A 57,671-nucleotide genomic window follows, 5' to 3' on the forward strand; every position below is an offset into this window, starting at 1 on the left:
AAATTAGAATAGTTAAGTAGAAAAATCCGTTGTGAGTTGATCTCTGTTTTGGTAAAAATTGTAATCTCACACTTTTTTCATTATAACCGATAACTAATCAACTTATTTATTTTTCATTCCTTAATACTCCAATGTTGTGCTATAGTTCATTAGCGGAAAATGCTCGCTTATCTTTGGATAATATCATTCTATTCACAGTGATGTCCAGTCATACAACGTCAGAAAATGTAAGTTGTTTTACCTGACGCTAACTCTCAAAAAAAGTAAAATGTTGCCATCCATGTCATAAAATGTCATAAAATAGCAGGTATAATAAGCAAAACCCCTAAACTTAAGTCACCGATGGACGTTAAAGAAGTCTTGAGATTTGCCGATGACCTGGTTTTCGCTAAGACGGGAGAACATTTGGAGGATCTGCAAGAAGCTATCCTGGGGGGTGTATGGGAAGGTCAAAAATACTCTCAAATCGCAGAAACATCGCATTGTAGCGAAGGTCACGTCAGGAATGTAGCTTCAAAATTATGGAAGCGTTTATCAAATGTATTAGGTGAAGAAGTTACTCCATCGAGTTTACGATCGGCACTTGAGAGACGACAATTATTCATCATTTCAGAAAATTCTGGAAACGATTTTTTTATTGGTAATGTCAATGTCTGTAAGGATAGTCAATCTTCAGAAGTTCCAAAAAGCCGATCGCCCTCCACCCCCACCTCAGACCCCTCCCAACCCCAAACCCGACTAGACTTAGCAGACGCACCTCATATTTCATCATTGTGCGATTCGCCTGATGGCGATAGCTTCGCTTCACGCACATCCGAACTCGCCACCCTGGAAAAATGGATCGTCCAAGAAAAGTGCAACCTCGCAGCAATATCAGGACTCAGCGGCATCGGCAAAACCGCACTTTCCCTCCACCTCATCCAAAAAATTCAGCATAACTTTGAATACGTCATCTGGCGAAGTCTCCGCCACTCCCCACCCTTAGAAACAACCCTAAAAAATCTCCTAGGATTTCTCTTAAATAAACCCGAAATCGAACTCCCTACCAGCATTCCCGATCGACTTTCCCTGTTAATGGAATATCTGCGAAAAAACCGCTGTCTTATTATCCTTGACGACGTGCAAACCATTCTCAGCAGCGGACAACTAGCAGGAAATTACCGCCCCGAATGCGAAAATTACAGCATCCTATTCAGACAAATCGGAGAAACAACCCACAACAGTTGCTTAATCCTCAACAGTTGGGAACCACCCAGAGAAATTACCGCCTTAAAAGGTGAAAATTCACCAGTTCGCAGCTTACAACTCAAAGGCATAGGTGCAGCAGCAGCCGAAATTTGCCGACAAAAAAGTTTACTCAATCCCGAAACATGGGAAAACCTAATTAACACCTACCGAGGCAATCCATTGTGGTTGAAAATAGTCGCCACCACTATTCAAGAAATATTCCGAGGTAGGGTTGCAGAATTTTTGAAATATGATATGCTATTCTTAGGGGAAGAATTGGCAGCAACATTGCACCCGCAGATAAATCGTTTGTCAGAATTAGAAAAAAAACTAATCTGCCGCCTCAGCAGCGAAGCAAATTCAGTTTCAATAGAGCAATTGCTACAAGATGCCGATTTATCGCCCTCTGAGTTATTCAACGGGCTGCAATCTTTGGGGAGGCGATCGTTAGTTGAAATAGAAGAACAGGAGAATGAAACGCTATTCAGCGTTTGTTCTGTGGTGAGACAATATTTAATATCAAATCCCGTTAATTAGCCACAATATCTGTAGGGACACGGCAATGCCGTGTCCTGCAGCGATGATTTAATATGAAATATGAATACTCCTCAACCTTCATTAACTAAAACAGAATTAAGAAAATCGCTCCTCAACACCCGCAAATCCCTATCAGCACAAGAATGGAGACAAAAGAGCGATCGCCTCTGCAACCGCCTGCAAAACTCGCCCCTATTCACCCAAGCAAAAACAATCCTCGCCTACTTCAGTTGTCGCCAAGAACCAGATTTAAGTCCCCTATTTGTAACTCCCCGCAAATGGGGATTTCCCCGCTGTGTCGGCAAAGAGCTATCCTGGCACATCTGGCAGCCCGGAGATGCTTTACATACTGGAGCTTATGGCATACTCGAACCCCTGCCGGATGCTCCTAAAATAGATTACTCAGAAGTAGATTTAATGCTCGTACCCTCAGTAGGCTGCGATGTTGGCGGCTATCGCTTGGGCTACGGCGGTGGCTATTACGACAGAATGCTCAGTTTAGCTGAGTGGGAATCAAAAGTTACGATCGGCATTATCTTTGAATTTGCCTTGCTGGCCCAACTACCAGTTGACTCATGGGATCTACCGCTGCACGGAATTTGCACGGAAAGCGATTTGACAATCGTACAGCAAAAATCAAGAAGGTTGATCGAGCAATAAATTTTCCGAAATTATCCCTAGATCCATGTTTATATATATTCATTTAGGACTTGCACAAGTCTTTTTGAATCTAGAATCTAAAATCTAAAATCTAAAATAGTATGGCCCAGCGCTACGTTCGAGTCAAAACAACACAAGGACACATCCACTACGGTTTACTGCAACTGGGCCACAGCGTTCAAGTATTTGATGCACCGCCCTGGTTAAAAGGACAACCAACCGATTTGGAACTTTCACCAGATACTTACCAAATTCTCGCCCCGTGCGCTCCCTCAAAAATTGTAGCCGTAGGCAAAAATTATGTCGATCACGCCGCCGAGATGGGAACTCCAGTACCGGAAGAACCCCTGCTGTTTTTCAAGCCTCCGAGTGCCGTCATCCCAGCAGGTGCAGAGATTCGTTATCCGCAGCAGTCGGAAAGGGTAGACTACGAGGGAGAATTAGCCCTGGTAATTGGCGAACATTGTACCAACTGCACTCCCGAACAAGCACACAGCAAAATTTGGGGATATACGATCGCCAATGACGTAACAGCCAGAGATTTGCAAAAGCGGGACAACCAGTGGGCGAGGGCCAAAGGGTTCGATACTTTTTGTCCGTTGGGGCCTTGGATTGTCCGCGAACTGAGTCCTGCTGCACAATTGCAGACTTTTGTCAATGAGAGCGAGCGACCGGTACAGTCATCCCAGATCGATCGCATGGTATTTTCGCCAGACTTTCTCGTCTCCTACATCAGTCAAGTAATGACCCTAATTCCCGGTGATGTGATACTGACGGGAACGCCGCAAGGAGTAGGGCCGCTACAAATAGGCGATCGAGTCCGCATCGAAATTGAAGGCATCGGCAGTCTTGAAAATACAGTAGTTATTAGTAATGGGTAATTGGTAATTATCACCAACAACTGTCAACTTTCAACTGCCAACTGCCAACTGCCCATTGACTATCGTACCTGCATATAAACAGCATCCGAAAGCGGAGGAATCTCTGCATAGCGTCCCAAAAGCGACTGCACGACTGCATAGACAAATGCAGCAAAAGCGCCCAAAAACACCATGTTATACAGAGTTTCCGCAATAAATGCGACTTGTAAACCGTTAGAAAAAATCGGTAAAACCAGACCGCACAGCATCAAAACAATGTCTAAAAGAATCGCCTGCATCGCATTAAAACGAATGAAGTGACTGATGTTTTCGTTTCTAACTACTCCTAAATACAGAGCAAAGAAGATAATCAAGCTAGCAAAAGGCAAACTATAAATTTGCATCAATGGAGCTAGCGGTATCAACAACAGTTGCAGGACAGGAAACTGTGTAAACAGAAACCTGCCAAACGCAAGCCCGTCAACCAACGGGAGTAAATAAGGCAAAGAAGCAAAAATTCGGTCTGGAACAGTTGTAGATCCGCGCCAAGTCATAATGAACTCTCCTGAGTCGATCGATTAACTATTAATTCCATTAAACTCAGGATAACGCAGCAGCAGGGTTTGTGTTCCGACTCGCCCGGAATTGGCTTTTTACTCAGCGGGGAGCAGCCTCAACTACCAAGGGCAGGCTTTCTTATTTAATATTGGCAATGACGAAGCCCATTTGACACTCGTACCGATCGGGCAAATTTTCCGTAGGTTTAGCAACTGGATGTCCACAGCGAAGCTCTCCACCACTCCAGCGCGGTTGCCCAGTGCGATCTGCCAGCAAACAACTTTGGCAAACACACTGAGGGGCAAGCATCTGATTTTCCATTAAAATGACTAACATTTGATACCTCCGGCAGGTTTCACACCAGTAATTTCATTGTATGTCAGGAGTTGGGGACAAACCGCTTAACCTGAACACAACGTAATATTTATGTCAATGGTGCGAAATCCGTAGTACGGTATAAGATCCCCAATTCCCAATCCCAAAACTGTCAAGAGGTTGATTATTGTGACGGACACTAACTTAGAATTCCTTTCCAAAACCGATCCGCTAATTGCCGATTTAATCGGGCAAGAGCTCCAGCGGCAGCGAGACCACCTAGAACTCATCGCCAGCGAAAACTTTACCTCCGCAGCGGTAATGGCAGCTCAAGGATCAGTGCTGACCAATAAATACGCCGAAGGACTGCCAGCGAAACGGTACTACGGCGGCTGCGAATTTATTGACGGCATCGAGCAAATCGCGATCGACCGCGCCAAACAGCTATTTGGAGCTGCTCACGCCAACGTCCAGCCCCACTCCGGCGCTCAAGCCAACTTTGCAGTATTTTTGAGCTTGCTGGAACCCGGAGACGGAATTATGGGCATGGATTTGTCCCACGGCGGCCACTTGACCCACGGTTCACCAGTCAACGTATCCGGCAAATGGTTCAAAGCTTTTCACTACGGCGTCAGCCAAGAAACAGAACAGCTCGACTACGACGAAATTTTGGCACTTGCCAAAGAAAACCGCCCGAAATTGCTCATTTGTGGCTATTCAGCATATTCACGAATTATCGACTTTGAGAAGTTTAGAGCGATCGCCGACGAAATCGGAGCCTACCTGCTCGCCGACATCGCGCACATCGCCGGGTTAGTCGCCACAGGGCATCACCCCAACCCCCTCCCCCACTGTCACGCAGTCACCACCACCACTCACAAAACCCTGCGGGGCCCCCGTGGTGGCTTGATTATGACCAATGACCCGGAATTAGGTAAAAAGTTTGACAAAGCAGTTTTCCCCGGTACTCAAGGTGGGCCCTTAGAACACGTCATTGCGGGCAAAGCAGTAGCTTTCGGCGAAGCATTAAAGCCTGAATTTAAAACTTATTCCGGTCAAGTAATTGAAAATGCACGGGCTTTAGCGGCACAGTTGCAGCAGCGGGGTTTAAAACTCGTTTCCGGCGGCACGGACAATCACTTAATGCTAGTTGATTTGCGATCAGCAAATATGACAGGCAAGCGAGCGGACCAATTAGTCAGCGGTGTGAATATTACTGCTAATAAAAATACCGTGCCTTTTGATCCGGCATCGCCCTTTGTAACCAGCGGTTTGAGACTCGGTTCGCCGGCGATGACCACGAGGGGAATGGGAACAGCAGAATTTACCGAGATTGGCAATATTATTGCCGATCGCCTGCTAAATCCAGATGATGAAAGCGTCGCAGCCGACTGCCTGCGTCGAGTAGCAGCACTGTGTGATCGCTTCCCCTTATATCCCCACTTGTACTTGAAAGTGCCGGCATTAGCTTAATTTTCCTGATCGGCAATGGGAAATTGGTAGTTGGAAGTGTACGGGTAAAAGGGTAAAAGAGCAGGAAAAGATTGAGAGTTGCCGGTAGCGATATTGACAAGCGGTTTTCACCAAAAATATCGATCGCCAATACGGTTTTTAGTACAGATATTTGTCGGGCGGGGCTGGTTTGACTAACGGTATTTGTCGGTTGCGAAAGATACCGATCAACTGGGCCCGCTCGCCAAATATAGACTTTTTGGCTCGCGAAAAAGTCTATATTTCAAATCGTTAATTCGAGAGTTATGAATGAACAACCTGACAATTCGCCCCAGGGCAACTGCCATTGCGGCAAATCTCCGACTCCCAAACCCCCAGTCGCTCTTCAAGATGTTTCCTTGTGATAAGCCATCTGAAATGTAGTAGACTCTGCCTGACAGACTAATTGCCCCGCACTATTTAAAATTGATTTCAGATGCCGTACCAGTATCTGTACCACATACTCGCTTTTCTGGTTTCTGCGATCATCGTCCTCTGGAGTACGCCAATAGTCAAAAAAATTGGTCTCAAAAGCGGGCGAGTCGATCGGCCAGGCGAGCGAAAAGTCCACAAGCGCCCGATGGTCCGTTTGGGAGGAGTTTCCATCTTTCTCGGCACTATCATTGCCCTCTTATTTGTCTGGCTCTCAGGAGGCTTCATCGATGCTAACGGACAAGTTCTCAATCCCAAAGACGAATACGAAATTTGGGGAGTCACCCTCGGCGGCATCGGATTCTTCCTCATCGGTTTAGCAGACGACCTATTTTCGCTCTCGGCCTTAAAACGCTTGCTCATGCAAATTGGCGTATCCAGCATCGTTTGGTACGCGGGCGTACAAATTGAGTTTCTCACAGTTCCCTCCTTGGGACTGACTAATATTGGCTGGCTGAGCTTGCCAATTACCGTGATTTGGCTCGTCGGCATGGCGAATGCCATCAACTGGATTGACGGTTTGGACGGTTTAGCTGCCGGAGTTTCAGGGATTGCAGCAGTTGTAATGCTGATTGTCAGTCTGGCGATGCACCAACCGGCGGCGGCCCTGATTGCAGCGGCTTTAGCTGGCGGGGCCTTGGGATTTCTGCGCTACAACTTCAATCCGGCTCAAATCTTTATGGGGGATGGCGGGGCTTATTTTATCGGGTTTACTCTTGCTGGAGTGGGAGTAATTGGGTTAGTTAAAACTACGGCTGTTACTTCTGTGTTGCTGCCCTATTTAATTTTAGCTGTACCGATTTTAGATATGTCGGCGGTGATTCTCGATCGACTTCGCAACGGCAAGTCACCGTTTATTGCTGATAAGCGCCACCTTCACCACCGACTTCTACAAGCCGGACTATCCCATCGATTTGCGGTTTTATTTATTTACTCGCTGACACTGTGGGTTGGAAGTTTAGCCCTAGCTTTTTCGGTTCCCAGTGGCGTAATTTACGCTATGGGTGCAACCAGTTTACTGGGATATGCTAGCTGGAAAGTTTGGAGACACGCTCGATAGTCAGTTGACAGTTGACAGTTGACAGTTGACAGTTGACAGTTGACAGTTGTCAGTTGACAGTTGTTAGTTGACAGTTGTTAGTTGTTAGTAAGAATCACCAATCACCAATCACCAATAACTAATCACTAATGACCAATGCCCAATGCCCAATGCCCAATCCCCAATTCCCCAATCCCCAATCTAAAATCCAAAATCTAAAATCTAAAATCGAATAATGGTTGCTGAAATTATTTGTGTTGGCACTGAATTGCTGTTAGGCGATATTCTTAATAGCAATGCCCAGTTTTTAGCCAAAGAATTAGCGAGTCTGGGAATCCCTCACTACTATCAAACAGTGGTGGGGGACAATCCAGAACGCATCAAACAAGTGTTAGAAATTGCTGTCAGTCGATCGCAGCTTTTGCTGTTCACCGGAGGTCTGGGCCCCACACCAGACGACCTCACAGTCGAAACCATCGCCGATTTTTTTGGGGTTCCCCTCATCGAAAAGCCGGAAATTATCGCAGATATCGAATACAAATATGCTCAGCGGGGACGCACCATGAGTCCCAGCAATCGCAAACAAGCTTTAATTCCAGAAACTGCGGATATTCTGCCGAACCGCAGCGGTTCTGCACCGGGCATTATTTGGCAGCCGGTTTCTGACGTGACAGTAATGACATTTCCCGGCGTACCGGCGGAAATGCACTTAATGTGGCGAGAAACCGCCGTTCCTTACCTGAAAAATGGCGGCTGGTGTAGCGCCACTATTTACAGCCGCACATTAAAATTTTGGGGGATTGCTGAGTCGGCATTGGCGGAAAAAGTAGATAGTTTTCTCAATTTAACTAATCCTACTGTGGCTCCCTACGCCAATCACGGCGAAGTCAAACTGCGGATTTCGGCCCGCGCGGATTCGTCCGTGGCTGCGAAAAACTTGATTGAGCCGATCGAACAACAATTGCGACAAATTGCCGACTTAGACTGTTACGGTGCTGATAGCGATACCCTCGCTTCCACTGTCGGCCAATTGTTGCTTGATGCGGGGCAAACTCTTAGCGTGGCTGAATCCTGCACGGGAGGTGGATTGGGGGCGATGCTGACTGGTGTTCCCGGCAGTTCGAGCTACTTTTTAGGCGGGATTATTTCTTACGACAATCGGGTTAAGGAAGGATTATTAGGTGTTGATCCGCAAGATGTAGCCGAGTTTGGGGCTGTCAGCCACCAAGTAGCAAAACAAATGGCTGCGGGAGTTCGCGCCAGCCTCAATACCGATTGGGGATTGAGCATTACAGGCATCGCCGGGCCTGGAGGCGGCACAGATGCTAAACCTGTCGGACTGGTTTATGTCGGTTTAGCGGGCCCCGACGGCGACACAGAAAGTTTTGAATACCGTTTTGGCGATGCCAGAGGCCGCGATTGGATTCGGAATCTGAGTAGCTGTACGGCGCTCGATCGGCTCCGGCGTAAATTATTGTTGGCAAAAGCGTAGAAAAAATCCTACGATTGGTCAATTGTCAACAGTCAACCGTAAGCTTAAGCTTTATTTAAGACTCTATACTCTGATATAATTCGGCAATTTTCCTTTTGCCTCTTGATTATCTGTAAAGATTCGTTATGATAATAAGATAGGACTGATTGGCCAATATACTGAATCTCTCCATTGCTCAAAATAACCAGCAAGCGAGAAAGCAAGTTTGACCTTTGGTTTCAAAGTCGTGCTTGCTTATTTTTAGATATTTAGCCGTCGGTTTAGCAATCTAGACTATAAAAAAAGGAGCTATCCGTTCAATGGAAGACATTGAAAAGGTGCTGGAAGAAATTAAAGAATGGGTTCGCAAGCTGATAGAAGGACTGCTGAGTCCCGATCCTGAACCGGAACTTGAACCGATTCGTATTCCTGTCAACCAACCAAGGAATCGCAGGTAGTCGGGACTGAATTAGAAGATTGAGGTTTAAGGTTTGACGTTTGAGGTGGCAGGCTGGTTCTAAATCCCATGTCAAAACTCTCATAATTTTTGTTGCGCTGGAAATTTTAAAATTGTTAAATATCCTGGTACTTCACGGCCCGAATCTGAATCTATTGGGTCAGCGAGAACCTGGAGTTTATGGTTCTGCGACTTTAAATGATATCAACAAGTTGCTAGAACGAGAAGCGCAAGCCCTCCAGGTGCAAGTCTCAATTCAGCAGTCAAATCATGAAGGGGTATTGGTGGATGCAATTCACTCGATGTTAGGGCAGCACCAAGGCTTATTGATTAATGCTGGAGCTTATACTCATACGAGTGTGGCAATTAGAGACGCGATCGCCGCAGTGAATATCCCTGCGGTAGAAGTTCATCTGAGCAATATTTATCGACGGGAAGCTTTTCGGCATCACTCGTTTATCGCAGCGGTGGCGATCGGGCAAATCAGCGGTTTTGGCTCAGAAAGTTATCGGCTGGGGCTGCAAGCTCTAGTTAGTTACCTGATTAAAAATTAGAAATTTACCGATTGTAGCGATCGGATAAGGGCAGGTTTTAGATGGAAAACCAGCCCTTATATGTTTGGGTTGAATTCAAATTAATCACAAAAGTTACGCAAAGAAAGAAAACACGAAGAATTCTAAATTACCAATTACCAATTACCAATTACTAACAACTTGAGTTAAATTCAAATGCGGCATTCCCTGTTGAGCAAGTTTCAAGGAACCATCCTAGGGGCAGTTTTAGGAGACTCTATAGGCCTGCAATACCAGAGGCAACTCGTGGGTATTCCCCCCCAAACAGAAGACTTGCAGCCGATTTTACAACTGACGAAACACCAACAATTGACCGTAAGTGGCGCAACATTAGCGTTGAATTCTGTCAACAGTAAAATCCCAACTCGCAGAGACTCATCCGCATCCGGGAGACTTGCGGTAGCGTGTGTTCAAAGTTTAATTCAGTGTAGGGGTTTAGATTTAAAGGATTGGCGCGATACTTGGGAAGCATTTGCCAAGTCGGAAATCTACCATCCCGGCAACAGTGAGTTTCAAACCCTGCTTAACCCTGGTGAAGCTGCTGTTGCTGCGCTGCCATCCGCGATGTTTTTTCACGAAAATAAAGCCAAGCTGCGAGAAAAAATCATGCTGGCGATAGAGGTTTGGCACAACGAAAACCAGCCAGAATGGGAAACAGCAATTTTAGCAGTAGCATATACGATCGCCCGATCTCTCAAAGAAAGACTTGACCCCGCGACAGCGATCCAGCAAACACTTGCCTACCTGAAAACAGATAATGCCTTAACAGAGCTGCTGCTGCAAGTGCAAATACTACTAGAAAAAGGAGCCGATTTAGAAACAGCCGCCACTCATCTGTGCAAAAGCGCCACAGCTTTGCGAGACAGACAGGGCGAAGGTGAAAAAAAAATACAAACCGAGTCAATTGTCAACCCTGGAAATTTCATTCCCATTGCCTTAGCTTTCTACTGCTTTTTGAACACCCCAGAAGACTTTCGCTTGTCAGTGGTGCGCGCTGCCCGCTGTGGCATAGCTGGACAAATAACCTGCGCTTTGACAGGAGCTTTGTCTGGAGCCTATAACGGCGTTGGTGCGATTCCTGTAGAATGGCGACAGGTATCTTCGGCTGAAGTTAATTCGCTGCAGCTAGCCGAGGGCCGAGAACCCTCGCTCTGGGGAACTGGAAGCGATGCAAAAATTGTAGAGTTAGCAAATAACCTGTTTGCTGTTTGGACCGGAGTTTACAAGCCCGATGCCGGACTCGATTCCGCAGCGCTAGCCCGCTCGGTGGCTGCACCTTATGTCATTAGACCTCGTAAAATATAAAGTTTGGAGCTTTTAACGGTAAGGGGAAACCAGAAATTAGCAATTAGCCATTAACAAGTCAAAAGCGAAAGTTGAAGGAGAGCTACAATTAAAGATTAAAAAGTGAAAAATTAAATGTGAAAAATTAAATGGGACGCGCTTGCCCCAACAAGCCAGGTTTAAACGAGAATATGGGGTTGGAAAACGAACAATCTACGGAGAAACAAGGTTTTTAGCCCTCGCGCGCGAGTTCCGTTCAATATGGACAAGGGAAGCAAATAAGCTGCTTGCGTTGTTGGCCACCGTTAGGAAAGTCAACTGATGGCGATAGTCAGGCAAAGTAGTCTGGGGGGTTGAATATTCAGCCAGGGTAGTTCGGATAAAATCAATCAAGATGCATAGTCAGAAATTCTGACAAAGCTGCTGGATAACAGTGATATATCTTCGACACAAATGAATACGCTCTCCTCATTGATGCGGCAGATTGAGCAGCTAGGGGCTGCGCGCTCACTGCGCCAACACATTGCTAAAGTGCAAAATGGCTACAGCAAAGCAGATACCGAGCGCGCTAGCGGGCCTCTCCTGAGCCGTTTGTCGCGCCAGAAATGGCTTCTTCCCGAGACTTTTACTACTAAATTTACAAGTAAAACCTCCAAATCAAGCCTCAAAAATCAAGCTCGTTCCCCTATGTTGGCGCTGGTAGCGGTAGTTTCCCTAAGCAGCGCTCTGGGCCACCGCTTCTACAACCAGCCGAAACTGGATGTGGGCACGAAAGCTCCTCAGACGATTAAGGCTCCTGCTACTGCTAGCGTCCCCGATTACAAAACTACTGAAGAACAGCGGAAAGCAGCGCGCACCGGGGCTGTAGCGATATTAATGCTGGATTCGGCGGTCGATCGACAAATTTATCAAGAATTGCAACAATTTTTGCAGCAGGGAAGCGAGCTACGGGAGGCGGTAGGCCCGTTTCCGTTTGCGAGTACCTCGGCGCTCTCACTTGCGGTTCAGGTTTACTTGCGGGGCTGTCCCGAGTGGGAGTGGCGCTCGATTTTGGCGCAAGCGGGTGACAAAAGGGCAACTTCCGAGCGATTGAGTTTGGATTCCCCGGCAATTGCTGGGGCAACAGATAACAAGTCTCAGCAAGATGCTATAGCTCAACTGCAAGCTTACAGCCGATCGGTCCGGGCGGCAGACTTTCAAAGCCTGACAGACAGTATTTCCTCTGCTCGCCAGCGCTATCTCAATGCTGTGGAGGCGCTGGAAAAACCTTCGGTTTTGGGGCTGCCACAGATTTACGATACTTCGCTGTTTGATTGGTCGGATGTAGCTTGGCAGAAAACCCAAACCGGTATGAGTCGGGCGGCAAAAAGGATGGTGGCTCAAGGTATCCCGCAGGGGTTGCCCAAAGAGATTTTGCAAGAAGCCGTGAAGCTGCAAGTGGCTGATGAAGTGCCGTTAGAGTCCCAAGCTTTGGCGGTGGAGGGTTTAACAGCGATTTTGCAGCCAAATCTGGTGAGAGATCGCGAGGAAACCAAACAGCTAGCTGAATTAGCGGCGCAAAAGGTGAAACCGGTGATGATCGCAGTAGATCAGGGCGAGATAATTGTTGCCCAAGGACAAGAGATCTCGCAGCAAGATTTCGTGTTGCTGGACTATTTTGGTTTAAGTCGGCGGGGGGTGAATTGGCTGGGGCTGACGGGTTTTGTTTGTTTAGTCGGGGGGGCAATTGCGATCGTACTGCTGGTGGAAAGGCACTACCGCTTGCGCCGCAGAGATCATTTGCTATTGCTGCTGCTGACTTTGAGCGCGCCGGTGCTAGTGAGTTTGGGGCTGCCTTGGACGAGTTTGCCGGCGATCGGGATTTTAGCGGGCGGCTTCTACGGTTCGGCCGTGGGAGTGACTGTGGTGGGGCTGCTATCGGCGCTGCTGCCCGTTGGCTTAAATGTGGACTTGATTCATTTGGTGGCTAGCGGGGCGGGGGGATTGCTGGGCGCTTTTATGGCCGGGCGGCTGCGATCGCGCGAGGAATTGGCTCTTTTGGGCTTGGCTCTTGGGTTGACTCAGGGCACGGTTTATCTGGTGGGGACTTTGATTGCCAGCGCCGCTGTCGGTGCGATTTGGTACGTTGTGCTCGGTACTGTGGGCGCGCAAAGTTTGGCCGGTTTGGCTTGGAGCGTTGTGGCGATCGGCATCAGCCCTTATTTGGAACACGTTTTTGACTTGATTACGCCGATCCGGCTGGCGGAACTTGCCAATCCCAACCGCCCGCTGTTGAAGAAGTTGGCTGCCGAGGCTCCGGGGACTTTTCAGCACACGCTGTTTGTGGCGAGTTTGGCGGAGGCTGCGGCCCGGGAACTCGGCTGCAATGTTGAGCTGGTCAGAGCTGGAACATTATACCATGATATTGGAAAAATGCACGATCCGCTCGGATTTTGTGAAAATCAAATGGGTGGGGGCAACAAACACGATGAAATTAATGACCCTTGGGGGAGCGCGGAGATTATTAAAAAGCACGTTACCGAAGGTTTGGTAATGGCGCGAAAGCATCGATTGCCGAAGGCAATTCAGGCGTTTATTCCCGAACACCAAGGTACAATGTTAATTGCTTACTTCTACCACCAAGCGCAGCAAATTGCTGCCAAAGAAATAGAAGATTTAAAGATTACTTTGCCAGATGCGGATAATTCAAAGTTAACAATCGCAAGTCGCCAAGTGAGGGAGGAGGATTTTCGCTACGATGGGCCGATTCCGCAGTCGCGGGAAACCGGGATTTTGATGCTGGCGGATTCTTGCGAGGCTGCTTTGCGATCGCTCAAGGATGCTACTCATGAAGAGGCTTTGAATATGGTTAATCGGATTTTGAGGGCTCGCTGGCAGGATAATCAGTTGATTGATTCGGATTTGACGCGGGAGGATATGTCTCTAATTGCGGAGATTTTTGTGCGAGTTTGGGAACAGTTCAATCACAAGCGGATTGCTTACCCCAGTGCAGTTTTTACTCCCAGGTAGGAGTGAATTTTTAGTTATGAAAAATCTGTTCGCATTTCAGTTGTGAATGAGATTTTATTGCGATTTGCCCCGCAAATAGCCATGCACTTCAGGATTGTTACTGACAATTACCACAGTTTGTTTGATTCCTCAAACTTCCGAAGAGTAGATATCTCTTTCGCCGGCTAGGTGCGATCGCAATTTTTGCCAGTCTGGGGCATCGATCGCATTTGCAAAAGCGATGATAATATCTACAACCCCAGCGCAGTGAACAATCCAGCGGATGTCCGGTAGTTCGTACATAGCAAATAAATTTTGTGAGTTGTATCGCAGAAGGAATAAATACTAATTTTGGACTTCCAATCCCCATGCCCCATGCCCCATGCCCCATGCCCCATGCCCCATGCCCCATGCCCTCATTCTATCCTTTGACTCCGGCAGCAGTTTCTGTTGGCACAATGTATTTTTGCAAGAGCAAAAATAGTCCTAAAACTGGAACAATAGAAATAATAGAACCCGCCGCAACTAAACGCCAATCTAAGGAAAATGTCCCGGCTAAATTAGCTACCCCTAAAGGTAAAGTGTAATATTCCGGCCTGTCTAAAACTAGCAGCGGCCACAGAAAGTCGCTCCAAGAACCGATAAATACGAAAATTCCTAGGGTGACTAAAGCTGGCTTAATTGCCGGAATCATGACGTGCCACCAAATGCCTAATTCGCTGCAGCCGTCGATGCGGGCGGCTTCTTCTAGTTCTTTGGGAACTGCTAGAAATGCTTGTCGTAATAAAAATATGCCGAAGGCTGAGGCTAGTCCGGGAAAGATTACGCCTAAATAACTATTTTTTAGTCCGAGTTGTACTGTCAATATGTATAGGGGAATCATGACTATTTGGAAGGGAATCATGATTGTGGAAACGATCGTGATTAAGATGGCTTCGCGGCCGCGAAATTTGAGTCGGGCTAAGGGGTAAGCGGCGAGGGCGCAAAAGAAAACGTTGATGCTAACTGTGAGGCCGGCAATTAGGGTGCTGTTGAACAGGTAGCGGCCGAAGGGGTTGGTTTGCCAAACTTTGATGAAGTTTTCGAGGGTTGGCTGTTGTGGCCACAGTTGCGGGGGAAATTGAAAGATGTTTTCGTTGGGGGATTTGAGGGAGGTACTGAGCAGCCACAGCAAGGGAAACAGCATCAAAAGTCCGATCGCGCTCATGATGCTGTACGTCCACAGGGTGCTCCACGGCGAGGGAGTGTTGTTTGGGGAATTTGATTTTTTAGTTTTGAGATTGTTCATTGTTGGGATATGATGATAAGTCCTTGCTTCGTGAGAAGCCTTGTTGTCCATAAGGGGATTATTGCCATGAAACCGTTTATTTACGAAACTATGTACATTCTGCGCCCTGATTTGGGTGAAGAAATGACAGACCAGGCGATCGCTAAATATCAAACTATTTTGCGCGATCAAGGTGCTGAAAACATCGAAACTCAGCACCGTGGCAAGCGCCGTTTGGCTTACGAAATCGGCAAGCACCGGGACGGAGTATACGTTCAAATGAACTATACAGCTCCGGGCGCTGCAATTTTTACCCTGGAACGCGCGATGCGTCTGAGCGAAGAAGTGATTCGCTATTTGACTATCAAGCAAGATGTGCCAGATGCACCTGAAGCGGAAGCTGAAGCTGAAGTCGCCGAGTAGCGCATTCGTGTCAACTTAAGGTCTTCTTTAGTACCAGTCTACTGTTTGACGATTAGGGCAGCTTACTTCTCGGCCCCGGCACGCCTTTCTTAAGGGCTACGCTGTATACACAACTTGAAAAACTAACGTCAGAGTCTTTCGCTCCCCCTGGCATTCTCCTGAAAAAGAGGCTAGGGGGATCTCTGGAATTGTGGGTATAACATAGTTTCTTAAAGGCGGGACTTGATGTTAATTGAAATTATAGGTGAATGGGCGATTGTTTTTCTAGGGGAGGACGATCGCTCTTTTTTGTGGGGAGGCTGCTGGGACTTAATCTATTTTTATCAACAAAGAAAGCTCGCTTTTTGAGGATGGCGAGGGCGATTCACTTAGCCCAAATCTATTATCTAGTTGACTACAAAAAACTTGACTATGCTTGAGCATAGCTGCTTAATCATTGTAAATCTAATTGTGATTAGCTACTTATTAAATTTACTGTTAGCTAAGGCAAATTCGACTCTCTTGAGAGGCAAAATTCTGCATCTCTAACTCTGAACCCAACTATAAAGTTATTTTGGCCCTTGGCAATTAGGTAGCCGCCAAAATGTGGCTTTTAGAAGACGAATATTGTCAAATTTTGCCAACTGCTGCTTGGGGTTGGGCCTGAATCCACGAGCCAAAGCCCGATCGCACTCCCTGCAAGCTCGATCGAGCTTCTCGCCCCATAGCCCAAATTGTAAAGTTTTGTGACAATTTGCATTTGGTAGCTTTAGATACAGAATTGTCTGTTATAGTGATAGAAGAGAAGAAAAAACAAGCCCAACATTAATCTAAAGAATACGGAGGAACCGCATATGTCTACTGAAAATCAAGCTCGCTCTCTGATGATGCGCCACCACCAACTGGTGAAGAACCGCCAGCAATCCATGCTCAACCGCACCGCCACCGAAGTCGGGATGGAAGATACGCACTACTGGGGTCACATTCAAGGCAAACCGCAGCCCAGCTTTCAAGCCAGTTACGATCGCAGCAACGCCACTATGAGCTAGGCCAAGCTCAATTTCGACAATTGTCTACGAAGTTATTACCTAGAATTTGGAGAAATCAGTTATGTCAACTCAAGAACAAGCCCGCAACCTGATGATGCGCCATCAACACGTCGTCAAAAACCGTCAGGAATCCATGCTGAGCCGTGTGGCTGCTGAAGTTGGTTTAGATGCTGGTTCTCCAGCGAGTATCGATCGCAAATAACTCCTTTTTTCAACGGCGAGATAGTTGAATAGAGTTTGTTGTTTGCCACCTAAAAATTAATAATGTCAATTACAAAACCGTCGCGACTTCTTCTTGAGTTCTAACTCTAGATTGGAAGCCGCGATTAGTTTTATGGGGAATTGGGAATTGGGAATTGGGAATTGGGAATGGGAAATTGGGTTCAAAACAATCTAAAATCTAAAATCTAAAATCTAAAATCGTTTGACTGAGCGCTCACGCCGAAGTCTAAAATCTAAAATCTAAAATCTAAAATCTAAAATGGTATAATCCCCTTTCAGCAGATTGAAGGCTACTAGGGAGGTCATGATGTCGGACTGGAAAGAAATTGACGGCGGAGTTACAGCACCCAGAGGGTATCGAGCCTCGGGAATTACAGCGGGCTTGAAGCCTTCAGGCTTGCCGGATTTAAGTTTAATTTTGTCAGAGGTAGACGCAATCGCCGCCGGAGTCTTCACAACCTCCACTGTCCGGGCCGCTTGTGTGGACTACTGCCGCCAGCGTTTGCAAGCTAAACCCAGCGCCAAAGCAATTTTGTGCAATGCGGGACAAGCTAATGCTGCTACTGGCGAACAAGGTTTGGCAGATGCCCTCGAAAGTGCCAAATTGTTGGGAGAAGCGCTGAATATTCCTCCAGAATCTATTCTTTTGGCCTCCACTGGCGTCATCGGACAGCGGATTAAAATGGAGCCGCTGAGGGCCGGAATTCCAAAATTAGTTGCTGAGGCATCCGAAACTGGTTCCGATGCGGCGGCTAAGGCTATTTGTACGACTGATTTAGTGCCGAAAACGATCGCCCTGGAAACCATGTTTGGCGATCGGCCCGTCCGCATCGGCGGCATTTGCAAAGGTTCGGGAATGATTCACCCGAATATGGCAACAATGCTGGCATTTGTAACTTGCGATGCAGCAGTGTCATCGCATTTGTGGCAAGAAATGGTGAGTCGGGCGGCTAACAGAAGTTTCAATCAAATTACTGTTGACGGCGATACCAGTACCAACGATTCGCTAATTGCTTTGGCAAACGGTCAATCCCGCACACCGGCAATTACGGAAATGGGGGCAGATGCTGAAAAATTAGAGGCGATGCTGACAGAAGTTTGCGTGCATTTAGCAAAGGCGATCGCCCGTGACGGCGAAGGTGCAACTTGTTTGGTGGAAGTGCAAGTTAGTGGCGCCCTGGATGAAATTTCTGCGAGTAAAATTGCCAAAACAATTGTGGGTTCTTCTTTGGTGAAAGCTGCTATTTTCGGACGCGATCCGAATTGGGGCAGAATTGCGGCGGCGGCTGGGCGCGCTGGTGTCGCTTTCGATCAAGAGAATTTGCGGATTCAATTGGGGGATTTTTTGATGATGGAAAACGGGCAACCTAAAGAGTTCGATCGCGCTGCTGCAAGTAATTATATGAAAGCGGCTGCGGAGGGGGAATATTTGAAGGCTGATACGGTTTTAATTCAGATTAGTGTCGGGAATGGCAGCGGTTTTGCGAAAGCTTGGGGATGCGATTTGAGTTACGACTACGTGAAGATTAATGCGGAGTATACGACTTAAAAAAGTTCACGAGGTTACAAGTCCGGGCGGTTAGAAACCGCGCCTACACAAACAAAACCAGATGACGGCGGGTTAAAGGCAAATTTCACACAATTTAAACTAAACTTCCCCCGGTGGGGGGAAATTAAAAAATATGAAACCTTTACTCACCGAGTTAATCTCAGCTTTTTTGCTCCTCCTTTTTAAATCGCGGAAGCCCTTACAAATATCAGCTTTTTATGATTTTAACAAAAGAGCGCTAAAAATCTTATTCAGACTAAATTTCAAGACTTTTTAAGGTTATTATTAATAAGTTTAAAAAAGTCTTGAAAACACGCCCTAGCCGAAACTATCGGAGACAAACACATAGCCACCACCATACCCGACAGCATTATCCACTAATATTAAGCCGTCGTTGGTCTGCGGATCGCCACTCTGAGCAAGTCCATAATTCACCACGCGCAACAACCGCTGCGGCGTAAACGATTCTAATTCCACAAAATTGCCTGCATCCAGCCATGCTAGTTCTTCGGCTGTTAAACTTTGCCTTACAGCGTCGGGTAATTGACGGGCTGTTTGTGCCATTGTTTGAGATTTCTGCACAAACATATCACGGGTTGCTAAGATTTGACGGGGAGAAATTCCCAAATCAAAAATCGTCACCGCTTGACTCGCAAACCACTCTGGACTGGTTCGCAGTTGATGTACTAAGCCAACTCCAGGAGGACTCGCATTGTGCAGTGCATATACTTTTAAATCGGTATTGCGCCGCAGCATTTCGATTACGGTGTTGAAGATGCTTTGGGGATAGCCACTAATACTAAGAATGGCGCAGTTGTTTTCAAAATGAACGTTGTTGGCAATGAGGAATTGAGCTATTTCGTCACTGTCACAGATAATTGCGCGATCGAAGCTGTAGGCGCTAACTTCCGGAGCGATGGTTGCGGGCAAAGCCTCTTGACGAGCAGCAGGGAGCAGTTTTTCTAATGCGCCGTTCACCCTTTGCCAGTCTCGCAGCCATTTATCGCTCTGCGCTGAATTAACAATAAATACTTCACTAATTTCGTGTAGGCGATTTTTTTGTGAAATGCCGAGCCAGTAGGAAAATAGCCCTAGCAAAGTCGCTGCTATGTACCTTGTCAAAGAAGCAGCTAGCAAGCTGATGGGAATGGCAGTCACTAGAATAATCAACCCTAAAGTTTGTAGATTTTTAGCATTATTTCTTCTGCCGCGAATACCTTGAGCAGGAGACTTGCTGTCATCGAAAAATAGCCATATCCAAATCAAATTGTAGAGAGCGAAGGGAATACTAAGTGCGAATTGTGATGAAAAAATAGGAAGACCGAAGCTACTGCCGATTCCTCCCAATACGAAGCTAAAAAAGAAGTAGAGAAAAATCCCGCTGATTCCGGGCGTGCGAGATTTAAGCTTTTGATCAATAAAATACAAAAACTGTTTGTGCGTAAAAAACAACATATTTTGGCTGGAAATATTTTCGATCGCCTTTTTGAAAAACGGATCGGTGAATGCTAACTTTTTATCAGTGACGCTAGTCGGTTCAAAAACAAACGGATGGTTGCACCGCTTACAGCGACCTGAGTTGCTTGTACGATCGCTCAAAATGTTGTCGGTATTACACTGGACGCATTTCATTCCCATTTCGGTTACTCCTGATTGATTTAATGGATTTATATCGTTGGCGGTTGTTTTGGAATGATTTAACCGCAGAGGGCGCAGAGGACGCAGAGGAAGAGAAGAGAGATAATAAGTAGAAGGAAGAAGGAAGTTCGGCAACGGATTCTGTAACGGATGTAACGGATGTAACGGATGTAACGGATGTCAGTCCGATGGAAGTCGCAAGAAGGAAGAAACTATGCCCAATGCCCAATGCCCAATGCCCTATTAAAATATTTGCCCGTTTAATAAAATAGAATAGTCTTCTCGCTGTCGAATTAATCGATCGCCCTTAGCATCAATCAACACTTCAGCAGGGCGGGGGCGGTGCAGAAAATGTGACGACATCGCATAGCCGTAAGCGCCGCTATCCAAAATCGCGATCGCATCTCCAATTTTGAGTTTCGGTAGCCAACAGTTGCGCCCCAAATAATCCCGCGAATAAGTGGTGTTGCCACAAATATCCGTTTCGTGTCGCGATACATCGTCGGTTTCCCAAGTTGCGATCGCCCGATAGCCTCCGTGCACCGCAGGCACCGATAGATTTGATACAGTCGTATCCACACCGACAATTTGCCGATCTGCCAACCACTTCACCGACACAACTTTCGCAAGCAAAACGCCACAACCTGCGATCGCCGATCGTCCCGGTTCAATCACCAACTCGATCGGGCGAGATAGCGCACTCAATCGTTCAGTAATCGCCGCACCAAACTCCCGCCAGTCAAACACTGCACCGCCTCGATAGGGATAGCCAAAACCACCGCCAAAATCGAGGGTTCGCCAATCTGGCAACTGTTGGGCGATCGCAATTAGGCGATCGATCGCCTGCGTAAAAGCACTCGTGGCGTTCGTTCCCGTCCCCCGATAAAAATGCAGTCCAGTGATGCTAAACCCTTGCTGCTGCGCGATTTCGTTCGCTTTTTCAAATTCAGCGGGACGCACTCCGATTCGACTGTCTCCCGTCAATTCCGGTGAGTTGAGCCGCAGTCCGATTTCGGGACGGCGCGATCGCGGTTGACTCCTGAAATATTCGCAGAAATCCTGGAGTTGCGACAGACTATCGAAATTAAATCGATCAATCTTCCACTCAATCAATTGCTGAATATCCGCCCTGTTGAGGTTACTGCCGGTGTAGACAATATGATCGCCCGTAAAACCCGCTTTCAGCCCCAAAAAAACATCGCCCGGTGTATTCGCGTGCAGCCCCCAACCAGCTTGCTGAATCAGTTGCAACAGAGCAATATTGCCATTGGTGACAGTAGCAAAATGAAACTGAACGCGGGGATAGTCGATCGATCGCGTAATGTGCTCAAGGGTTTGATGGAGGATATCGGCCTGATACACATATAAGGGCGAACCATAAGTTGACAAAAGTCGCTTAGCCATTGCTTCCGAGAACGGCGGCGAATGTATTTTGGTTTCATTCTCTAGCAAAGATTCAATCATATAGAAGAAGTTCGGCAACGGATTTTGTAACGGATGTAACGGATGTTCGGCAACGAATTATTTAACGGATGTTCGGAACAGGGAAGATTGTAAAATTAACTGTCAACTGTCAACTGTCAACTGTCAACTGCCTTCGATATTTCCAAATGCGTTGCCCGATCGCCGGTGGCAACCAAAACACATGATCCAGCGATCGCTTAACCGGAATTTCGCCTAAAACCTCGGTTCGCCATGCCTGCCACATCAGCAGCAACCAGAGATTATTGCCAATATAGCGATCGCGCATGGCAACTCCGAGTTGTCCCGATAACATCGAGTCAGCCAAATAAGGTTGCCAGCAATTTTGCGATCGCAACAGATTCGGATTCAGCCGATCGCCGATCGCAGCCCAAAACTCGCGGTAATACCAAACCTTCAACGGCACACCCATCCCGCGCTTTTCCCGCCAGATAATTTCCGGCGGCAACCAGCGTTCGGCAGCTTTCTTGAGGATGTATTTTTCGCACGCACCTTGCAGTAGCAGCTCGCCAGGGAGTTGAAACGTCCATGCTGTGAGGTCGGGGTCGCAGAAGGGCGATCGCACCCACAAACCGCAAGCAAACCCCAATGCCGTTGCCCTCGGCTGAATATTTTGGGCACCTTTGAGCATCAGCGAAGCGCGCCGTAGCCTCGCTAGCAGGGAAGGACAGGTTTCGAGATCGATCGCGTCTTGCAGGTAAACGCTCAAATCGTGAGACTGGATGCGATCGAGCATTTCTGGCGAAAAAATCTGTTTTTCATAACCATAAAATCGCTGAAACGTCCGCAAATACTGCTGTTCAAAGGTTTCTGTTCCGGCTGGATGTTCTGCACTGTAAACTCCGTTGGCAATCAAAGGTTTGTTCGTCCATCCAGCAAATAGCTGATCGCCATTCTCGCCATTGAATACAACTCGCACGTCTTGTGCCGCCGCCTGTTTGAGCAAAAACAGCGGGGCTGTTGTGCCATCTCCATAGGGTAAATCGAGGGCTTTGGCGGTTGGCCCGATCGCGCGCAACACTGCATCGCCCGTCGCCGCCACTCGGATCAGCGGAATCTGGAAAAAGTCCGCCACCTGTTGGGCGTAGGGCAGTTCGGAATAGGCTTCGACACCAAAATCGAGGGCATAGGCGCGCACTTGCAAGCCTGCTTTCACTAGCAGCGCCGTCACCAGGGAAGAATCGATGCCACCGGAGAGTAAAACGCCTACGGGTTCGTCGATCGGCAAATCGGCCACTTGTCGATCGATCGCCTGTTGCAAAAGCGCTTGCAATTGTGCGATCGCCTCGTCTTCACTCCGCAGTAATTGGGGCGCTTCTTGCCAAGCTGAAGGCAGCGATTCCCTACGGGATAGCTTCGCCGCGCGTACTTTCGGCTGATCGTTAACATCGGCGATTTCCCAAATCATCTCGCTTCCGGCTGCTACGGATGCAATTTGCTCGATCGGCGTTAACGGCGTGGGTACGTAGGAAAAGCAAGCATAACTATGTAGGGCGATCGGGCTAATTTGAGGGGAAGCAATCAGCGGTAGCAGCAATTGCATCCGCGTCGAAAACCAAATCGTTTCTCCCAACTGCATCCAGTAAAGCGGCACTCGCCCAAACGGATCGCGCCCCAGCCGTAGCTGTTTCGCTTCTACCGCCGCCCAAGCATCTCCCGGTAAATAGGTTGGCCCAAATCGCCCGCAAGCATTCAGCGTCACTGTGTCAGCCGTGAGTACAGATGCAGAGGCGATCGCCCATTCTGATAATTTGCCCTGGCGAATGCAGTAATCTGGGACTAAACGGCTGAGTGTTTTTGTGCAATCGTCCAGTCCCCAATAGCCGATAAAATGTGAAGGTTTGTCGATCGCACCCATCTATTTCACCGTGAAAGGTTCACTGCTAATCACGCGCCCATCCAGGGACATCCGAACTTCCCATTTGCCGGGGGCTGCAGCCGATCCGAGATCGTAAAAGCAGTGGGTATTCCAAACCGCAGTATCGATCGTGCGAGTTTGATACCTGCCCTGATGAACAATGTCACCGCTGGGGTTAATCCAATCGCATTGCAGAGACAACTGATTGCCGATCGGAGCATTTTGCAATGTTACCTGGTAGTAGATTCGGGGACTAATTTGACGGTTGACTTGAATAAGGCTGTCACCACCCTTTTGAGATAGGGCAATTCGATCTTCTCCTGCGACAACTTGAGCAGTTTGTTGCTGATTTTGCCCGAAAAGCACGCCTATCCCGATCGCAGAAATAACAACAACTGTCGAGGCGATCGCGATCCAACGGTTGCGTCGCTGCTGTTGTTCTAGGGCTTCGCGGCGGCGCATTTGGGCGATCGCATCTTCTAAAAGCTCATCAGGAAGATTCAACTCCCGTAAAATTTCTCTTACCTGATCGGGTTCCAATTCTAACTCGCGCTGCTGCGATAACTTGTCGATCTCAGCGATCACCTGTGCTAATTGAGTTTGAGTGAGTCGATGTTCCATAAAGTTCTTTCCAGTTAAAAGTTAGATATATAAATCACCCCTCTCTTCTCTTCCTCTGCGCCCTCTGCGCTCTCTGTGGTTAAATTATCCATATTATTCAATAAATAGCTCTCAAAGTCAATTCATAAAAATCATAACCTTGACCTCATAAAAATCATATTTATAGGACTTAGCATGGGTGCCCAGAAACCGGGGCTTTTTACAAAAACACTTCTTTGCAACCTGCATATTAGGTAAAAAACCAAGTTTCTTTGTCCGAGTGAATAAATCCTGACTTATATAAAATCCAGACTTGCAAATTCCTCAACTTTTTGAGACTCGATTAAAAAGGGCCATTTGGCTAAATCTAGTTTTTCCTGTTGGCGATTCAACCAAATTGCATTTAATCCTGCCTTTTTAGCACCACAATAATCTGCTTTGAAGCTGTCGCCGATATGCAAAACGTTTTCCGCAATGCAGTTGTGCTTTTGCAAAGCTGCGGTAAAAATTTGAGAGTCTGGTTTTGCTGCACCAACTTCGGTAGAAATTGTCACTGATGTGAAATATTCTGCTAAATTTAGTGCTTTTAATACTGCATAAATTCTGGAATCGAAATTCGATACTACTGCTAATTCAATTCCTTGTTGCTGCCACTTATTTAAGGCTGGAAATACGTCGGGATAGACGAACCAAGGTTCGGCGGTGGCAAAATGAGCGTATAGTTCGACAAAGAATTTGGGAAAGTCTGAAAACTCGTGGAAAATGCCTGCTATTTGGAATGCTTTTGCGGAAACTGTTTGCCACCACTCAAATTCTAATTGGGGAATTTTTGCCGCTTCTATCCCTGGAAATGCCATTGGACTTGCTGAGGCGAAGCTTTGGGAAAATGCTGCATTTAACTCTTCACTCTTAACTGTTACTCCAAACCTGTGGGCTATTTGTCCGTATACCTCGCCGACGCTACCGCGAACATCAAATAGTGTACCGGCGGCATCGAGAAAAATAATTTTGGTCATTTGAGAAGAAAAAGGGAAGAGGAAAGAGGACTTATCGCACATCCGGTTGCATCGGAATGATTTAACCACAGAGGACACAGAGAACACGGAGGAAAAGAAGAGAAGAGAAGAGAAAAGAGATTTGAATGATTCCTTCTTTCTTCTTCCTTTTTCTTTTTTCCTTCTAATTAGTTGTTTGCGGATTCACCACACCAGAATGATTGGCAATGTTGTCCCCAGGTTCAAATCTGCCTCCTAAATATTTGGCTAGGAATTCTTCGGCGATCGCATAAAAGTGCAGGCGATTTTCGGGGCGCGCAAATCCGTGTCCTTCGTCTGTATAAAGCACGTATTCTACAGGTTTGCCGGCTTGCTTCATGGCATTGACAATTTGCTCGCTTTCTGCTACTTTCACTCGCGGGTCGTTAGCACCTTGGGCGATTAGCAAAGGTTTCTGGATGCGATCGACAAAAGATAAGGGGGAGATCGATTTCAGAAACTCTGGTTCTGTTTCCAAATTGCCGACGCGGTGATACAGACTTGCTTTTCTCGGTTCCCAGTAAGGGGGAATCGTTTGCAGCAGTGTAATCAAATTGCTTGGCCCGACAATATCGACGGCGCAGGCAAAAACATCGGGACTAAAAGTCAATCCCGCTAAGGCGGCATAACCACCGTAAGAACCGCCCATAATCGCAATTTTATCTGGTTGGGAAATTCCTGTTTCTACCAGCCAATTAACCCCATCTAGCAAGTCGTCGTGCATCTTAGCGGCCCATTCGCGATTGCCGGCATTGAGAAAGGCTTTGCCGTAGCCGGTGGAACCGCGAAAATTGATTTGCAAAACGGCGTAACCTCGGTTTGCCAGCCATTGGGCTTGTGGGTTGTAACCCCAGGTATCGCGTGCCCAGGGGCCACCGTGTACTAGCAAGACTGTCGGTACGGGTGTGGCGACACCAACCGGTTTTGTCAGGTAGCCGTGAATGGTTAAACCATCTCTTGCGGTGTAAGAAATGGGTTCCATTGATGATAGTGGTAGCCCTTCGAGTTTGGGTTGATTGCTGAACAGAAATGTGAAAGTTTTGGAAGTGCGATCGTACACATAGTAGTAAACTGGGCCGTCGTCTGTCCTGTAAGCGATTAGCCAAGTGGTATCGGCGAGGTTCCGGCTGGTAATGGAGAATTCGCCGGGGCGAAATTTGCCGAGTTCCTCAAAATCCTCTGCTATGCTTTGGTCTAAAATCTGCCACTCTTGCTTGTCTTTGTAGAACGAAACCGCCTGAATCTCTCGTTTGGTGGGGTGTACGACAATGTTGCCGACATCGTATTCTGGGTCAGAGGCGAGATCGGTTTCTTGTTTGGTTTCTAAGTCTAATGCGATTAAACGTTTGGCGTTAGCATCATGATTGCCGATGATGTAAAGAATTTTGCCGTTTTCTGAGAACATGACGGCACCGCCTTCGTCGTCGGGGCCCCAGCTTCGCAGGCTTTCCCAAGACTTGTCCGCAGTTTCCCGAAACACCAATTCTGAGCCGCCATCGGCAGTTGTGGCTGTGGCCGCCCGCACTTGGAATTGGGCGTCAGCAGCCCAACCGACGATGCTACCTGGGTTGTCGGTGTCGAGTTCAACGGCACCGTTTTGCAGGTTGATGCGGTAAACATCGTGTTTGCGCCGATCGCGGATGTTCATTCCCACTAATATTTCATTGGGGAAGTTGCGGTCAAGGGCAATCAGATGAGCTCGAACACCTTGAAATGGTGTCAAGTCGCGAACCAGATTTGACTGAATATTGACTGAGAATAAATGCCAGTTTTCATCACCATCAATATCTTGCTGATAAATGAGATCTTCGCCGCTGTACGTCCAGTAAAAGATGCGAATGCCTCGTTTTTTATCGGCTGTCAGTTGGCGGTCATCTGCTTGACCTACGGTACGGAGTCGCACTTGCAAGACGTTGTGTTCATCGGGTGCAATGTAGGCGAGATACTTGCCGTCGGGTGAAAGTTGGGGGCGGGTTTTTTCAGGATTTCCGAACAGAATCTCCCGCTGTATCAACGGTGGAATTTCAGTTTTTGGCTGTTGAAATGTGGAATTTTGCATTTTTTCTCCTGCCTAATATTCTCTGAATCTACACTCCGATAGAAAAAACCAGGTTTTTACCAAATATGCGCGTAGTAGTGAAGTATTTTTGTGAAAAACCCGGTTTCGGAACCGCCCTCATAAGTCCTACAATCAATAATAAACCGTCAACTGTCAACAGTTAACAGTCTACAATCAACTAACTTTTAAGCAAATCCTGAATCGGCTTGCTAATCCAATTGAAACCCACTTTTAGCTGATGATCAAATGTTGGCATTCGATAGAGATAGGCTAGGCGGCGAGCAATGTGGGCTAGTTGTCCGTCGAGTTTAATTCCTAAACCGGCGAGGGTGGCGTTGTCATTTCCTAATGTCATCATTTCTCCTAGCGGCTGGTACCGGAAAGGAAGTAATGGGCGATCGGTGAGGGATGCCCAAATGTTCCAGGCGGTGTAGTCAGCTTGCTGGAAGGCTGTTTGGGCTGTTCCGGGGACTTTTTGATTAGTTGCATCGTGGCATTCAGCTAAGTCTCCCAAGGCAAATATATCTGGATGGTCGATAATTTGCATTTGCGAATTGACTATTAATTGACCGCGGCGGTTTTGTTTGAGGGGTAGCGATCGCACTGCTTGACTAACTTGAGTTCCTACTGTCCACAGAACTATGTCTACGGGAAGAACATCTAATTGTCCTTTGTAAAGTAAAGATATTGTGTCCGATCCGATCGCCTCTACTGCTGTTTCTAAGTCGATCCACACTTGCCGTTTTTCTAAAGCTTTGCTGGCGGCTTCGCGGTTAAACTCCGGCGATGTCCGCAGAATCATGTCGCTTTGCTCAACTAACCGGACGCGACCTTTGTCTCCGAGTCGATCGGCTAATTTACAAGCTAATTCTACTCCTGAATAACCGGCGCCGACGATCGCAACCCGAATTTTGTCGTTGTTGCTGGCTTCTAAAAACCGCAGTCTTTCTTCTAAGCGGTAGGCGTCGTCGAGAGTGCGAAATGAGTAAGCGTATTCAACGGCACCTTTGACCAGATCTAGGGGGGTTTCGCCGCCTAAAGCTAAAACCAGGCGATCGCACGGAATTTCTGGCCCGTCGTGCAACTGCACTCGCTTTTGCTCCACATCAATGCCGGAGACAGTACCTTGACAAAAGCGCACGCCTGTGGTTTCCAATAGTTCGGCAAATGGTGGAGCAATTTCCCAGGTTTGGAGTTCGCCGGTCACGAGTTCGTAGAGCAGGGGAACGAACAAAAATCGATCGCGGCGGTCAACTAGGACAATTTCTGGTTTTTGGGTTCTGGAGAAGGGTAACTGACTCAAGCGCAGGGCTGTGTAGAGTCCGCCGAAGCCTCCGCCGAGAATACAAATCCGGGGTTGTTGTTGAGTCATGGTGTTTTGTTTGAGGGGCTCACGGTAGCAAGGAAACTTATCTTATTCTAACGAGAGTGAGGGAGTGGGTAAGGGAGACTGGGAGACTGGGAGACTGGGAGACTGGGAGACTGGGAAAATCTTCCCTCTTTCCTTTGAACATCAACATCCATCTGTTAAACCCGTTAAACTCACACCTAGAGCATCATTCTCAATAAGCTTTTTATGGGCGGACTCTTCGGCCCAACCCCTACTCCCCATAAGAAAATGCACTTGTTGTGGAACAGGCCCGAAAGGCCTGTTAAGCGAGAATGGTGATCGGGGCGTGAGTTAAATCCATTAAATCCGTTACACAATGCCTTTCCGAACTATTTTCTATATCTATAGCCTTGATTAGCTTTACCTATTACCCGCCCTCAAATTTTCTGAAGGTTCGCAGAACTAATTTTGTACTATATTAGTTTATATCGAATTATTTCGCACATTAAATTCACTTTTTATAGGGTCATCTACTCTACCACTTGCCCCCGCACTCACAAGTGAAAAAAAAACCATGCAAACTTCTTCCAATTCTTCTAAATTTAAGAACGGCGATCACAATAACGAAGACGGCTCATCTTTGTTAAAAAGCGAAGAACGATATAAAAATTTAGTAGCTAATATTCCCGGTGCTGTCTACCGCTGTACCTGCGAGTATACGGACGACGGGGAATTAACACGGACAATGGCGTTTTTGAGCGAGGCTGTTCAAGAAATATCAGGCTATCCCTCTTCTGATTTTATCAACGATCGCGTCCGTTCCTTGGCAAGCATTATCCATCCTCAAGACCGGAAAAAGGTGGATGCTACTGTGAAAAAAAGCGTAGCAACCAGAACTTCGTACATCCTTGAATACCGGATTGTCCGGGCGGACGGCGGAATTAGCTGGGTTTACGAAAAAGGCAAAGCTATTTGCTGCGAGGCGGAGGAGGATAGAGGAAAACAAGAAGGACAAGGGGAAATTGAGGGCTTTTTGTCGGCTGTGGTTTCGCCGGTATCCCAGATCGCAAATTCTCTGTATCGGGTTGTCTATCTCGACGGAGTGATTTTGGATATTAGTGAGCGAAAGCGCACTGAAGAAGACCTGCGAAACACTCAAGATTTTCTGAATGCGGTACTGCAAAATCTGCCAGTTAGCGTCTTTATTAAAGATGCTGTGGAACAAAGATTTATTTATTGGAATAAAGCTAGCGAAGAATTATTTGGCTATTCGAGGGATGAAGTGCTGGGAAACAATGCTGCTGAATTGTTGGAGCCAGAGCAGGCTAATTACTTGCAAGCACAAGATTTAGAATTATTCGCAAGACACAAAGGCGTCGATTTGCCAGAAGAAATCATCCAACTTCCGCGCCGAGGAAAGCGAATTTTGCACACTAAAAAAGTTCCTTTGTTTGACGATTCTGGCGCGCCTAAGTATATTCTGGGTATTGCTCAAGATATTACGGAAAGCAAAAAAACAGAAACAGAATTGTCGCGCTTGGCTATTGTGGCTCAAAAAACGCAAAATGGTGTGATTATTACTGATGCTCAAGGCTGCATTGAATGGGTGAATGAAGGATTTACTCGGATTAGCGGTTACGTGCTGGCAGAAATGCAGGGAAAAAAACCGGGTGATGTGCTGCAAGGCCCTCAAACAGACCCCCTAACTATTGCTCAACTGCGATCGGCTTTGGCAACGGGACAGTTGTTTAATCAGGAAATTTACAATTACAGCAAGGATGGAAAGGGTTATTGGGTGGCGCTTTCCATCGCTCCAATTTTTCAAGAAAATGGGGAACTCGAAGGTTTTATTGCGGTGCAAACTGATATTACCGATCGCAAGCAAGCAGAGGCAACAGTCAGGGAAAGTGAGAGTTATTACCGCTGCATTGTCGAGACGGCTTCGGAGGGTGTTTGGATGTTTGACAGCGAAAGTATCACGACTTTTGCTAACTCTCGGATGGCCGAAATGCTGGGGTATACTGTGGAGGAAATGCTGGGGCGATCGCTATTTGAGTTTATTGACGGAGAATCCAGGGAAATAGCAGAAACTTATGTCAAGCGCAGGCGAGAAGGCATTCGCGAACGCCACGATTTTAAGTTTACTCGAAAAGACGGATCTCACTTGTGGGCGATCGTGTCGGCGACACCGATGTTCGACGCTGAGGGCAAATTTTCAGGCGTGTTGCGGATGATTACCGATATTAGCGATCGCAAACAAGCAGAAGCCGAATTGCGCCAAACTCTCAAAGAGTTGGAATTTGAAAAATTTGCTTTGGATCAATCGGCAATTGTCTCGAATACCGACGAATTCGGAGCCATTACCTATGTCAACGATCAATTTTGCGAACAATTTAAATATTCCCGAGAAGAACTGATCGGCAAAACCCACAGACTTGTCAATTCTGGCTATCATTCAGCCGACTTTTTCAAGCAGCTTTGGTCAACCATCCGCCAGGGAAAAGTTTGGCGAGGAGAAATGAAAAATCAAGCTAAAGACGGTACATTATTTTGGTTGGATACTACGATTGTACCTTTCTTAAATACGAACGGCGAACCCCATCAATATGTAGCAATTCGTAAAGATATTACCGATCGCAAACACGCAGAAGAAGCAGTGCAGCTTTCCGAAAGTCAATTGAGGACTAAAAATCAAGAATTGGCAAAAGCCCTGCGGGACGTGCATAAAACTCAAAGCATGATGGTTCAGAATGAAAAAATGGTAAGTTTGGGGCAATTAGTCGCTGGCGTTGCTCACGAAATCAACAATCCAGTTAGCTTTATTTATGGCAACGTCATGCACGCTGACGATTACTTTAAAGACTTGCTAAAAATGCTGCAACTTTACCAGCAGGAATACCCACACCCAACACCGGCAATTAAACAAGAAATAAATGATATCGATTTGAATTTCCTGCTCAGAGATTTGCCGAAGCTATTAAATTCGATGAAAATGGGAGCCGAGCGAATTCGCCAAATTGTGCTGTCACTGAAGAATTTTTCGCGATTAGATGAATCCGAACAAAAACAGGTGGATATTCACGAAGGGATTGAAAGCACTTTGTTGATTTTGCAGCACAGGTTGAAAGAAACGGCAGGGCGTCCTAAAATTGTGCTGCTCAAAGAGTTCGGCAATTTGCCCCGCGTACAGTGTTATGCAGGACAGTTGAATCAGGTTTTCATGAATATTATTGGCAATGCAATTGATGCTTTGGAAGAGGCCATGGAGACTGGACAGTGGGCAGAGGGACAACTGGCGCCTATTCCTTATTGTCCTTCGCCGACGCTGCGGATTTGTACGGATGTAAAATATGAACAGGATGCTTTGATGCAAGCAGATTCTGCTGTTTCTGATGATTCAATGCGGCATCCTTCTCATATTGTGATTCGGATTGCTGACAACGGGCCGGGGATTCCGATAGATGTTCACAAAAGGCTGTTCGATCCGTTTTTTACTACGAAAGAACCTGGTAAAGGTACTGGTTTAGGGCTGTCTATCAGCTATCAAATTGTGGTGGAAAAACACGGCGGGCTGCTTAAGTGCGATTCTGCACCGGGTCAAGGGACGGAATTTGCGATCGAGATTCCTGTAGTCAGTAGTCAGTAGTCAGTAGTCAGTAGTCAGTAGTCAGTAGTCAGTAGTCAGTAGTCAGTAGTCAGTAGTCAGTTGGCAGTAGTCATTAGTCAACAGTCAACAGTCAACAGTCAACAGTCAACAGTCAACAGTCAACAGTCAACTAATGAAATATAACGTAATTTATGACGGCAATTGCAATCTCTGCGTTACCTTGGTACAGTTACTAGAAACCTTAGACCAAGGCCAGAATTTTGAGTATATTCCCATGCAAGATTTAGAGCAATTAAATCGCTTTGGGATTACGTCTGGAGACTGCGAAATGGGGATGATTTTGATAGATGGCAACACCCCAGAACGTCGCTGGCAAGGCAGCAATGCGGCGGAGGAAATCGGACGGATATTGCCTGCTGGCGAGGTGTTTGTGGCTGCTTATCGGGCAATGCCGGGGATGAAGTGGATGGGCGATCGCGTGTACGAACAAGTCCGCGATAACCGCTATACTTTGTTTGGCAAGCGATCGACTACTTACAAATCTGTTTATCCGGTTGGCTGTAGGTCGATCGACAATTGCGATAATAGCAAGGACTAAAGTCCTTAGTACAAACAGGTTCGCAGTGAAAACTGAACTCCTCAAAAAGATTAATTAAACAAATCGAATATCTGCTGGCAAAAGTCTTTGAGTTTTTGGGCCGACTCCACCGCAGGTTCGGTTGGGCCGAGAAAATTCCAATTCTCCACAGTAGAAAAGTGCCACTGTTGACCGCTATGATCGTAACCGGCTGCCTCAACTCCGATCGCCCGCCGATATCCTTCCACCGGATCTTGGTAAAATCGGATTTGAATCAAAATGCTGCGGCTTTGCAGCAAGCGGCTTCTACCGGGAAAATGGAAGCCAATGTCGATCGAATCTGGATCTACAAGTTCTCTGGTATCCTGGTCATTCATCCAAGGTTTCAAATCGACTTTTGCATCCGGGAATCCGGACTTGAATAAATTAACAACCGCAGCAATTTTGCTGGCAACTTCTATATTTTTGGCTTGTTCGGCAGCGTTCACTCGAAAAACTCCTATCAAATATAGTTATTACATTTAGCTAATAATGTAACTGCATACTGCCGAATGTAGACTGTGAACAGCGGACTTTTTCAGAAATAATTAGGCATTGACAAATTTTCATATATGTGTTGTGCTGTTTTTATCCGAGTCTCGCTCCCCCTAAATCCCCCTTAAAAAGGGGACTTTGAGCAGGCTCTTGTCCCACCCTTATTAAAGGAGGTTAGGGGGGATCTGCGGGTTTTAAAACACGCCATAGTTCCATAATTCTAATTCAGGGGAAGGGCGATCGCAAATTCCGAACCTTCTCCCAGCACCGATTCGCAAGTTAGTTTACCGCCGTGGGTTTCTTCCACAATTTGCCTGCTGATAGACAACCCCAAACCCGTACCTTTTCCTACTCCTTTGGTAGTAAATAAATGGTCAAATATTTTCGACTTGAGCTCCGATGACATCCCTTGACCGTTATCTTTGATTTTAATCACCACGCTGTTGCTATCCTCCGAGACTTGAGTGATAATGGCGATCGTATTCGGTAAACCTTCAATTTCAGCGTAAGTGCGACCTTCATTGAATTCGTCAAAACACTCGATCGCATTTGCCAGCAAATTCATAAATACCTGATTCAGTTGCCCAAAATAACATTTAACTGGCGGGATATCTCCGTATTCTTTGATAATTTTAATCGCGGGGCGAGTATCTTTAGCTTTCAGACGATACTGTAAAATCATCAAAGTGCTATCGATGCCCTCATGAATATTTGCTGACACTTTATTCGCACTGTCAGCGCGGGAAAAAGTTCGCAAAGACTTGCTAATATTGCGGATTCGCTCTGTACCTGATTTCATAGATAAAAGCATTTTCGGCAAATCTTCAATCAAATATTCTAAATCAATCTCCGATGCTTTATCCTGTAATTCATCTCCAGGATTAGGAAATTTTTCTTGGTAAAGTTGTAAGCAATCAATCAAATCTAAGCTCGCCTCAGCAGCAGCATCAAGATTGCCCGCAATAAAACCAAGCGGATTGTTAATTTCGTGAGCCACCCCTGCAATCAAGTTGCCGAGAGCCGACATTTTTTCGCTTTGAATCAGTTGCAGTTGCGCCTGTTGCAATTCATTGAAAGATTTTTCTAACTGTTGAGATTTTTCTTTCTCCCGCGCGTACAAACCAGCATTTGCTACAGCAATAGCAACTTGAGAAATTAACACTTTGAATACTTCTACTCTCTCTGCTGTAAAAGCTCCTACTGTCAAAGCATTTTCTAAATAAATTATTCCGCGCCCCTGAGATTGATAAATAATCGGCAAACAGAGAATTGATTTGGGTTGATATTTCTGAATGTAGGTATCTACATTAAAAGGTTCGGCGACAGTCGCATTGTCTAAAACTAGATGCTTTTGGCTGCGCTGTACGTAATTAATCACAGACAGGGGTACATCTTCACTATTTTCTAGGGGAATAGAGGGTAAAAGTGTGACGGTATCCTCCGCATGAGTGCCAGTAGCTTCTATGCAGAGGATATCGTTTTTCAGCAGCAGTAGCACTACTTTTTGAGCCGCCGCATTTTCTAAAATAATTTTGATTAATTTGGTCAACAATTTTTCTAGAACAATTTCACCGTTAATGGCTTCCGCCGACTTAATAAAAGTAGCTAAGTCTAATAAATCGCCTAAACTACTACTGGTAGTATTTCCCGTGGCAGTGCGGGTGACATCGAGAGTTGGGGTTGGAAGTGTGCGCGTCTGTGCTGCTAAGAAAGGATGTGTTGATTCTAAATGTTTAACTTTAGCTATGGCTCCCCAATGGATATATCCATAATAGGCTTTAGTCAGGTATGCTTGCGAAACTATCTCTTTACCCAAAGCTTGATAAAAATCTCCTGCTAATTCATACGCTAATGCTTCCTCTTGAATGTAACCGTTTTTGGCTGCTCCCTCAATTGCGCGATCGTACAATTCCATTGCTTGGGTATTTTGCCCCAACACTCGCGCTGTTTCCGCTGCTACTAAGTCGTATTTGTGTTGATAATTCATCGGAGCATTAACTGCCCATTTTTTCATCTTCTTTTGGTTTTGCAGCACTTTTTCCAAATATTGCTTTTGTTCTCTTTTGCCAGTTGCTGGATACAAAGCTATGATACTGAGAGAGGAGTAAAAATTATTCAGAGCAACCACATCAAATCCGGCTACAGACTCCTCATGTTTCTCAAATAATCTTGAATTTTCTAATGCTTGCGCGTAGTTTCTGAAGAGAAAATTAAGCTGAGTTTTGGCATTATAAACCAACCCAACTAAAAAAAAGTTTTTACATTCTATTAAAATGGGGAGCGTTTTAACTTCATTAAATCTCTCACCGACTAAATGACATGGTTCGACAGTTTGACCGCGCAAATTGAGGCCTGTCTGCCTAGCTATACTTATATACTGTACAGCCATTTCAAGTTGAGATTGCTGCATTAGTTTCATATATTTACCAGTCTCCTGATCCACCAAATCAAGAGGCTCTCCTATCGACAGTTTGTTTAAGCAATATGCACCTATAGCATAACCAGCAAATTCCAACTCTCCAGTTTCCATCCCAGTTTTAAAACCTTCTTTGAGATCGCCTAATCCTGACTTGAGAGCAGCTTTCCAGTGGTGAATAAAAGAACCAAATGTTGCATAAACTCTACTTTTGATTGAACGGGAAGGAAATTTGTCTAACAGCCTAATTGCCAGTTGACCGAATTGGTATGCCAAACTAATGTTCCCTAGCTTGCACATAACTACGCCATAATAAACGTAGGCAATACTTGCATAAGGCGAATTACCGTATTTAATACACAGCTTGACCATCCTAAATGCCAGCAGCGGTATCAGTGGAGGTTTTGCCTGAATAGCACTGCTGAGAATCCCTGATAAAATCCGCATGGCTGCTTTTTTTTCGGGATCAATCATTTCTGGCAAGTTAGCTAAATCCTCAATTCGTTTCAATCCCAAGCTCAGTTTTGTATTACTCAGTCCCGCCATAATATGTAGCGCGTGGGGATTTTGAGGAAAAGAAATGCCTAACAGTTTCAGCACTTCTAGTCCTGTATTGAGTGCTTCTATCACTCTATTTTGAGCGTTATAAGACTGGATTTGAAGTTCGTAAACATTCACTTTTTCCAGTAAGTTTTTAGAGTTTTGAAGTACAATGTCAACCATCTTTTTTGAAGCTTCATAATTAATATTTAAATATTCAGCTTCGGCTGTTGACTCGTAAATTGCTAACGTTAATTCATAGTGACTTTGCCAAGAATCCGCAGGCAATAATTCCATGGCAACCCGCAAATACCTAACAGCAGCTTCATAGGCAGCAGCCGCTTTGGCCTTGTGTCCAGCAGTTAAATTTAATTGTGCCAACTGAGTTTTTTCTGACTGTTGGCTAATCGTTTCAATTCCGACATTCAATTGATTGACGATATCAAAGATGTTTTCCTCTAGCTTGTCGGAGGGAGTATTCTGTAACAGTAATTGACCGATTTTTAAATGGGTGGATTGCTTTTGGTCTTGGGGAATTAGCGAATAAGCCGCTTGCTGAACGCGATCGTGCAAAAATCTATAACTAACCCGCGAAGTGTCTAACTTAAGATTGATTGATTCGGCTCGATCGAAAACTAAAGGAATGCGATAAGCATCGCTCAATGGCAGAATTAACCCGGCTTGCAAAGCTGAATAAAGTTCAGTTGCTGTCGTATTAGCTGACTTTTTGCTAACAAGTGACAGCACATCTAGAGCAAATTTATCTCCCACGCAAGCTGCTAGCTTCAAAACTTCTTGCGTGGCTGCGGGCAGCTTTTCAATGCGAGAAGCTACCAGTTCTACCACACTTTTATCTGTGATTCCAATGGCTTGGATTTCATCGATACTCCAATACCAACCACTTTGATTTTCTTCATTTGTAAGGTGATTAAATTTAAATTTCAAAAGAGAGTCTTGATAAAGTGCTTGGAGTAATTGAGTCAAGAAAAAAGGATTTCCGCACGTTTTATTCCAGATTAAATCCGCGAGATTGGTTACTTTTTTTGTGCAAGTGTTCAGTGTTTCAGTGACTAATTCTGTCACCTTTGCTAAATCCAGAGGTTGCAACACGATATTGTTGACTCTTGTACCAGTTTTTTCAATTTCTTCTACAGTCTGAATCAAGGGGTGGGTCGGACTAACTTCATTGTCTCGATAGGCACCGATTAGCAACAAATATTCCTGGTCAGGGTCAGTTATCAGTATTTGCATCAACTTTAATGTTGCTGAATCTGCCCACTGCAAATCGTCTAAAAAGATAACTAGGGGGTGTTCTTTTTGGGCGAAAACGCGAATAAATTCTTTGAATACTCGATTGAATCGATTTTGGGATTCTACAGGGGCTAGTTCTGGGACTTCTGGCTGTTTGCCGATGATTAATTCAACTTTTGGAATTACGTCGGCAATTACTTGACCGTCTGTTCCCACTGCTGTTAAAATTTTAGTGCGCCATATTTCTAATGAAAGTGCACTTTCTGTTAGCAATTGCCGCAGCAATGAGTTAAATGCTTGGATTAATGAGGCATAAGGAATGTTGCGTTTTAACTGGTCAAATTTGCCGCTGATGAAGTAACCTTTTGACCTGGTAATAGGTTTACTGATTTCGTTGACTACGGCTGATTTACCGATGCCTGAGTAGCCTGATACTAGCATTAATTCGCTGCTTCCTGATGGGGGCAATTTTTGTTCAAAGCTAGCTATTTTTTCTTCTGACAAATTGTTAGCCAAGCCCCCTCTTACACGTTCAAACGCTGCTAGCAATTCATTAACCTGATTTTCCCTACCGTACAATTTTTGGGGTATCAACAACTGGCTGAGAATATCTAAGCGTCCGGGGATGAAGTCGGCAATTTGTCCGTTGATTTCTAACTGATGCAAAGAAATTTCTAAGTCGGCTAACAATCCGGACGCACTTTGATATCTATCTTCGGCATTCTTGGCTATCAATTTCATCACTATCTCTGAGATAGCGACAGGTATTTCTGAATTGATTTGATGGGGATATATTGGTTGAACGGCGATGTGGCTATAAACTATTTCTAAGGGGTCGTTGCTGCAGAAAGGCAATTTTCCTGTCAGCATTTCATATAATGTGATCCCAAGGGAATAAAAGTCTGTGCGGTAGTCGAGGGTGCGGTTCATTCTCCCGGTTTGTTCGGGGGACATATAGGCTAATGTGCCTTCGACTGAGTTGGGATTGTTAAATTGCGGGTTTTCTTTATTGAGTTTTGTAGCAATGCCGAAGTCGGTGAGTTTTACTTGTTTTGTTTGCGAGTTAATTATGATGTTGCTGGGTTTAATGTCTTTGTGAATAATGTGCTGAAAATGCAGGTATTGTAAGGCTTTTACTATTTGGATGGCGATGTTTAAATTTGCTTGCAGGCTCAAGGTTTCTCTTTCCAGCAGTTGGGCCAGGGATTCGCCGCCAAAGTCTTCTAAAACGATTCCTAATCGGTGGTCAAATGTCTCGAGACTGATGGCTTTGACGATTTGTTCGCTGTCTAAATTTTGGCGGATTTGATATTCGTGTTTGAGCCTGGTAATGGCTTCGAGGGTGGGATATTCGGCTTTGAGGACTTTGAGAATTGCTGGGGGCGCGTCTGTCGGTGTTTGTCCGCGATAGATTATTGTTTCGACGCCTTCGTGCAGAGTAGAATTTATTTGGTATTTGGATAAGGTTAACATCACTTAAGTTATAAATTACAGGAGCTAATTATCATTAGCTTAACACTACTTAATCTTAATCTTGTGTGATTCCGATCGTGTATTGGGCGATTCCCAATCACACGGAATATACACTAAGTGAAAATGTGGGCTTGGTCGTTGGTGTCAACAAGCATCTTAAATGTAATCTCGGTCTTGTGTGTGAGTCCCGAATGCTTTCGCTGCAGCGTTGTTCATGGGGATAGGAGCGATCGCACTCTGTGTCAAACAGGAGGAGATGGGAGCGATCGCACTGGGCCTTAAACAGGCAATTGAACGGGTTCTCAATCGCTGACTACTGTAACTTCACAGATAGTAGCAATAGATTCCGGTTCAGGTAAAATACGCACGCGGGCGAATTTTAAACCGCTGACTCCTTGGAGTGATTCTACCATACCAGTCTGAACTTTTGGCTCTACCCAACCTTCGCGAGACAAGTAGCGCAAGTATTGTTGGTACTCTTCCCATTCGTCTTCGGTTGAATAAACTACCGTTAACATTCCTGGCTGGGTAATTCGCTCTTGTGCGTCTTTGTCAACGGCTTTTTCTATCCGCTTTTTGACGAGTTCATAGCGGATGTCGCGAGTGCCTTTGACATCAAACATTTTTTCGGTGTTTTCGTTGTGAAAAATGTCGATAGTCGTATTCTGTACTAATACTAAATGTGCGAGTTCCATGTTGATTTGAGACTCGGCTTGCAGGCGAAAAACTGTGCGGCCACAGTCGCAAATTGCTCGCAGTTGTTCGTACCGCAAACTGTGTAGGTGAAACTGGCTGAATGTGGGGTCGATCGATTTTCCTGCATAAATCATGTGATCGATGCCGTCGGTGCATTCGATGTCGCAGTAGTGGGGCAAAATTTGCTGCATTTTTTCTTGCCAGCGGGCCCAGGTTTCTTGGAGTTTGGTGCTGATTAGGTTCAACATTTGGTCGTAGCGGTTGCGATCGCTATAAACGCAGTTGTGTTCGTTTTCACAGGCTGCTTGGTAAGCTTCAACGGCTGCCTGAACCTTGGGTCCGCACTGCACAAAATAGTCAAAATATACTTCTAAATGCTCGTTTAAATACTCGGCTGCTCGCACCTCCATATCGACTGTTACTTTTTGTTTTAAATGCTCGATGTAGTCGAGCAAGTCGAGCCGCAATTGCGCGCCGAGGTGGGTAGTTTGTGTTTGGCAAACGGCATCAGCTATGGCTAAACCTAAGCGGAATTGCTCGAGCAAATCAGTTTGAATGGCTCGGTTTCTTTCGTCGCTAGAACCGCGAATGTCCGAAATTCCGTACAGCGGATGAACATCAGCAAATACGATTGTTTCTGGGGGCAGTCCCCAACTTCGCCTTTCTGCTTCTTGGGCGAACCGCCACTCGACTGCGGGGTGGATGTTGTGAATGTGGGTAAACCGCTCCTGGATGGCTTGCCGCAGGGCTGCAATGAAGGCGGGAATGAGTTCTTGGGCGTGTTGAGCGTCAATGCCGTTGAAGTGGTTTGGCCGATCGCACAACAGCCCCACAACACCCAAAATCCGCACCCCGCACCCCTCACGGGTGACGGATTTGACTACCAGGGGCACCAGCAGCATCGATCGAGTTCCCATTCTCCGCAAAGTTCGATCGCACTCGGTTTCGCACTCCCTACGCAAGTCTGGCACATTCCAAACTTGATTTGCTGCTGTGGCCTTCAAAAAGTGAGAAGCTTCTAGGGAGTGCATTGAATAAAGAATCGGCTGCAAATGTTGGCCGTCTTTCGCAACTAATAGCTGTACTTGTTCGCCGTCGGGGCGCAGCAGCAAAGTGCCGTCAGCATTGAAGAGCGATCGCAAACACCGATCGATTTTCTCAAATTTGTCTGGCCGCAACATCGAATCTTGATCGATCAATAACTGAGTCAGCCGCCGAATTTGCTCCTGCACGGTGACATCAAAACCTTCTAGCAGCAGCAAGCCTTCTACGCGATAATTATCCAACTGCAATCGATCGGCTAAATTCTCTAGTTGATTTGGCTGCATCAGCCAAGCTTCTCGTTCCGCAACAGGCATTAATCTTAAAGAAACATCCGCAAATTCATCTATTTTTGAGTTAATTCGAGTAATTTTTAACTGTTCCGAACCCAGCCAAAACTCTATAAATCTTGGTTCTCGATGTTTGGGGTTTTTTACACTCGCCGTGACAGGTTCGTCTAGCACTCGTAAACCGTCGATGTCAATTTGATAATATTGCTTAAATACCCAGTGCAAAATGTGGCGACGGTACAATTGTTCTGCTGTTTTGCCCCCCCAATCCTCGAACAGTTCCAGCAGAGTGAGGTGGGTTTCTGCAAACCAACCGTTGGTAGATTGAGTTGCCAAAGACGTTTCCTCCCAACCCGCCAAGCGACACAATGCCGCGTTAGCATAACGCAGGGCAAAAGTTCCCGGTTCCACTACTGCGATTAAAACGCGGCGGTCGCCAAAAAATTGAAACAATCGCTGTAAATCTTGTTTCCACGTTTTCAAGGGTTCAATTTCTGAAGATTGACTGGGTACTTTGCCCGCCAAAGCTTCCAGTAGCTGTTCTATACTTGGTTCGCTGGGCAGATTGTTACTGTCTGGCTTTGTTGGGACGATATCTGTCACTGGCAGTGATTTTACGGAGTTGTTGTTTTGATGGGAAGAGGATTTAGGAGTAGACATGAGTAAAACACCTGAAAGCAGTGGATTTTGCCAAAGAATATCAGCGATCGGCGATTATGACTTTGTAAAGAGCTTATATCCTGTTTGTAAAGTTTGTGTATGGGTATCGGAAACTGGGTTTTTTCTCGGAGGATGGGCCCAGGGACTTTTACTTTTATTCACAAACAACCTCTCAGTCTCGACGTTATAGGTGATATTAACGTGTTTACTGCCTGGGGGGTAACACCCATTATAAGCGGTAGACTGTAGCGGATAGTGTCAGCAACTAATGCTATTTGACTCAAAGGCGAGATCTATAGCAGGTTTGGGTTGAATGAAGCACAGCCCTGGTAATTGGTAATTGGGAATTGGGAATTGGTAACTTATACGATCGCCTAGCCGAAGTATTGGTAATTGGTAATTGGCTATAGCAATCCTTGCAGGAGTCGTAAACTTTTTACCCCACCCCAACCCTCCCCTTATCAAGGGGAGGGAGTAAGAAATTCACAAATGATTGAGGATTGCTATATAGACCAACAGGTTGCTTGTCATTAATTGAGAAAATAAAAGTTGCATCCAAAATCCCAAGATCCTTGCGATTTGGCAAGGAAATAATTAAAATGTATAATACAGCTAACAGGATTTTTGAAAGGACATAGTTATGGCTTTAACGGTTAACAATCTCATTGCCGATGTGACGGGATTTCCTGTATTTGCTGGGGGTGGCCCACGTCTTTTGGGATTCGCTACACCCGATGAGATTAACGTAGGGAATGGAAATTTGTCGTCTTTTCCCTGGGGAGTTTGGGGACTCGACGGCAACGATACTATAGGAGGTTCGTCGGATTCTAACGAACGGCTGTTAGGAAATAACGGCAATGATATTATCGGTGGTGGTGGCGGAAATGACATAATTTACGGCGGGAAAGAGGACGATCGCCTGGATGGAAATGATGGCAACGACGTAGTTAGGGGCGACGCCGGAAATGACCTTATCTTCGGAGGGTTCGGGAACGATATCCTGCGGGGAGGGCAAGGAGACGACGATTTATTCGGCAATGAGGGCAACGATTTCTTAGCGGGCGATCGGGGAGTTGACGTGCTCACGGGAGGCCTCGGTGCTGACATATTCGTGCTCAGAAGCAACGAGGAAGCATTTGGTATAAATGGAGCAGATGTCATTACCGATTTTAACTTTGACGAGGGCGATCGCATCGGTTTGACGGACGGTTTAACAGAACTAGACCTTTTCTTTGAAGACGACAATTTGATTGCTTACGATAACGACGGAATTATCAATGACATGGTGATTGAAAACATAATTAATGGACAAATTGTGGGGGTAGTTTTAAATACCAACAGCTTTGAACTTACGGGTGCATTTGAACAAGCGAGTCCGTTTGCATTGGCAGTTAATGGTTCTCAATTCCAGTTTTTAGCTTAGTTCCGGGTAGGGGACACGGCAGTGCAGTGTCCCCTACAGATAGGGGGCAATCTATCTATACGCAACCGTACTTTGCAAAATTGATATTAAAACAGTTCTTCCTTTAAATGTTTTTTAGGCTAATCTAAAAGTAGAAATTAAAAATCGGGGAATGTAAGTAGTAGTTCCGAATTAATTACACAATATTTCTACTGAAACCCTTGCCTAGCAAGGAGTCTTTATGTAATTAATTTTGTGTGGTTACTTATATATAGCGTTTCTCAGTCAAATGAGGTACATTTTTAGAGCTAAAATCCTTAATGGATAAGGATTGGTTGTACCTGATCAGCTAAGGAAACGCTATATTGTATCCGCTCAATAATTTGGGGCGGACTACCCACTAAGGAACGATTTTGCGTCATTTGACGTGCATCGTTGAGCGATTTACCCCGGATTATTGAGCGGATACATAAAAACCAACATCAAATAACTTCAAAACATCCAAATATAAAAACAATCGCCCTTCTACATAAAAGAGCGATCGGCTGTTTTTTGGGAAAGGGCGATCGCTTCAAATCTATAATCAAGCAAACAGCAAGTTTTCTACTAGAGTTTTAGGTTCTGGCAGAGATTTACCATCTACCTGATATTCTTCAACTAAAAGCTCTAATACCTCTACTGCATTCTGCAAAGCTTCTTCGTAGGTATTTCCATGAGTGTGGAACTGCTGAGATGGAAAATCAGGTAAATGAACTAGGTAGCAGTTATCTTCATCCGACCATTGAATAACAATTATATAAGGTAATTTCATGATTCAGGTTCATCTTCTTCAATTGCTTTTAATATTCCAATTTTTCGATTAACTTCTCTCTCTAAATACAGTTTCGCATCATCGCCATCATTTCCAGCAATGGTAATTGGTTCATGATAGTAGTAAAGGATGAACCCATCTTGTATGGCTGCCTTTTGCCGAACGATAAGTAAACCCAGCTTTTAGTAGTAGGCTTTTGGGTTCTCGAATCTTTTTGGGCATAAGCAGACATTAAAATTGTCGCAAGGTGACGGAAATACTTTAATCATATTCCCGAAAGTACGGTTTGTCAAAACGTACCCTACTACATGAATTTGAAATAGTTTCAGCATCAATCCGCGTTCCTCAGCGGTTAGAAAATAAAAACATTCAACTTTCAGCAAAACCCCAATCCAAAAACTCCCATTTAGCCTAAAATTAAAAATACTGACTAGCCTAAATTGCCCTATGTTTGAAGCCCTTGCCGATCGACTCGAATCCACCTGGAAAAAACTGCGCGGACAAAATAAAATCTCCGAGTCCAACATCCAAGACGCGCTCAAAGAAGTCCGCCGCGCCCTCCTGGAAGCCGATGTCAACCTCCAAGTCGTCAAAAACTTCATCTCAGAGGTAGCGGCAAAAGCACAAGGCGCAGAAGTCGTTTCAGGCGTCCGTCCCGACCAACAATTCATCAAAATCGTTCACGACGAACTCGTGCGTGTCATGGGGGAAACCAACGTACCCCTCGCCACCGCCGAATCCGGGCCCACAGTGATCCTGATGGCAGGTTTGCAAGGAACCGGGAAAACCACCGCCACCGCCAAACTAGCGCTGCACCTCCGCAAACAAAATCGTACCGCACTGCTAGTCGCAACCGACATTTATCGACCAGCCGCGATCGACCAATTGCTGACCCTCGGCAAACAAATCGACGTACCCGTATTTGAATTAGGCAAAGACATTGACCCCGTAGAAATTGCCCGCCAAGGCATCGAACACGGCAAACAAATCGGCATCGATACCATCATCGTCGATACCGCAGGTCGCCTGCAAATCGACCAAGACATGATGGCCGAATTGGGCCGCATCAAACAAACAGTACAACCCCACGAAACGCTGTTAGTTGTTGATGCCATGACCGGCCAAGAAGCAGCCAATTTAACCCGCACCTTTCACGAACAAATCGGCATTACCGGCGCAATCTTAACCAAATTAGACGGCGACAGCCGCGGCGGTGCAGCCTTATCCGTGCGGCAAATATCCGGCGCGCCGATTAAATTTGTCGGAGTCGGCGAAAAAGTGGAAGCATTGCAACCATTTTATCCCGATCGCATGGCATCTAGAATACTCGGCATGGGCGATGTCTTGACGCTAGTAGAAAGAGCGCAAGAAGAATTTGACATCGCCGATGCCGAGAAAATGCAAGAGAAAATGCTTACGGCAAAGTTTGACTTTACCGACTTTCTCAAGCAAACCAGACTGTTAAAAAACATGGGTTCCCTCGGCGGCATCATGAAAATGATTCCGGGGATGAACAAACTTTCAGACGAACAAATGCGGCAGGGAGAAGTGCAGCTAAAACGCACCGAAGCCATGATTAATTCCATGACAGTTGAAGAACGCCGCAATCCCGAACTTTTAGCAAGTTCTCCATCCCGCCGCCGCCGCATCGGCAAAGGCGCAGGCTATGCTGAAAACGACGTAACTAAGCTGGTCAGCGATTTTCAGAAAATGCGTACAATGATGCAGCAAATGAGTCAAGGCAACTTTACAGGAATGGGAGGATTGCCGGGAATGCCGGGAATGCCGGGAATGGGTGGCCCCGGAATGCAGCCCGGTTCCCGTGGCTATATGGGAGCCCAGCAGAAGAAGAAAAAGAAAAAAGATAAGCCAAAAAAAGGTTTCGGACAGTTGTAAAAAGCATCAAACTTATTACACGATTGTCAAAAATTTGTAGGGGCGGGTTCACCAAAAATAATTGCCTAAAACCGATAATCTCGTAAACCCGCCCCACCCCCCCGCGATAGTTCTTATTTAGCTCTTTTCTTGTTACCGATTTCAATCTAAAAAAGCCTGTAATTAAATATGGTACAAACAATTACTCAATCAGAAATCATATCTATAGAATTGCCAAACGCGATCGGACTTCTTGTCAGTAGCCAGCAATTCGAGGCCCTAGCATTGGCCAATCCCGGTTTGAGATTAGAGAGAAATGTATAAGGAGAGTAGGCTTTTGCGGCTTTCCTAGAAGAGATTCATAAAATTTATTGGGGCTAAACTAGATGACTGGCTAGCTTACTACCCCTACTTTTATGCCTAATAGTTCGGTTGCCTTTTCGCTGTCTACAGGCTTAGAAAATAAATATCCTTGCCCCAACTCACACCCCAACTCTCGCAGTTTCTGTAGCTGTGTTGGCGTTTCTATGCCTTCTGCCACAATATCCATACCTCGGCTGCGAGCCAGCGTCACAATTGTCTGGATAATTTCTACGCCACTGTTGTCTGAGCCAATGCGGCTCACAAAAGACCGGTCAATCTTTAAGGTATCAATGGGAAACTCATGTAAGCGACTTAAAGAAGAGTACCCCGTGCCAAAGTCATCGATACACAACAGAATGCCTAGAGCCTTTAGCTGCTTCAACATCTTTTCTTCTCTGGATACTGTTTCCAAAATGCAACTTTCAGTAATCTCTAGTTTGAGACGGTAGCTGGGAAAGCCAGTCTGCTGCAAAATCTCCTCAATTCGATTGAGTAGGTTTGCTTGCTTGAGCTGCACGGGGGAAAGATTGACATTAATCGCCAAGGGAGGTGTTTGGGGAAACTGTTGCTGCCAAATACTAATCTGGTGACAAGCTTCCTGCAAAACAAACCACCCCAATTCATTGATCAAACCAGTTTCTTCAGCCACAGGAATAAACTCAGCAGGCGGGTAGATGATGCCAGATGGGTGATGCCATCGCACCAAAGCTTCAAAGCCACTCAGTTGCCCCGTAGAAAGGGAGACAATTGGCTGGTAGTGAACGCAAAATTCTTGTAGCGCCATTGCCCTTCTCAAGTCGTTCTCCAACTGCAAGCGCGTCATCGCCACAGTTTGCATAGCTGGATCGAAAATTTCGTAACGCCCTCTACCTTGAGCTTTAGCATAATACATAGCAATATCCGCATCTCTGAGTACGTCTTCTGGGCGCTCGTAACCCATTGTGCTAACGATAATTCCAATGCTGATCTCGGTAAATACTTCATATTCATTCAAATTAAACGGCTGCCTTAATTGATTTTGGATGCGTTCAGCCACCCTATTTGGTTCATCTATATCTTTAATATCTTCCAGCAATATCACAAATTCATCTCCTCCAAACCGCGCAACTGCATCTGTATGCCGTAAACAAAGTTGCAATTGACGAGCAACGCTTTTTAGTAATTGATCCCCAACTAAATGTCCGAGGCTATCATTCACTACTTTAAAGCGATCTAGGTCAATAAATAGCACTGCATATAGATAATCTTCATGTCTGTACGACAAGTCGATCGCCTGTTGCAGCCGATTCATAAACCAAGCGCGGTTAGGCAACTCCGTTAGCGCGTCGTGAAAAGCATAATGTCCTAATTTTTGTTCTCTTTCCAACAACTGAACTTGAGCCTGTTGAAGCTCGTTGCAGGCTTGTCTAAGTTCAGCCGTTTGAGAAGCCACCCGTTCCTCTAACTCAGAAGTGAGTTTCTGCAAAGCCATTTCCGCCTCTTTTCGCGCTTCAATTTCCTGTTTAAGAAGCACATTGTGCTCTTCCAGCGTCTTGGTCAAATTTCGCAGTCTCAGGTGTAGTTGCACGCGGGCTAGGACTTCCTCTTGCTGAAAGGGTTTGGTGATATAATCTACTGCCCCCATTGACAAACCTTTAACCTTATCCACGCGCTCCGTAAGAGCTGTCATAAAAATCACAGGGATATCTTTCGTTGCCACCGATGCTTTTAAGCGGTAGCAGGTCTCAAAGCCATCCATCCCCGGCATCATCACATCTAACAATATGATATTTGGCGAAACTTCTTGTAACTTCTCAATAGCACTTTCCCCATCCTTAGCTACTAAAACCTTGAAGCCTGACTCCTTCAAAAAATCGAACAGAAGTTTAAGGTTATTCGGGTTATCGTCAACAATTAAAATTACATTGTCTTTTTGGTTAAGCATTTTATTAGCCCAAATGTTGTTTGACAAAAGCTAGTAGTTCTTTTTCTTCAAAATTTTTGGCAAATTGCAAGATTTTATTAGCAAAGGGTAGATAGTTGCCGTCTATCTGCTTGAGTCTATTGGCTTCCTGCTCAACCACTTCAATATCGCCGATCCGAGCTGCATTAAACAGCGCTACCAGCTCTGCTGATGGTGGTATCACAAGCTCACCACTCTGAACGTTTAATAAATCCGTGAAATCTGCCTGCGGTGTGTTAGCCAAATCCGCAGGGGGGTCGTATATCCATTCTATTTGTAAGTAATTTTTTAAGACTTCTAGCAATTCTTCTACTTGAATAGGCTTTGCTAAGAACTCGTTACAACCTGCTTCGTGGCTATTTTTCCGATCGAATTCAAACACGCTGGCGCTGGATGCTATCAATATTACATCCTTAAACTCTGATGATTTTCGGAAGCGCCGCGACATTTCAAATCCATCCATTACTGGCATCACTAAGTCTGTGATAATCAGATCCGGTTGAAAATTAATGGCTTTATTTAAAGCCTCTTGTCCATTACAAGCTTCCATAATATTAAAACCTAGTGGTTCTAAAAAACTTCTAATAAAGCCTCGATTTTCAAATCGATCGTCTACTAACAAAATTCTATTTTTATCGCCTTTAAAACCTGTTAAATTAATAGAAGTATTTAGCGAAGGTTGCTCAATAAATTCAGATGATTGAGTCAACTCTAAATCAAAGTAAAAAATGCTACCTTGACCGAGTATACTTTCGACGTGTATTTCGCCTCCCATCATTTGAACAATTTTCTGTGCGATCGCTAATCCCAACCCAGTGCCTTCTGCCTTCTGCTGGCTATTTCCGACTTGTTCAAACGGTAAGAATATTTTTTCTAACTGTTCTGGTGCCATTCCAATCCCCGTATCTTGGATATGGAAACGAATTTTAGTAAGTTGTGATTGGTCAGATTCTTCCCCCGTACCTATTACGCCTACCTTAAAAATAACACCTCCTTTTTCGGTAAATTTAATAGCATTGCCCAAAAGGTTAAGTAAAACTTGGCGCAGTCGTTTTTCATCAGCACTTACAGCGTTAGGAAGTTGATTTAATACTTGATAACTAAATGTAATTTCTTTTTGTTCAGCTCGGATGCAGCACATTTCCACAACCCCGATCAAAAAAGAAGAAAAATTAAAATTTGAACTGTAAAGTTCCATTTTACGGGCTTCAATTTTAGAAAGATCTAAAATATCGTTAATCAGCGTGAGTAAGTGGGAACCACACTGGTGAATAATGTGGATAGCATCTTTTTGTTTAAGAGTGGTAGTTTTATCGCGCTCCATAATTTGAGAGTATCCTAGAATTCCGTTCAGGGGTGTGCGAAGTTCATGGCTCATGTTGGCGAGGAATTCGCTCTTGGCATGGTTAGCAGTATCAGCGGCAATTTTTGCCTCTTTTAGCTCACTTGTTCGTTCTTCTACTCGATTTTCTAGCTCGGAGTTGGTCTTTTCTAAAGCAGCAAAAGACTCGCGCAATTGCTGCGCCATTTGGTTAAAAGATTGAGCGAGAATTCCCAGTTCATCTATGCCATTTACGTCTACTTTTTGGTTTAATTGACCGCTAGCGATCGCTCTACTCGCTTTACTCAAAAGAAAAATAGGATGGGTAATCCAGCGGGAAGCGAGGATTCCTAACAACGTCGCTAGCACTAACGCTAAAACGCAGAGTAGGATAGTGCTACGGGTATTGGCATTGATTTCCTCCATAAAGTCGGCTTCTGGAACGACTACAACAATCAGCCAATCAAGACCTTTACCATCTTGGAATGGGGATACTTGCACGAATTCCCGCTGACCATCTAGCATAAAGTCTAGTTGCTGGTTGCTGTCAATTTTGGTAAAGTTACCAAAGCGTTCTATTAAATGTTGCGCTGTACCCTGGATCAAAGGTATGCTGCTTTCAATCGCTTTTAATCTTTGCGTTTCTTGGCGATTCTTGCTCTTGATAAATGGCTTCTCGGCGGTGGAAGAAGCCACTAGCAATCCCGATCGTTCGATGATGAAAGTCTTTCCCGATTTACCAATTTTTAAAGTTTGGAGAAAGTCGCCGATTTTTGAGAGAAACAGATCGGTACTTACAACTCCTCGAAAAGTGCCATTTTGGTCGTAAACAGGTTGGCTAGCGGAGATTCCTAGGCTGGGTTGAATATAATATTGATAAATTTTATTCCATTGGGGTTTACCTGCAACTTTGGCGGCTTTATACCAGGGTCGGATGCGGGGATCGTAGTCGGGGTGGGTTTCCTTAAACTGAGTCGGGTTGCCCTCTCTATCGGCCCTGATGATCGTATTGAGAAAATTAGTAGAGCGATCGGTTATTTCAATAACCACACTGCCATCATCCTTATATCCAGCACCCGCATATTCTTTTCTTTCCCCGCCAAAACTGATGTAACTAACGGTGGGAAATTGCTTGAGCTGCCAGTAGAAGTAGCTTCTCATAGAACTCATATTGTCTGGATTCCACAACCCAAAGCGGCCAATGGCATCAACGCTGATGGCATTGACCAAATGGGGCGTTTCCAAATAAGTGTTTAGTTGTTGATTGATGCGGGCGAGTACCTCAGTTCGTAATTGGCTAGTAACGTTGTTGACGGCAGTTTTGCCGTTGCGTAGCGAGAGCCAACCTGTCAGTCCTACAGCGAGAAAGATTTGCAGCACGAATGGTACGACTAAGACGAGGCGCAGCGGGATTTTTTGAGGGCTTTTTGCAAGTTCATTCTTACTTGCGATTAGTGTCATGGCGGAGTCATTTTAGTATTGGGATTATTTCAATAACAACAGTTGCTCACCCTTGGTCATTTAAAGTCAGCTATAGGGAAATTATTGATTTCGTCTCTCTTGAACGCCAATTGGTTTAATGATATCTTATTGTTGAATAACCTGGCTGAAAGGAGTGGCTAATACTGATACAGTTGGCAAATTTATGAAAAAAAACGGATCCCCATTTGAGACGAAATCTCCATAAATGTCAAATGCTATATTCTGCTTGGGCTTGCAGTGTAAGCCTACCTGCATATTTCATCGATATTGAGTACACCTTCATTCACTTGTAGGTCTTGACCTCAATACTAATTGATCTAAGCATACAACTATAGTCAGGACTTACGAAATATAGGGTCTGAAAACCAGCTTGCCCGTGCTGCCCTTAAAAAGGGGGGGACCGCTTCAAAAAACGGGGCACTTGAAAGCCCTCTTGGAAAAAGGGTTTCGGAGTTCTATGCGTAAGTCCTAAGCTTACGCCAGCTAAATTGCGCTTCTTTTTTCAACGAGTTCTCTGACCCGTCCCACAAGGATTCTCAAATAGAGGAAATGGGAACCTAGATGCACAATAACTTAATAGTTTATCCTGCATAGTGCCTAAAGCAAAGCTGCGTCAAGGTTTTGAGTTGATTGACCAAGCGAAAAGATATTCGCAGGCGTGAGTTAATAAAAGAGAGTGGCGAGCTCCCTTGAATCAGGTTCAAGGCGAGCTTGGAGGATCTTATGAGTCAATAAGCCTGTCAATAATCCCCTATCTTTTTTGAGGTTCAGGGGCTTTAATGCTTTTACCATCAAGGTTTCACAGGCGTTGTCACCCCGCCAAGTATTTTTACTTACTACTGTCTCGGACGATCGACTTCGCTGCGCTCTTCCAGTGTATGCTGCCTGTTGGGATGTGTTGTATTCAGGAACTTTAGTCCTTAGTAACTAACAGCTTTAAGAAAAGACAGAAATCATTATTACAAACTTAATTGCACAATCAATTTCTATTGAATAGCTTGCCTGAATTCCCGCATTGCCTGAAGGTGATTTTCAATATGGATACACCGGGTCAATAATACAATATCTAAGTCGGGCAGAACTTGAGAGCGATCGACCTCTGCATATCCATCAGCCCCCAAGGAATACATACGAAGTGCGCCATTTTCCCAAAACCAAACTTCAGGAATTTCCAGGCGTTTGTAAGCTTCCAACTTGTTAATACCGCCGCTAATCACCACCACTACCACTTCTACCGCCAAATCGGGAAGTTCTCGGTTAGAACCCAATTCGTAAGACAAATCTGCTTCTGGCTTCACCCTTCCAGTTTCACTTTCAAGCGTCACCGAACCAGTTGGCGTAAAGTCAATCCCTGCATATTCCAAATAGAGATCCACCAGCGTTGAAATCCGCTGTTTGGCAGTTTCGTGTTTTCTTCCAGGTATACGTCTAATCTCAAATACCCCATCTAAAAACGACAGCCTCACCCCCTGACGCGAGAGCAACTGTTCAACAGCCTTAAACTCTCTCCAACTCAGCTCGTCAATTAAGATAGGTTCATCGAGCTCTTCTAACTTTTCTAAAGTTGTCGTCATCCCAACCCCTCCTTACTCAATCCAATCTTAATTATATCTGCGTTCCTCTGCGTTCATCTGCCAACATCTGCGGTTGCAATCCCATCTACTGTCCCAAAGTTCCCTTGTACTCGTCCGGTACAAATTCCGTAACCACTTGGCCGCCGCCACCGTCGCCTTTGACAATCACAGTTTGATTTTTCAACTCTCCCGCCGCCCTCGGCCCAGTTAAATTAAACACCGGATTTAGTTGCTTGTAAACGACATTTCCTTCGGCGTCAAAAGTCTGATTAGTTAAATACCACGTTACGCGATCGGTATTTAATTGAGCTTGACGTTTTTCCCCAATTCCTACCACATTCCCAGTCAAATAAAAGATTTTTTTCTCTAAATCTCCCCGCCCCGTATCCCCAGTCATCGTCACCTTTTCCACGCGGTGAAAAACCTTCACAGGCCCAGGCGATACCACAGATTGCGCGGGAAAATTCCAACTCATCAAACTGCTTTCTATTTGCAGCGGCGGGTCTGATGGCATCAATTGAGCGTTTTTTGTCAGCGTCGCAATCTTGGTTTTTAAGTCTACATCTACTTGGTCGGCAAAACCGCTGTCTGTTACTATTTTATCTTTGTATCTGTCAATTTGAGTCGGTTGGTCGCTGTTTACCTTTTGTTGCTCCACAAACCACACTAAGTGCTCGGTTCGCAATTGCAAAACCGGATCTTTAACCTTCGCCACTACAGATCCGAATAACTCCATCCTCTTAGCCCTACTGAAAACCCGCGCTTCCTTCGCTGAAGCAGTTACCTGTTTGTTCTCTCCAGTCAAATTGTTACGGACAACTAGAACATCTTCTTTCGGCCGCCACTCCAACTCATTTCCGCGCAAAACTACTCCATTTTTTAGGTCTGTAGCGACTATGTTACCTTTGAGAAAAACCTGATTTCCTTCCTGAAATACCTGCCCGGTCTCTCCCTGAATGTCGTAAATTTCTTTGCCGTCCTGAAACAATTTGCCCACAGGTTTCTGAACGTTAACTATCTTTTTGTCTTTGCTGTAAACGGCATTTTGCGAGTTTACTTTCCAGAACGTCTCGCCCTTTTCGTTTGCTTGTTCTAGAGTTACTTTGTTTAAAGTTAAAGTGCTGTTTGACTCTTGAGCAGTTTGGAGATCCTCAGCTAATTTATTCTTTTGAGTCTCTTGCGGAACCGCACAAGCGTTAATCCCCAAAATCAGTGCGACTAAAAATAGCAGCCTCAATTTTGGGGATTTGAGATTGGGATTTGGGGATGTGAGATTAATCATTGGGAATTGGGAATTGGTAATCGTTAATTTGTAATTGATAATTTGGTAGTGAAAAACACTTAATTAAAAATTAAAAATGTCTTATGCTTTGTCTAAATTTTTAACTTCTAATTCTCCAGAATTCAACCCATTAACCATCACCTATTAACCCTTACCAATTACCCCTTACAAAATCCCTATCTGTCGTCGTGTTCCTCCATCAAGCTCAGACCCGATAAAGGGCGGTAAGCATAATTAGGGCGCGATGTTTTTTGGATGTCGTCCTTAATCATTTCCAAATCGATATAGCGATCGGCTACATTAATCAAACTGTCACTCGTCATCGATCGCAAACTCACCACTTCAACCCGCACGCCGCGATAGCTCACAGCGTCTACAGCATAAGCCAAATCGCCGTCACCGCTGACCAGAACCGCCGTGTCGTAAGACCCCACTAAAGCCATCATATCCACAGCGATTTCTACATCCAAATTCGCCTTCTTAGAACCATCTGGCAACTGTACCAAATCCTTAGAAATCACGCGGTAGCCGTTGCGGCGCATCCATAGCAAAAACCCCTGCTGTTTCTCGTTAGTGCGATCGACACCCGTGTAGAAGAAAGAGCGCAGCAGCCGTGAACCCGCAGTTAAACGGCACAGCAGCTTAGTGTAATCAATCTCAATTCCTAACTGCAAAGCCGCGTAAAAAAGGTTAGAACCGTCAATAAAAATTGCTACTCGACCGCGATTTTCTAGAACCTGTTCCGGCGTAAAAAGGTCGTTGCTTTCTATTCTATTCAACATGATTGTTATGCCTCAATTTTTATGAAAGATTGGTAAGGAAATAACTGCTAATTCGTAGTCTGTCATAACACCCAGAGCGCTGGCTGCCAACTATGAAGGTACTGTTTACAGCAGTTCGAGCCGCTTAAAAACAGGTTGGGGTTCCCCCAGAGTTTGGTTTGCAGGCAAAGCGCCCCAGGCAGCATGAGCTGCAAAATTCGCTAAACTGTTAACTGTAACTCGATCGTTAAAGTCAATTGAAAAACCTAGCTGCTGATAGATAGCGTTGCTGATATTCGGAATAATCGGCGATAAAAGGTAAGATGCTAGTCTAACAGATTCCAGAACAGAATATAGCACTTGTTCGACACTTTCGATCTGTCCCTGCTTGTACAAACTCCAAGGTGCTTGCACGTCAATAAATTTGTTCCCGGCTCGAACTAATGCAAGCACGGCTTCGGAAGCCTTGCTAAAAGCTAACTCTTCGTAAAAACTCGCTACTTGCTCGCCCAAATCCAGGCTCATAGCCTTGAGAAGGTTGTCGCCGTCAATATTTTCTGCCAACACCTTCGGTACGGAGCCACCGCAATATTTGCGAGCCATGTTTAGGGTACGATTAAGCAAATTTCCCAAATCATTTGCTAGCTCAGCATTCAATATATTGATAAACCGAGTTTCGTTAAAATCGCCGTCCTCTCCGAACTCAATTTCTTTGAGAAAATAGTAACGCACTGCATCAGCGCCGTATTTGTTGACCAATTCGACAGGGTTTAAAGTATTACCCTCTGTTTTCCCCATTTTTTTGCCGTCTTTGGTCAAAAACCCGTGTGCGAAGACGCGACCCGGCATCGGCAGATTTGCTGACATCAGCATTGCCGGCCAGTAAACTGCATGGAAGCGAAGAATATCTTTGCCGATCAAGTGCAAGTCAATCGGCCACCATTTAGATAAAGCATTCTCCAAAATCGGGTCGCTGTCCGGATCTAGCAAGGCGGTGACGTATCCCAGCAAAGCGTCAAACCAGACGTAGATGCTGTGACTGGGGTCAACTGGCATTGGCAGACCCCATTCGAGATTCACTCTAGAAATCGAAAAGTCTTGCAGTCCAGAGTTGACGAAACTGAGCACTTCGTTGCGTCGGCTTTCCGGCGCGATGAAGTCGGGACGTTCTGCGTACAAGGCCAGCAGTTGGTCTTGATACCGGGACAGACGGAAAAAGTAATTTTCCTCGTCGCGCCACTCAACTTCCTTGCTGGTGTGGACGGAGCACCGATTTCCCGGCAACAATTCCCGTTCATCCTTGAATTCTTCACAGGAGACGCAGTACCACCCTTGTTGCTGGTTCAAGTAGATGTCGCCGGAGTTCCAGACGCGCTGGAAAAATTCTTTGACAATGTACTCGTGACGCCGCGAAGTTGTACGGATGAAGCGATCGTACTGGATGTCGAGTTGCTCCCACAGCGCCTCAAACGCCGGAACCACTGAATCGCAGTGAGCTTGGGGCGATCGTCCCAAACTCTCGGCTGTGCGCTGAATTTTCTGTCCGTGTTCGTCCGTCCCCGTCACCAGCAAAACAGATTTGCCCCGCAGCCGCTCAAATCGGGCTAGGGCATCCGCAGCCATAGTCGTATAAGCGCTGCCAACGTGAGGTAAATCGTTTACATAATACAGAGGCGTTGTTATCGCAAAGGTATTCTTAGTTTTATCAGTCGATTTCATTGAATGTTAAAAGAAAATTCCCTAAATTTCGTTTCGATCTTAACTCAGCGGTTAAATTTTTTATGGAGTGGCAATTAAGCCAAACTTACTGCAAGTTATGTGCAGTTGTCTAACCCGGGCTATTCCCCAAAGAAATATTGCTTTCATCTCCACACTAATCTTTTTTAGTTGTTTTTGACAAACTCTCTAAAATGTCTTAATATTTTGACATTCTGCTACCTTGGGAAGCGACGAGCGCGAGGTTCGCGCCTCCTCAATTTATTTGTCGCAGCCGCTATCCCTAGAGCGAGCGATCTCCCACCAGGATTGCAACATAACTCATCAGTTCGGCTGCTAAACCTGCCATTTGACTAACACTCCGCGACCACTTTCTGTAAATGCGCGATCGCTCGCCATCGCAATCTTTTTCTCCCAATCGCCGGAAAGTCGCTTCCCCCTAACTTCTGCCACTTTCCTAGCGGCTCATGGACGGAGAAACAGGGTTGTTTACGAAACTCTCTTGTCAAGCGCGAAGCTTTAGTTTCTTACCCCAAAAAGAGTATCAAACCTACATTCTGCACCCTCAACTGTCACTATCGGTTTTTACTTATTTTGATCCACCAATAAAACTATAAATCATACTATAATACCGTATATTGACGGATAAATCACTTTTTAAAGGCATAATTTGTTACTCTGAAGATATAGTTTTCTGCGTAATTATGCTTATAAGACCCCAGGGTGTGGAATGTAGGATAAAAGCCTAGGTTTTTTGTCACCAAACCCTGTTTTTAAAGGTTGTGAGTACATTTACAGACAATAAAACCCCAAGCCAGTTAAGCTTAGGGCTATCAAATTAGGGTGCATCTAACAAGGGATGATCCGAGCGCCCTCGATCGCCATCAGGAAAACTAACTCGATTTCCGCCAATAGCTTCGGACAAATAATCGGCCGCAGCTTCCACCACCGCGATCGCATTTTCGTAAACCATCCGCGTCGGCCCCAAAACCCCAACACTACCCACCGGCACTGATCCCCGGCGGTAAGTCGAAGAAATCAGAGTACAGCCACGAATTGGTTCCAAGGAATTTTCCGAGCCAATACGCACCGTTACCCGCTTCCCTGGCGTGTCCAACTCCGGCGATTCAAAAATCAAAGGCCACAGCAGTTCCTGCTCTTGTTCGAGCAATTGCACCAGGGTTTGAACTTGCTGCAACTGCGAAAACTCAGGCAAGCGCAGCGCTTCTGCCAGACCGCCGATCAGAATCCGCGTGTAGGTTGGATGGCTTTGGCGGCTGCTCAAAGCAGTCAGCATGGTTCCCATCCACTCAGCGTACAGCTCAAATTCCCGGTCTAACTCGCTCCAGTCTACAGCCGAGAGTTCCGAGAGCGATCGTCCCCGCAACTTGGTGTTCAAAAAATTTGACAAAATCTGCAATTCGCGATCGACGATTTCGACATCAGGCGTGTTACCTTCTGCGTCCCTCGGCAACTGCACCAAAACCGACTGAGTTTCGTAGGCATCCGTCACCACGATCAGCATCACCTTTCCCGGCTCTAGCTGCACCAGTTGCAAGTGGCGCAAGCAAGCCATATTGGTTTGCGGTATGGTGATCATTGCTATGTAACCGCTGATAGTTGCCAGGATTTGAGCAGCGCCACGGAGTGCCGCGTCCATGCGACCATCCGACCAA

General features: G+C 45.6%; 43 protein-coding genes (1 of these 43 running past the window's edge). 19 read left to right on the forward strand and 24 right to left on the reverse strand.

What is annotated here, in order from left to right:
- Positions 1-342 precede the first annotated feature (342 nt).
- The 3 genes from QUA03_RS06250 to QUA03_RS06260 all read left to right on the forward strand — a co-directional run bounded on the left by QUA03_RS06250 (position 343) and on the right by QUA03_RS06260 (position 3,305).
- Complete coding sequence (locus QUA03_RS06250; protein WP_333210592.1) at positions 343-1,764, forward strand: NB-ARC domain-containing protein; 1,422 nt, start codon at positions 343-345, stop codon at positions 1,762-1,764.
- Between the two features lie 60 nt (positions 1,765-1,824).
- Entirely contained in the window at positions 1,825-2,424 is a 600-nt protein-coding gene (locus QUA03_RS06255) for a 5-formyltetrahydrofolate cyclo-ligase (protein WP_333210594.1), read from the forward strand.
- Positions 2,425-2,525: 101 nt separating this feature from the next.
- On the forward strand, positions 2,526-3,305 hold the full coding sequence (locus QUA03_RS06260; protein ID WP_333210596.1) for a fumarylacetoacetate hydrolase family protein: 780 nt from the start codon (positions 2,526-2,528) through the stop codon (positions 3,303-3,305).
- A 59-nt stretch (positions 3,306-3,364) separates the two neighbouring features.
- On the opposite strand, the gene QUA03_RS06265 is transcribed toward QUA03_RS06260, so the two are convergent.
- Together QUA03_RS06265 and QUA03_RS06270 are read right to left on the reverse strand one after the other, a co-directional pair.
- The gene (locus QUA03_RS06265; protein ID WP_333081032.1) at positions 3,365-3,838 is read right to left on the reverse strand and encodes a Tic20 family protein; all 474 of its coding nucleotides are present in this window, start codon (positions 3,836-3,838) and stop codon (positions 3,365-3,367) included.
- A gap of 142 nt (positions 3,839-3,980) precedes the next feature.
- On the reverse strand, positions 3,981-4,178 hold the full coding sequence (locus QUA03_RS06270) for a hypothetical protein (RefSeq protein WP_006631916.1): 198 nt from the start codon (positions 4,176-4,178) through the stop codon (positions 3,981-3,983).
- Positions 4,179-4,346: 168 nt separating this feature from the next.
- Between QUA03_RS06270 and glyA the strand changes: the two genes are divergently transcribed.
- From glyA to QUA03_RS06305, 7 genes are all read left to right on the forward strand, one after another.
- Positions 4,347-5,630, forward strand: coding sequence for a serine hydroxymethyltransferase (glyA, locus tag QUA03_RS06275; protein WP_333081031.1), 1,284 nt, complete (start codon positions 4,347-4,349; stop codon positions 5,628-5,630).
- A gap of 454 nt (positions 5,631-6,084) precedes the next feature.
- Positions 6,085-7,140, forward strand: coding sequence for an MraY family glycosyltransferase (locus tag QUA03_RS06280; RefSeq protein WP_333210598.1), 1,056 nt, complete (start codon positions 6,085-6,087; stop codon positions 7,138-7,140).
- Positions 7,141-7,354: 214 nt separating this feature from the next.
- Positions 7,355-8,611, forward strand: coding sequence for a competence/damage-inducible protein A (locus QUA03_RS06285; RefSeq protein WP_333210600.1), 1,257 nt, complete (start codon positions 7,355-7,357; stop codon positions 8,609-8,611).
- A gap of 299 nt (positions 8,612-8,910) precedes the next feature.
- Positions 8,911-9,048, forward strand: coding sequence for a hypothetical protein (locus QUA03_RS06290; protein WP_333081027.1), 138 nt, complete (start codon positions 8,911-8,913; stop codon positions 9,046-9,048).
- Between the two features lie 112 nt (positions 9,049-9,160).
- Positions 9,161-9,601 carry a type II 3-dehydroquinate dehydratase gene (gene aroQ, locus QUA03_RS06295; RefSeq protein WP_138920973.1) on the forward strand — a complete coding sequence of 147 codons (441 nt, stop codon included), beginning with the start codon at positions 9,161-9,163 and terminating at the stop codon, positions 9,599-9,601.
- 174 nt (positions 9,602-9,775) lie between these two features.
- A complete protein-coding gene (locus QUA03_RS06300; RefSeq protein ID WP_333210602.1) occupies positions 9,776-10,924 on the forward strand; it encodes an ADP-ribosylglycohydrolase family protein in 1,149 nt (382 codons plus the stop codon).
- Between the two features lie 432 nt (positions 10,925-11,356).
- Positions 11,357-13,912 (forward strand): HDIG domain-containing metalloprotein, encoded by a 2,556-nt coding sequence (locus tag QUA03_RS06305; protein WP_333210604.1) that lies wholly within the window; start codon positions 11,357-11,359, stop codon positions 13,910-13,912.
- Between the two features lie 129 nt (positions 13,913-14,041).
- Here QUA03_RS06305 and QUA03_RS06310 read toward each other — a convergent pair whose 3' ends face one another.
- Together QUA03_RS06310 and QUA03_RS06315 are read right to left on the reverse strand one after the other, a co-directional pair.
- A complete protein-coding gene (locus tag QUA03_RS06310) occupies positions 14,042-14,194 on the reverse strand; it encodes a hypothetical protein (RefSeq protein ID WP_333210606.1) in 153 nt (50 codons plus the stop codon).
- Positions 14,195-14,312: 118 nt separating this feature from the next.
- On the reverse strand, positions 14,313-15,179 hold the full coding sequence (locus tag QUA03_RS06315; RefSeq protein WP_333210608.1) for a carbohydrate ABC transporter permease: 867 nt from the start codon (positions 15,177-15,179) through the stop codon (positions 14,313-14,315).
- 66 nt (positions 15,180-15,245) lie between these two features.
- Between QUA03_RS06315 and rpsF the strand changes: the two genes are divergently transcribed.
- The gene (gene rpsF, locus QUA03_RS06320; RefSeq protein WP_015176119.1) at positions 15,246-15,581 is read left to right on the forward strand and encodes a 30S ribosomal protein S6; all 336 of its coding nucleotides are present in this window, start codon (positions 15,246-15,248) and stop codon (positions 15,579-15,581) included.
- 609 nt (positions 15,582-16,190) lie between these two features.
- Here rpsF and QUA03_RS06325 read toward each other — a convergent pair.
- Positions 16,191-16,313: a hypothetical protein gene (locus tag QUA03_RS06325; RefSeq protein ID WP_333210610.1), complete on the reverse strand. Its 123-nt coding sequence runs from the start codon at positions 16,311-16,313 to the stop codon at positions 16,191-16,193.
- A gap of 101 nt (positions 16,314-16,414) precedes the next feature.
- Between QUA03_RS06325 and QUA03_RS06330 the strand changes: the two genes are divergently transcribed.
- The 3 genes from QUA03_RS06330 (at position 16,415) to argJ (ending at position 18,380) form a co-directional block, all read left to right on the forward strand.
- Positions 16,415-16,609 (forward strand): hypothetical protein, encoded by a 195-nt coding sequence (locus QUA03_RS06330; RefSeq protein WP_006631905.1) that lies wholly within the window; start codon positions 16,415-16,417, stop codon positions 16,607-16,609.
- Between the two features lie 61 nt (positions 16,610-16,670).
- The gene (locus tag QUA03_RS06335; RefSeq protein ID WP_015176121.1) at positions 16,671-16,811 is read left to right on the forward strand and encodes a hypothetical protein; all 141 of its coding nucleotides are present in this window, start codon (positions 16,671-16,673) and stop codon (positions 16,809-16,811) included.
- A 327-nt stretch (positions 16,812-17,138) separates the two neighbouring features.
- Positions 17,139-18,380, forward strand: coding sequence for a bifunctional ornithine acetyltransferase/N-acetylglutamate synthase (argJ, locus tag QUA03_RS06340; protein WP_333210612.1), 1,242 nt, complete (start codon positions 17,139-17,141; stop codon positions 18,378-18,380).
- 318 nt (positions 18,381-18,698) lie between these two features.
- Here the strand turns inward: argJ and QUA03_RS06345 are convergent, their stop codons facing one another.
- From QUA03_RS06345 to QUA03_RS06375, 7 genes are all read right to left on the reverse strand, one after another.
- Entirely contained in the window at positions 18,699-20,018 is a 1,320-nt protein-coding gene (locus tag QUA03_RS06345) for a hypothetical protein (protein WP_333210614.1), read from the reverse strand.
- Positions 20,019-20,261: 243 nt separating this feature from the next.
- Complete coding sequence (locus QUA03_RS06350) at positions 20,262-21,482, reverse strand: decarboxylase (RefSeq protein WP_333210615.1); 1,221 nt, start codon at positions 21,480-21,482, stop codon at positions 20,262-20,264.
- A 109-nt stretch (positions 21,483-21,591) separates the two neighbouring features.
- On the reverse strand, positions 21,592-23,358 hold the full coding sequence (locus QUA03_RS06355) for an asparagine synthetase B family protein (protein ID WP_333210617.1): 1,767 nt from the start codon (positions 23,356-23,358) through the stop codon (positions 21,592-21,594).
- A complete protein-coding gene (locus tag QUA03_RS06360) occupies positions 23,359-23,979 on the reverse strand; it encodes a DUF3859 domain-containing protein (protein ID WP_333210618.1) in 621 nt (206 codons plus the stop codon). It lies immediately after the preceding gene.
- A 275-nt stretch (positions 23,980-24,254) separates the two neighbouring features.
- Positions 24,255-24,974 carry an HAD-IA family hydrolase gene (locus tag QUA03_RS06365; protein WP_333210620.1) on the reverse strand — a complete coding sequence of 240 codons (720 nt, stop codon included), beginning with the start codon at positions 24,972-24,974 and terminating at the stop codon, positions 24,255-24,257.
- Positions 24,975-25,137: 163 nt separating this feature from the next.
- Positions 25,138-27,051, reverse strand: a complete 1,914-nt coding sequence (locus QUA03_RS06370; protein WP_333210622.1) for a S9 family peptidase — start codon at positions 27,049-27,051, stop codon at positions 25,138-25,140.
- A gap of 178 nt (positions 27,052-27,229) precedes the next feature.
- A complete protein-coding gene (locus QUA03_RS06375) occupies positions 27,230-28,423 on the reverse strand; it encodes an NAD(P)/FAD-dependent oxidoreductase (RefSeq protein WP_333210624.1) in 1,194 nt (397 codons plus the stop codon).
- A 532-nt stretch (positions 28,424-28,955) separates the two neighbouring features.
- On the opposite strand from QUA03_RS06375, the gene QUA03_RS06380 reads away from it, so the two are divergent.
- A complete protein-coding gene (locus QUA03_RS06380) occupies positions 28,956-32,027 on the forward strand; it encodes a PAS domain S-box protein (protein WP_333210625.1) in 3,072 nt (1,023 codons plus the stop codon).
- A gap of 133 nt (positions 32,028-32,160) precedes the next feature.
- A complete protein-coding gene (locus tag QUA03_RS06385) occupies positions 32,161-32,586 on the forward strand; it encodes a DCC1-like thiol-disulfide oxidoreductase family protein (protein ID WP_333210626.1) in 426 nt (141 codons plus the stop codon).
- A 50-nt stretch (positions 32,587-32,636) separates the two neighbouring features.
- Here the strand turns inward: QUA03_RS06385 and QUA03_RS06390 are convergent, their stop codons facing one another.
- The 3 genes from QUA03_RS06390 to QUA03_RS06400 all read right to left on the reverse strand — a co-directional run bounded on the left by QUA03_RS06390 (position 32,637) and on the right by QUA03_RS06400 (position 41,466).
- Complete coding sequence (locus QUA03_RS06390) at positions 32,637-33,053, reverse strand: hypothetical protein (protein ID WP_333210628.1); 417 nt, start codon at positions 33,051-33,053, stop codon at positions 32,637-32,639.
- A gap of 266 nt (positions 33,054-33,319) precedes the next feature.
- Positions 33,320-38,779, reverse strand: a complete 5,460-nt coding sequence (locus QUA03_RS06395; protein ID WP_333210630.1) for an AAA family ATPase — start codon at positions 38,777-38,779, stop codon at positions 33,320-33,322.
- 302 nt (positions 38,780-39,081) lie between these two features.
- Positions 39,082-41,466: a GAF domain-containing protein gene (locus QUA03_RS06400; protein ID WP_333210631.1), complete on the reverse strand. Its 2,385-nt coding sequence runs from the start codon at positions 41,464-41,466 to the stop codon at positions 39,082-39,084.
- Between the two features lie 640 nt (positions 41,467-42,106).
- Here QUA03_RS06400 and QUA03_RS06405 point away from each other — a divergent pair.
- Positions 42,107-42,889, forward strand: a complete 783-nt coding sequence (locus QUA03_RS06405) for a calcium-binding protein (RefSeq protein ID WP_333210633.1) — start codon at positions 42,107-42,109, stop codon at positions 42,887-42,889.
- A 562-nt stretch (positions 42,890-43,451) separates the two neighbouring features.
- Here QUA03_RS06405 and QUA03_RS06410 read toward each other — a convergent pair.
- On the reverse strand, positions 43,452-43,679 hold the full coding sequence (locus QUA03_RS06410; protein ID WP_333210635.1) for a type II toxin-antitoxin system HicB family antitoxin: 228 nt from the start codon (positions 43,677-43,679) through the stop codon (positions 43,452-43,454).
- A 447-nt stretch (positions 43,680-44,126) separates the two neighbouring features.
- On the opposite strand from QUA03_RS06410, the gene ffh reads away from it, so the two are divergent.
- Together ffh and QUA03_RS06425 are read left to right on the forward strand one after the other, a co-directional pair.
- Entirely contained in the window at positions 44,127-45,575 is a 1,449-nt protein-coding gene (gene ffh / locus QUA03_RS06420) for a signal recognition particle protein (protein WP_333210636.1), read from the forward strand.
- Positions 45,576-45,743: 168 nt separating this feature from the next.
- Positions 45,744-45,878 carry a hypothetical protein gene (locus QUA03_RS06425; RefSeq protein WP_333210638.1) on the forward strand — a complete coding sequence of 45 codons (135 nt, stop codon included), beginning with the start codon at positions 45,744-45,746 and terminating at the stop codon, positions 45,876-45,878.
- Between the two features lie 70 nt (positions 45,879-45,948).
- On the opposite strand, the gene QUA03_RS06430 is transcribed toward QUA03_RS06425, so the two are convergent.
- The 8 genes from QUA03_RS06430 to hrcA form a co-directional block, all read right to left on the reverse strand.
- On the reverse strand, positions 45,949-47,841 hold the full coding sequence (locus tag QUA03_RS06430) for an EAL domain-containing protein (RefSeq protein ID WP_333210640.1): 1,893 nt from the start codon (positions 47,839-47,841) through the stop codon (positions 45,949-45,951).
- 4 nt (positions 47,842-47,845) lie between these two features.
- Complete coding sequence (locus QUA03_RS06435) at positions 47,846-50,641, reverse strand: ATP-binding protein (RefSeq protein WP_333210642.1); 2,796 nt, start codon at positions 50,639-50,641, stop codon at positions 47,846-47,848.
- Between the two features lie 1,007 nt (positions 50,642-51,648).
- Entirely contained in the window at positions 51,649-52,236 is a 588-nt protein-coding gene (locus QUA03_RS06440; RefSeq protein WP_333210644.1) for a Uma2 family endonuclease, read from the reverse strand.
- Between the two features lie 85 nt (positions 52,237-52,321).
- Positions 52,322-53,518, reverse strand: coding sequence for an LPS export ABC transporter periplasmic protein LptC (gene lptC / locus QUA03_RS06445; RefSeq protein ID WP_333210646.1), 1,197 nt, complete (start codon positions 53,516-53,518; stop codon positions 52,322-52,324).
- Between the two features lie 176 nt (positions 53,519-53,694).
- A complete protein-coding gene (locus tag QUA03_RS06450) occupies positions 53,695-54,300 on the reverse strand; it encodes a LabA-like NYN domain-containing protein (protein WP_006631885.1) in 606 nt (201 codons plus the stop codon).
- A gap of 105 nt (positions 54,301-54,405) precedes the next feature.
- Positions 54,406-55,998, reverse strand: a complete 1,593-nt coding sequence (gene metG / locus QUA03_RS06455; RefSeq protein WP_333210648.1) for a methionine--tRNA ligase — start codon at positions 55,996-55,998, stop codon at positions 54,406-54,408.
- A gap of 280 nt (positions 55,999-56,278) precedes the next feature.
- Positions 56,279-56,413, reverse strand: coding sequence for a hypothetical protein (locus QUA03_RS06460; protein ID WP_333210650.1), 135 nt, complete (start codon positions 56,411-56,413; stop codon positions 56,279-56,281).
- 420 nt (positions 56,414-56,833) lie between these two features.
- Positions 56,834-57,671, reverse strand: partial view of a heat-inducible transcriptional repressor HrcA gene (gene hrcA, locus QUA03_RS06465; RefSeq protein ID WP_445304765.1) — the 3' portion only. Its footprint extends 305 nt past the window's final position; 838 of the gene's 1,143 nt are visible here — the last part of the coding sequence; its start codon lies beyond the right edge, outside the window; its stop codon occupies positions 56,834-56,836.

Source organism: Microcoleus sp. S36b_A4, assembly GCF_036700645.1.
Taxonomy (GTDB): Bacteria; Cyanobacteriota; Cyanobacteriia; order Cyanobacteriales; family Microcoleaceae; genus Microcoleus.

Coding starts and splice junctions, on each gene's coding strand:
- QUA03_RS06385 (WP_333210626.1), top strand. CDS start 32,161: ATGAAATATAACGTAATTTATGACGGCAATTGCAATCTCTGCGTTACC.
- QUA03_RS06395 (WP_333210630.1), bottom strand. CDS start 38,779: ATGTTAACCTTATCCAAATACCAAATAAATTCTACTCTGCACGAAGGC.
- rpsF (WP_015176119.1), top strand. CDS start 15,246: ATGAAACCGTTTATTTACGAAACTATGTACATTCTGCGCCCTGATTTG.
- metG (WP_333210648.1), bottom strand. CDS start 55,998: ATGAAATCGACTGATAAAACTAAGAATACCTTTGCGATAACAACGCCT.
- QUA03_RS06425 (WP_333210638.1), top strand. CDS start 45,744: ATGGTACAAACAATTACTCAATCAGAAATCATATCTATAGAATTGCCA.
- QUA03_RS06270 (WP_006631916.1), bottom strand. CDS start 4,178: ATGTTAGTCATTTTAATGGAAAATCAGATGCTTGCCCCTCAGTGTGTT.
- QUA03_RS06315 (WP_333210608.1), bottom strand. CDS start 15,179: ATGAACAATCTCAAAACTAAAAAATCAAATTCCCCAAACAACACTCCC.
- QUA03_RS06405 (WP_333210633.1), top strand. CDS start 42,107: ATGGCTTTAACGGTTAACAATCTCATTGCCGATGTGACGGGATTTCCT.
- QUA03_RS06290 (WP_333081027.1), top strand. CDS start 8,911: ATGGAAGACATTGAAAAGGTGCTGGAAGAAATTAAAGAATGGGTTCGC.
- QUA03_RS06410 (WP_333210635.1), bottom strand. CDS start 43,679: ATGAAATTACCTTATATAATTGTTATTCAATGGTCGGATGAAGATAAC.
- QUA03_RS06330 (WP_006631905.1), top strand. CDS start 16,415: ATGTCTACTGAAAATCAAGCTCGCTCTCTGATGATGCGCCACCACCAA.
- QUA03_RS06285 (WP_333210600.1), top strand. CDS start 7,355: ATGGTTGCTGAAATTATTTGTGTTGGCACTGAATTGCTGTTAGGCGAT.
- QUA03_RS06300 (WP_333210602.1), top strand. CDS start 9,776: ATGCGGCATTCCCTGTTGAGCAAGTTTCAAGGAACCATCCTAGGGGCA.
- QUA03_RS06265 (WP_333081032.1), bottom strand. CDS start 3,838: ATGACTTGGCGCGGATCTACAACTGTTCCAGACCGAATTTTTGCTTCT.
- QUA03_RS06430 (WP_333210640.1), bottom strand. CDS start 47,841: ATGCTTAACCAAAAAGACAATGTAATTTTAATTGTTGACGATAACCCG.
- QUA03_RS06250 (WP_333210592.1), top strand. CDS start 343: ATGGACGTTAAAGAAGTCTTGAGATTTGCCGATGACCTGGTTTTCGCT.
- QUA03_RS06305 (WP_333210604.1), top strand. CDS start 11,357: ATGAATACGCTCTCCTCATTGATGCGGCAGATTGAGCAGCTAGGGGCT.
- QUA03_RS06255 (WP_333210594.1), top strand. CDS start 1,825: ATGAATACTCCTCAACCTTCATTAACTAAAACAGAATTAAGAAAATCG.
- argJ (WP_333210612.1), top strand. CDS start 17,139: ATGTCGGACTGGAAAGAAATTGACGGCGGAGTTACAGCACCCAGAGGG.
- QUA03_RS06380 (WP_333210625.1), top strand. CDS start 28,956: ATGCAAACTTCTTCCAATTCTTCTAAATTTAAGAACGGCGATCACAAT.
- QUA03_RS06440 (WP_333210644.1), bottom strand. CDS start 52,236: ATGACGACAACTTTAGAAAAGTTAGAAGAGCTCGATGAACCTATCTTA.
- QUA03_RS06350 (WP_333210615.1), bottom strand. CDS start 21,482: ATGATTGAATCTTTGCTAGAGAATGAAACCAAAATACATTCGCCGCCG.
- QUA03_RS06435 (WP_333210642.1), bottom strand. CDS start 50,641: ATGACACTAATCGCAAGTAAGAATGAACTTGCAAAAAGCCCTCAAAAA.
- QUA03_RS06400 (WP_333210631.1), bottom strand. CDS start 41,466: ATGTCTACTCCTAAATCCTCTTCCCATCAAAACAACAACTCCGTAAAA.
- QUA03_RS06355 (WP_333210617.1), bottom strand. CDS start 23,358: ATGGGTGCGATCGACAAACCTTCACATTTTATCGGCTATTGGGGACTG.
- lptC (WP_333210646.1), bottom strand. CDS start 53,518: ATGATTAATCTCACATCCCCAAATCCCAATCTCAAATCCCCAAAATTG.
- QUA03_RS06360 (WP_333210618.1), bottom strand. CDS start 23,979: ATGGAACATCGACTCACTCAAACTCAATTAGCACAGGTGATCGCTGAG.
- QUA03_RS06260 (WP_333210596.1), top strand. CDS start 2,526: ATGGCCCAGCGCTACGTTCGAGTCAAAACAACACAAGGACACATCCAC.
- QUA03_RS06370 (WP_333210622.1), bottom strand. CDS start 27,051: ATGCAAAATTCCACATTTCAACAGCCAAAAACTGAAATTCCACCGTTG.
- ffh (WP_333210636.1), top strand. CDS start 44,127: ATGTTTGAAGCCCTTGCCGATCGACTCGAATCCACCTGGAAAAAACTG.
- QUA03_RS06335 (WP_015176121.1), top strand. CDS start 16,671: ATGTCAACTCAAGAACAAGCCCGCAACCTGATGATGCGCCATCAACAC.
- QUA03_RS06450 (WP_006631885.1), bottom strand. CDS start 54,300: ATGTTGAATAGAATAGAAAGCAACGACCTTTTTACGCCGGAACAGGTT.
- QUA03_RS06310 (WP_333210606.1), bottom strand. CDS start 14,194: ATGTACGAACTACCGGACATCCGCTGGATTGTTCACTGCGCTGGGGTT.
- QUA03_RS06280 (WP_333210598.1), top strand. CDS start 6,085: ATGCCGTACCAGTATCTGTACCACATACTCGCTTTTCTGGTTTCTGCG.
- QUA03_RS06365 (WP_333210620.1), bottom strand. CDS start 24,974: ATGACCAAAATTATTTTTCTCGATGCCGCCGGTACACTATTTGATGTT.
- QUA03_RS06375 (WP_333210624.1), bottom strand. CDS start 28,423: ATGACTCAACAACAACCCCGGATTTGTATTCTCGGCGGAGGCTTCGGC.
- QUA03_RS06345 (WP_333210614.1), bottom strand. CDS start 20,018: ATGGGAATGAAATGCGTCCAGTGTAATACCGACAACATTTTGAGCGAT.